The organism is Streptomyces sp. T028, from assembly GCF_048159505.1.
Classification (GTDB): domain Bacteria; phylum Actinomycetota; class Actinomycetes; order Streptomycetales; family Streptomycetaceae; genus Streptomyces.
In genome coordinates, this window is the sequence record NZ_JBLRVZ010000037.1 from 1 (window position 1) to 57,671 (window position 57,671).

Below are 57,671 nucleotides of genomic sequence, written 5' to 3' on the forward strand. Positions count from 1 at the left end.
CTGCAGATCGGTGCGTGGGACGCCGACCCCGAACCGCCGGAACCCCCGGGTGACTTCACCGAGCCGGCCGACGCCGAGAGCGGTCGCGGCTTCGCCCTCGTACGCGCCTGCGCCGACCTGTGGGGATGGCAGCCCCTCTCCCGCCTCGGACTGCCCGGCAAGCTCGTGTGGTGCGAACTTCCGGCGGCGTAGCTCGTTGATCACGTCAGGCAGAAAGACAGGAGAGCTGATGGTCACCTCGTCCCACGAGGCGCTGCACCGCATCTTCCAGAAGGACCCCGCACTCCTCACCCGGGCCCTTCAGCAGGTGCTGCACGTCCCCTTCCCGGAGCCGCACGACTTCGCCGCCATGAACATCGACCTCACCGAAGTCGAGCCGATCGAGCGACGCGTGGACACGCTGTTACGGGCCGAGACCGACGAGGGCACCTACCTCCTCGTCGTGGAGTCGCAGACCGACCCGGACGCCAGGAAGCACCGCAGCTGGCCGTACTACCTCGCCTACCTGCTGGAGAAGTACCACTGCGACCCCGTCCTGATCGTCGTCACCCAGAACAGTGCCACGGCCCGCTGGGCGGCCCAGCCCATCCAGGTCGGGGTGCGAGGCATGCCCTCCATGACTGTCCGGCCATTCGTCCTCGGGCCGGGGAACGTCCCGGTGATCTCGGACGAGGCGGAAGCGGTGCGGGACCCCGCCCTCGCGGTGCTTTCGGCGATGACGCACGGCCGGGGGCCGCAGGCCGCGGGCATACTGGAATCGCTGGTAGTCGCCCTGAAGTCCATCGACGCGGACAGTGCCGCGGTGTTCGTGCAATTCGTCGACTCGTGCCTGGCAGACCCCCAGGCCCAGCAGATGTGGAGGGACCTGATGACGGCAATGCAGTACTTCTGGCGGCACCCGCTCGCCGAGGAAGTGCGGGAAGAAGGACGGGAAGAAGGACGAGAGCAAGGCAGGGCCCAGGAGCGGGCCGAGATGGTCCTGAACATCCTGCGCTGGCGCGGCATCGACGTTCCCGACTCCGTGCGCGACCGCGTCGAGGCCTGCACCGACCTCGACCAGCTCACCACCTGGTCCGAGCGCGCCGTCCACGCCACCACCGCCGACGACCTCTTCACCACCGCTGCCGGCTAACCAGCCCCGCCAGGGCCCCGCTCGCCCGGGGCCCCGCTCACCCGGGAGCACTGAGGTGAATCCGGCTGACCGCCGAGGAGTGGTGATCGAGTCTCAGCGACACGCCGTGTGCACGGCGTGTCGCTGAGACCGAGCACACACAACCGCCGCCCATCACCTCTCCGGTCAATTCCCGCCCGCCCCATTGACGCGCGTCACAGCCGCCCCCTACCTTCCCCCGTCGAAGCGCTTCGACGTCACGCATCGAAACGGTTCGACGACCTCGTCGAACGCCGCGTGATGGCTGTTCCTGCCCGAAAGAGCCCGAAAGAACCATCCCGAACTCCCCTGGAGGCACAGGATGTTGACGGCGAGAAGGCGTGCGGTGGCGAGTGTGGCGGCGGCCCTGGCGGGTGCCCTGCTGCTGGCCTCCTGCGGCGGCACGAACAACAGCGGCAGCTCCGATCCCAAGACCCTGCGACTGTGGCACTACGAAGGCCCCACCAGCGCGATGGGCGTCGCCTGGGCCGAGGCGATCAAGGAGTTCGAGGCCCAACACCCCGGCGTGAAGGTGAAGTTCGAGGAGAAGAGCTTCGAGCAGATCCAGAAGACCGCCCCGATGGTCCTCAACTCCTCCGACGCGCCCGACCTCATGGAGTACAACAAGGGCAACGCGACGGCGGGGCTGCTGTCGAAGCAGGGGCTGCTCACCGATCTGTCCGCGGAGGCGGCGGAGCGCGGCTGGGACAAGCTGCTGAGCCCGGGTGTGCGCACCACCAGCCAGTACGACGACAACGGTGTCATGGGTTCCGGCAAGTGGTACGGCGTGCCGGACTACGCCGAGTACACGATGGTCTACTTCAACAAGGACCTGTTCGCGAAGTACGGGCTCGCCGAGCCGGCCACGTTCGACGACCTGGTCACGGCGATGGACACCTTCGTCGAGCACGACATCACCCCGCTCGCCAACTCCGGCGCCGAGTACCTCGCCCAGCAGTACCTCTACCAGCTCGCCCTGTCCAAGGCCGACCGCTCCTGGGTCGACTCCTACGAGCTGTACCGGGGGAAGACCGACTTCCACGACGCGGCCTGGACGTACGCGGCCGAGACCTTCGCCGACTGGGTGGAGAAGGGCTACCTCGGCGAGAAGTCCAGCGGCACCAAGGCCGAGGAGGCCGGCGTCTCCTTCATCCAGGGCAAGGCGCCCATCCTGTTCTCCGGGAGCTGGTGGTACGGCCGCTTCCAGGCGGAGGCGACGGCGTTCGACTGGGGCACCACCCTGTGGCCCGGCTCCGACCTCACACTCGGCTCCGGAGGGAATCTGTGGGTCGTCCCGAAGAGCGCCGGGAACAAGGAACTCGCCTACGACTTCATCGACATCACCCTGTCGAAGAAGATCCAGAACCTGCTCGGCAACAAGGGCGGGGTGCCTGTCGCGGCCGACCCCGCCGCGATCACCGACCCGAAGGCCAAGGAACTCATCGCCCACTTCAACACGCTGAGCGGGCGGGACGGCCTGGCCTTCTACCCCGACTGGCCGGTCCCCGGCTTCTACGACGTCCTCGTCTCCGAGACCCAGAAGCTGATCACCGGCAGTGAGGAACCGGACGCCTACCTGGACGCGTTGCAGAAGGCGTACGACAACGGCGTGCCTCAGCGATGAAGGTGCCCCTCCCCCGCGACAGCCCCCGCAGCAGCCCCCGCGACTCCTACGCCCTGTTCCTGCTCCCCGGTGTCCTCGCCTTCCTCGCCGTGATCGTCGTGCCGTTCCTGATGAACACCGGCGTGAGCTTCACGGACTGGCAGGGCGTGGGCAGCCCGTCCTGGGCCGGGTTCGGCAACTACCGGGAGCTGCTCGACGACGCGGGCTTCTGGGCGTCGTTCCGGCACAGCCTGTTCATGGTCGTCGCCATGGCGGCCATGCCGACCGCGCTCGGACTGGTCCTGGCCGCCGCCCTGTTCGACTACGTCGGCAAGCACTTCGGCAGCAAGGTGACGTCCGTCCTGCGCGCCTGCTTCTACCTCCCGCAGGTGCTGCCGATCGCGGTCGCGGGGATCGTGTGGAGCTGGATCCTCGCCCCCGAGAACGGCTCCCTCAACGCGTTCCTCCAAGCGATCGGGCTCGGCGGCCGGCAGCGGGACTGGCTGGGCGACCCCGACTTCGCGCTGTACAGCGTGATGGGCGTGCTGGTGTGGGTGCAGATCGGCTTCCCGCTGGTGGTCTTCATGGCGGGTCTGCAGCGCGTCGACCCCGAGCTGCACGAGGCGGCCGAACTGGACGGCGCCGGCTGGTGGCGCCGCTTCCGGCACATCACGCTGCCGCAGCTGCGCCCGGAGATCCATGTCGTGCTGACCTGGTGCACGATCGCCGCGCTGAAGGTGTTCGGCGCGGTGTACGTCCTGACCAAGGGCGGCCCGGGCGGCGCGACGGACGTGCCCTCCTACTTCTCCTTCACCACCTTCTTCGAGAAGACCCAGGTCGGCTACGGCGCCGCGATCTCCACCGTGCTGACCGTGATCATCCTCGCCCTCTCCCTGGTCGGCCTGCGGCTGCAGACCCGGGCGGAGGGTGCGGAGGAGGGGGTGCGCGCATGACGAACGCCCTGCGCCGCTACCCGGTCCTGGTCGCCCTCTGCCTCGCCGCGCTCCTCATGGTCGTGCCGTTCCTGATCGTCGCCGTGAACGCGGTCAAGTCCCCGGCGGAGTACTCGGCGAACGGCCCGCTGAGCCTGCCCGACGGCCTCTACCTGGACGGCCTGAAGGATTTCTGGGAGCGGGTCGACTACAGCCAGAAGCTCATCAACTCGGTCCTGATCAGCAGCTCGGTGGCGGTCGGCGCGGTCGTGCTGTCGGTGCTCAACGCCTACGCGATCGGCATCGGCCGGGTCCGCGGCCGCACCTGGCTGCTGGCCTTCTTCGTGCTGGCGAACATGCTGCCGCAGGAGGCGCTGGTCTACCCGCTCTACTACCTCAGCAAGGAGGTGGGCCTCTACGACACCCGGCTCAGCGTGATCATCGTCTTCACGGTGGTCCAGTCGGCGTTCGGCACGTTCCTGCTGTCCTCCGTCCTCGCCCGGTTCCCCCGGGAGATCATCGAGGCGGCCCGCATCGACGGGGCGAGCACCTGGCAGGTGCTGTGGCGGATCGTCGTCCCGGTCAGCCGGCCCACCCTCGGCGTGCTGCTCGTGCTGTTCTTCGTGTGGACGTGGAACGAGTTCCTGCTGCCGCTGGTCATGCTGATCTCCAACGACAACCAGACGGTGTCGGTGGCCCTCGGCGTCCTGCAGGGCCAGCGGCTGATGGACGCCACCATGACCAACGCGGCCGCCCTGCTCGGCGTCCTGCCCGCGCTCGTCTTCTTCCTCGTCTTCCAGCGCACGCTCACCCGCGGCATCGCGGTGGGCGCCGTGAAGTAAGGAGACCCCCCACCCATGAAGTTCTCCGACGGTTACTGGCTGCTGCGCGAGGGCGTCACCGCCGCGTACCCGGCCGAGGTCCTCGACGTCACCGAGCCCGAGGGCGTCGGCGCCGGCACCCTGGAGATCCACGCCCCGACCCGGCCCATCCGCAGCCGCGGCGACCTGATGACGGGACCGGTCCTGACGCTCACCGTCCACACCCCGATGCCGGACGTCATCGGCCTGACCCTGCGCCACTTCACGGGCGAGCGGCCGCGCGAGCCCGTCTTCGACCTCGCCGGGACCGAGGCCTCCCCGCTCCTCTCGTACGACGACGACCACGCGACGCTCACCTCCGGCGCGCTGTCGGTGCGGGTGGCCCGCTCCGGTCCCTGGCGGGTGGAGTTCCTCGCCCACGGCCGCACCCTCACCGCCAGCGGCCCCAAGGGCATGGCCATCCTGCGGGACGCGGCCACCGGCGGCCACTACCTGCGCGAACAGCTCGACCTCGGGGTCGGCACCTCCGTGTACGGCCTCGGCGAACGCTTCGGCCCGCTCGTCAGGAACGGCCAGGTCGTGGACATCTGGAACGCCGACGGCGGCACGGCCACCGAACAGGCATACAAGAACGTGCCGTTCTACCTCACCGACGCCGGCTACGGCGTCTTCGTCGACCACCCCGGCAAGGTGAGCTTCGAGGTCGGCTCGGAGACTGTCTCCCGGGTCCAGTTCAGCGCGGAGACGCAGGAGTTGACGTACTACGTCGTCCACGGGCCCACCCCGAAGGACGTCCTCCGCCGGTACACCGCGCTCACCGGGCGCCCTGCGCTCCCGCCCGCCTGGTCCTTCGGGCTGTGGCTGTCGACCTCCTTCACCACCTCCTACGACGAGGAGACGGTCACCTCCTTCATCGAGGGCATGCGGGAACGCGAACTGCCGCTGTCCGTCTTCCACTTCGACTGTTTCTGGATGCGGGAGTTCCACTGGTGCGACTTCCGCTGGGACCCCCGGGTCTTCCCCGACCCGGAGGGCATGCTGGCCCGGCTGAAGGCCAAGGGCCTGCACGTCTGCGTGTGGATCAACCCGTACATCGCCCAGCGCTCCCCGCTGTTCGCCGAGGGGAAGGCACTCGGCCATCTGCTGCGCCGCCCCGACGGCAGTGTCTGGCAGTGGGACATGTGGCAGCCCGGCATGGCCCTGGTCGACTTCACCAGCCCGGCCGCCCGCGAGTGGTACGCGTCGAAGCTGGAGGCGCTGCTCGCACAGGGCGTCGACTGCTTCAAGACCGACTTCGGAGAGCGGGTGCCGCTCGACGTGGAGTGGTCCGACGGCTCCGACCCGGAGCGGATGCACAACTACTACACGTACCTCTACAACCGCACGGTCTTCGACGTCCTGCGCAAACACCGGGGTGAGGGGGAGGCGGTCCTCTTCGCCCGCTCGGCGACGGCCGGCAGTCAGAAGTTCCCCGTCCACTGGGGCGGCGACTGCGAGGCGACGTACGCGTCGATGGCGGAGTCCCTGCGCGGCGGGCTGTCGCTCGGCCTGTCGGGCTTCGGCTTCTGGAGCCACGACATCGGCGGCTTCGAGGGCACACCGACCCCGGCGCTGTTCAAGCGCTGGCTGGCGTTCGGGCTGCTGTCCTCGCACAGCCGGCTGCACGGCAGCTCCTCGTACCGCGTCCCCTGGCTGTTCGACGAGGAAGCGGTGGACGTCCTGCGGCACTTCACCCGACTGAAGCTGCGGCTCATGCCGTACCTGTACGACGTGGCGCGCGTCGCCCACGAGGAGGGGCTGCCGGTGATGCGGGCGATGGTGCTGGAGTTCCCGCAGGACCCGGGGTGCGCGCAGGTGGAGCGGCAGTACATGCTCGGCCCGGATCTGCTGGTCGCCCCCGTCTTCAACGACGAGGGGGACGTCACCTACTACGTCCCCGAGGGCACCTGGACCCACTTCCTCACCGGACGCACGGTGACCGGTCCGCGCTGGGTGCGCGAACGGCACGGGTTCCGCAGCGTGCCGCTGCTGGTGCGGCCGGGCGCGGTGCTCCCGGTGGGCGCGCACGCCGACCGGCCCGACTATCCGCACGCCGACGGGGTGACCCTGCGGACGTACGGCCTGGAGCGGGGGACGGAGGTGACGGTACGGGCCGGGGACACGGTCTTCACCGTCGTACGGGAAAGGGACACCCTGCGGGCTTCGGCGAGCGACGCCTCGGCACCCTGGGCGCTCGCCTCCGGGGACCGGGTGGCCCGGGCCGAGGCGGGCACCGGCTTCCTGACGCTGGAGCTCGGGTGATGGTGAAGATCACGGATGTGGCACGGCGCGCCGGGGTCTCCGCCAGCACGGTGTCGTACGCCCTCAGTGGCAAACGCCCGATCTCGACGGCGACCCGGCAGCGCGTCGAGGCGGCCGCCCGCGAGCTGGGCTACCGGCCGCACGCGGGCGCCCGGGCCCTGGCCGGCCGACGCTCCAACGTGCTGGCGCTGGTCGCCCCGCTGCGGGCCGGCATCCATGTCCCGGTCGTCATGCAGTTCGTGGCGTCGGTGGTGACGGCGGCCAGACGCCACGACCACGACGTCCTTCTCCTCACCCAGGAGGAGGGCGAGGACGGTCTGCGCCGGGTCGCGGACACGGCCCTGGTCGACGCGCTGATCCTGATGGACGTGCAGCTGCACGATCCCCGGCTGCCGCTGCTGCGCACCCTGGACCGGCCGTCCGTGATGATCGGCTTCCCGCGCGACTGTGCCGGGCTGACCTGCATCGACCTCGACTTCCGCGGCGCGGGCGAGCGGTGCGTGGAGCATCTGGCCCAGCTGGGGCACCGGGTGGTGGCGCTCGTCGGGTCGCCGCCGGAGGTGTACGTGCGCGGGACGGCGTTCGCCCAGCGTGTCGTCCAGGGCTTCACCGCGGCCGCCGACCGCGGCGGGCTCGCCTCGGCCGTCCACCCCTGCGAGGCGACCCCGGCGGCGGCCCGGCAGGTGGCCGAGCGACTGCTCCGGGACCAGCCGGCCCTCACGGGCGTGGTCGTCCACAACGAGGCGGTCCTGGAGCCCCTCGTCACCGCCTTCGAACAGCTCGGGCTCCGCGTGCCCGGCGATCTGTCGGTGACGGCGATCTGCCCGGACGAACTGGCCGAGTCCCTGGGGGTCACCTCGGTCGCGCTGCCGTCTGCTGAGGTCGGGGATCGGGCTGTGGGGCTGCTGATGGAGAAGCTGGCGGGTGGTCTGGTACCGGAGGCGACGCTGATCCAGCCGACCCTGACACGGCGGGCGAGCACGGCGGCGCGGGCTATCGGCTGACAGGAGGCTCCAGTTCCCGGCGGACATGGTCCGCGCCGCAGCCCAGCCGCTCACCGAGCCGTTCGTAGCGGGCGTACTGGGCCGCGGTGACCGTGATGCCGTAGCCGTCGATGAAGCGGAGCAAGAAACGGAAGCCGAGCTCCGGATCGGCTTCCGTCGTCACCTGTGCGAGCGCCTTCACCGCCTCGCGCACCATGGCGTCACCGGTCGCCTCCAGGGCCGGTCCGATCAGCCGGAGTTCGGACAGCACCTCCTCCGCGAGCCCGGTACGCGCGGGCCGCAGGACGAGGGTGTACGCGGGGTCGACCTCGGCGAGATACTCCCGGCAGTCCTCGGCGACCTGCCGCAGCCAGACCCGTCCGTCGGCGTCGAAGTCCTCACTCGCGCCGCAGCGACGAGAGGCCGCCCGCCACAGCGCGGTGATCCGCCCGTCGCCGAGCGGGGAGTCCAGCAGACGGACGGCGTCCTCCAGCAGCACGGCAGCCTGGGCGCCCGGCACGAGGCCGCTGTCGGCGCGGACGAACCCGGCGGCGTAGCCCTGCGGCGTGCCCGTGCCCTCGTACCGCCAGGCGTTCCACTCCCCGTCGAGGAGCCGGGAGAGCTTCGGCAGTCCGAAGCCGAACTCGAAGTCCCGCGGTGCCGAGGCGAGGGGCGGCCAGTGCACGCTCAGCTCCTCGAAGACGGCGGCGAGCGGGTAGTCGAGCCGTTCGCCGAGGCCCAGGAAGCGGTGGTATTGCTCGTCCGTCACCCGCACCGCGTACGCCTTCAGGGCCCTCAGCAGGAGCCGGAACCCCAGATCCGCGTCGGCCTCCCGTACCACCCGCTCCAGTGCGGGGACGAGGTCCGGCACCGCAACGGCGGTGGTCAGGGCGGGCGCGAGCAGGCGCAGCTCCGCCGCCACCGCCTCGCGCAGTTCCTCCTCCGTCACCGTCGGGCCGGAGGTCTCCGCCCCCGCCGCGCGGACCGGGCCCGCGTCGGAGACCCGGCGCAGCCACGCCCGGATGTCCGAACCATGGTCGGCCGGGTCGAAGCAGCGCCGCGTGGCGGCCAGCCATACGGCGTGCAGGACGCCGTCGGGCAGCGGGGACTCCAGCAGCAGCCGCGCATCCCTGACGAGCTGCTCGTCCTCGTCGTCATGGACCGCCCGGTCGATCAGCGCCGCCACCGTGGGCTCGTCGAGCCGGAGCGTGGTACGGCGGCACAGGACCCCGGCCAGACCACTGAGGCCGAAGTCCGCGTCGTGGTCGACGAAGTACGCCTTGCGGTGCGCCATCACAGAACCTTTCACGGCCACGGGCCCCTTCGTCGTGCGAAGGGGCCCGTGACCTTGCTCGTACGCGCTCCTACGACTGCTTCGGGAGCGGATAGGACGTGTAGACGACGAAGTTCGTCGGCTTGTGCGGCTGCACGGGGTCCTTCTTCGCCACGTACCTCAGCACGATCCGGACCGTCTTGCTGGACTCCTCACCGGCCCGGGGACCGTTCTTGGTGAACACCGTTCCGAGCGCGTCCTTCTCGCCGCGGACCTCCCAGTCGAAGGTGAGCGTGTCCCGCTTGGCGTCGAAGATGTATCCCGGCTTGCCCTGCTTCTTGGCCTCCTTGATCTTCCAGTCCGCCAGCTTCTGCGCGTTGTCGCCGTTCTTCTCCCACTGGCGGAACGCCTCGTCGACGACACGCGCGGCCGTCGCCTCGTCCTTCCATTTGCCCACGGTGCCACCGGGCTCGGTCTGGGCCCGGTTCCAGGCGTCCGAGTCGGAGACGTCGATGTGCTTCTCCTTGGTGTGCGCCCCGGCGATCCCCTCGTCCTCCAGGATCTTCGTGCAATTGTGGACGAGGACGTCCGTGGCACGGCCGCCCTGCGGGCGCACGAAGAAGGTGTGGGTCTCGTCGACGGTGAGGTCGTACACCTCGCGGGGCGCGAGGCCCTCGCGGTCCCGCAGCGCGGTCACCGTGCGGACGGTCCCGTCCGAGCCGCGCAGCGCGTCCCCGGCGCGCAGGTCGGAGACCGTCGTCCAGCCGCGTTCGGTGACGTACACCCGGTGCCCGGCCGTGCTGGTCAGCACGCCGCCGGCCACGGTGACGTCGATCAGGTGATCCGTGTCGTGCCGGAAGGTGTCGGTGACCGGCCGCGGGGTCAGCGCGCCGGTGCCCGGGTCGCCGGCCAGGACCAGGTCGCCGACCCGCACGTCCCGGATCGGCCGACGCGTTCCGTCGCCCATCAGCACCATGGTGTCGCCGGTGAAGCTGTTGACCTTGCAGGCCGTGACGATCTCGTCGTACGTGCGGACCGTCTCCTCGATCCGGGCGATCGTCGCCGGGTCCACGTCCAGCGCCTTCAGCGCCTTGAACGCGTCGGTGACGCCGATCCCGGTCGTCATCGCGGCGTGGAGGGCACGGATCCCCTCGGCCACCTTCTCGAAGGCCTTGCCCGGGATGAAGTTGGACGCGAACCAGGCGCAGCCGGCCTTGTCGCCGTGGTAGCAGCGGACCGCGTCGCCCAGCACGACCTCGTACAGGACCGCGCCGAGCGTGTCCCCGAACAGGGCCTGCCAGCCGAGGCGGGTGATGTCACCGGCGCTGAAGTGGTGGGTCCACTCCTGCTTCTGGTTCCTGAGGACCTCCGTCTTGAGGAAGACCGTGTTCGCCGCCGGGCAGCCCGACTCGGTCGCCGGGACGTCGGGGTTGGTGCAGAAGTAGTAGCTGACCGTGAGGTCGAGGTGCAGTTCGTACGTCACCGTGCAGCCCTGGAGCGTGTAGTCGCACGGGTTGAGCTGCTTGGCCGGGGCCGCGTCGGTCATCTTCTCGATGACGTAGAAGACACCGTTGACGCCGGTTCCGGCGCCCGTCTGCACCTGGCCGTTGGCCTCCTTGCGCTCGGCCGAGTCGGCCGCCTGCTGGGCCGAGTCGGCGTACTTCTGGGCGTCCTTCGCCGCCTGTTCGGCGAGGGTGGCCTCGGCGTCGGCGCGGTCGGCCGCCGCTCGGGCGTCCTTCGCGGCCTGCTCGGCCTGCGAGGCCGCCGTGCGCGCCGCTGCCGCGTCCAGGGCGGCCTGGTCGGCCGAGGCGCGGGCGTCGGCCGCGTAGCCCTCGGCCCGGCCTGCCGCCTTGTCGGCGGCTGCCGCGTCGGCGGTGGCCTGCTGGTCGTACTCGATGGTGCGGGCCAGTGAGGCCTGCGCGTCGGCGGCGTACTTGGCGGCCTCGGCGGCGTAACCGAGCGCCTCCTTCGCCGACTTGCGGGCGGTCGCGGCGAAGCCGGCGGCTTCGGCGGCCAGCGTGTACGCCGCCTTCGCGTCGCCCGTCGCCGCCGCGGCGAGGCTCGCCGCCTGGTCGGCGTTCTTCTGGGCGTTGGCGGCGTGCGCGTCGGCCACCGCCTTCTGCTGCTCGGCGATCGTCTTCGACGACTGGCCCGTCAGGACCACCAGCCCCGCGGTGGCGTCGGTGTCGACGTACGGGGAACCGAGCTGGACGGCGTCGTTGGCGGGCGCGGCGACCTGCTGCGCCGAGGCTCCGGCGTCCGCCGCGGCCTGTGCGGTGGTGTAGGCGTGACCGGCCGCGTCGGCCGCCGAGGCGACCGCCTTGACGGACTCGGCCTTGGCCGCGTCGGCCTGGGCCTTCGCGTCGGCCGCGTGCTTGTCCGCCTCGTCGGCCAGTTCCACGGCCGTGCGGGCGGCGGAGGCCGCGGTCTCGGAGGCCTTGATGGCGTCGGCGGCGGCGCTGGTCGCCGTACGGACGGCGGCGTCCGCCCTCAGCTTCGCGGCCTGGGCCGCGTCGGCGTTGGACCGGGCACGCTTGGCGGCGGCCTCCGCGCGGGTGGCGGCGGCGTCCGCGTCGGCGGCGGCCTGGGTCGCCGCGTTCGCCTCGGCGCGGGCCGAGGTCGCCGCGGACTCCGCGTCGTCGGCCGCCGCGTCGGCGGCGTCGGCCGCGGCCCTGGAGTCCTTGGCGTCGGCGTCGGAGGCATGGGCCTCGGCGTAGGCGTCCTTGGCGTCGGCCTTGGCGCGGGAGGCGTTCGCCTTGCTCTCCGCGTCCCACGCGTCGTCGCGCTTGCCCTTGGCCCGGTCGCGGGCGGCCTCGGCGTCCTGGCGCTTGGTGCGCGCGGTGGACTCGGAGGTCTCCGCGCGGCCCTTGGCCTCGTTCGCGGTCGTCGCGTAGCCCTCGGCGTTCCTCTTGTGCTGGGCGGCCTCGGCCTGCTTGGCGGCGGCGGTCTCCTTCTCCGCCTTCGCCGTGGCCTCCTCGGCCTCCGCCGCGAGCCGCTTGGCGTGCGCGTCGGCCGCCGCGGCCTTGGCGTCGGCCTCGGCCTTCTGCGTCTCGGCGAGCTTCGCCTTCGCGAGGTCCCGGGCGGCCTTGGCGTTCTGCGCCTGGACGGCGGCCGCGTCGGCGGCGGCCTTCGCCTGGGCACGGGCCTCGTTCGCGGCGGCCGTACGGAACGCCGCCTTCGACTGGGCGGCCTGGGTCAGCGCGCGGGCGGCGATGGTCTCGCTGTCCCCGACGGCCGCCCTGGTGGCGGCGTACGCCGTGTCACCGGCCTTCGACAGTGCTTCGAGCGCGGCGGCCGAGGCCTTGGTGACCTGGGCCTTCTGCTGGGCGACGAGCAGACCTCGGCCGCGCGGGGCGCCCGCCTTGTCGGCGATGGCGTAGGCGGCCTGGGTCGCGGTGTCCGTGTCGGCGGCGGCCTTCTTCGCGGCGGCGGCCTTCGCCTTCAACAGGTCCAGCTGCTTCTTCGACGCGGCCTGGGCGTCCGTGACGCCCTTCTTCGCCTTGTCGAACTGCGCCTTGGTCGGGTAGTCGAGGTCGTCGGTGCCGTTGTGGCCGGACGGGACGACGTCGAACTGCTGCGGGGCCTTGCCGGTGCAGTCCCACATGCGGCCGTCGCGGCTGTTGGTGTAGTCGGCGAGGTCGAGGCAGTTGCCGGTCGCCGGGTGGTACAGCCGCGTGGTGCCGTGGGTGCCGTACTCCCAGTTCTGGGAGGTGCTGTTGGAGCAGGTGGAGATCTGCACGGCGGTGCCGTTGGCGCTCGCGCCGCCCTTGACGGTCAGGCACTTGCCCGAGTTGGGGTTGACCAGGTGGTCGCCGGAGATCTGCCACTTCTGCCCGGCGCCGCCGTTGCAGGTGTAGAGCTGTACGGCCGTGCCGTTGTCCTTCTTGGCGCCCGCCACCTCCAGGCACTTGTCGGTGGCGCCGTGGGCGTGGACGACGAACGGGCTGTCGCCGATCCAGCCGGGGCCGCCGGCCGACCAGTAGTCCTGCCAGCGGGCGAGGTGGTCGGCGATCCAGGACTGGCCCAGCATCTCGCCCAGCGCGGAGGCGCCGTCGGCGAGGGACCTGGTGGCCTCACGGCTCGCGCCCAGGATCTGGTTGCGCTGGGTCGCCTGGGCGGCGATCTCCTGCTGCCACTCCGCCGACGCGGCCGCGACCTCCTTGCCGAGGACCTTGCTCGGGTCGGCCGGGCTGTGCCAGTCGCAGGAGGCGAACCGGGCCTTCAGGTCCTCGACGGCGATGCGGTACTCGACGCTGCCCGGCTCGGGCGCGGTGCGCGGGAAGCCGCCGGAGGAGAGGAAGATGCGGGCGTCGTCGGCCCACTGCTTGTGCATGAAGACGCGGTCTTCCCAGGCCCGCTGCTCGGCCAGGGCCCGGTTCCACTCGTCACGCGGAAGGCTCGGGTCCGGGTCCTTGCCGTAGAGCGGGGTGCCGAGGTCGGTGACCGCCTTCGCCGTCGCCTCGTCGGCCTCGGGGGTCGGGTCCTCGTAGTAGTCGCCCTCGCTCTTCCACCACTGGGCTCCGAGCCACGGGGTGATGCCGACCTGCTCGAAGTAGTCCTTGCCGCCCCCGGGCAGCCCCGGAGGGTCCTGGAAGTCGGCGACGCTCTTGAAGCCGCCGGGGTAGGAGAGCCCGGACAGCGGCTTCTTCCACACCTGGAGCCGCCCGTACAGGTCGATCTTGTCGATGTCGTCGCGGTCCTTCTGGAACGCGGTGCTCAGCGGGGTGGTGTTCCAGTACTGCCGGTCGGCCGCCGTGTGCAGCTTGTCCGGTGTCTGGTTCAGGCCGTCCTGGGCGACGCCGTACATGGCCGGGCCGCCCATCCGCAGCACCTCGGTCATGAGGCACTGGTCCTGGCGGAGCTGTTCGGCCGCCTTGGCGTCGAAGCCGTCGTAGCTGTCGGCCACGGGGGCCATGTCGTCGGCCGCGTACCGGCCGAGCAGCGACGGCTGTACGGCGAGGCCGCCGAGCACGGCGGCCGCGACGGTGGCCGTAAGCAGTGTGGTGAGTGGCCCGGACCGTGGTGATCCGGGCCTGATGAACCCTCGTACGGGGCGCAAGAGGCATCCCTTCATCGCATGACGGAGACCGGGGTCGCCCGTGTGGAAGGGCATGCGTGAAGAGCCGGCTCGCGGCATACGAACGGTCTGTCTCTCCCCGTGGCGACGGACATCCCCCCGGTCGCCTTTCGTCGCGCACGATGACGGAGTGGTCGGCTCCGTCGGGCGCGGCGATCACCATACGCAGATGTGACGGGTTCAGGACAAGGGTTTATGAGAGGTGTGTGAGAAACGTGATCCTGGCTGGGTGGAGCGGGGCTGGGCGTCGGGCCCAGCCACTGTTGTCCTCCGTCCTCGCCCTGTTCCCCCGGGAGATCGCCGGGCCGCCCGTATCGACGGCGCGAGCACCTGGCAGGTGCTGTGGCGAGGCTGATCCGGGGCTGCATGGTGGGGGTTGTGAGCAGTTGGCGTTGGACGGCGGTTGAGTGCGTTCTGGTGCGTTTGAGTGAGCCCCCGGGCAGCGGCGGGATCGCGCGCCGGGTGGGGAACGGGGGTTCTCGCGTCGAATGCGTGACCCTTGCTGGTGGTGGTCGTTGGGTGTGGTGACGGATCTCTGCGGCACCGAGAGGTGGGGGGTGAGGGGGTTGGGTGGGCTGCGGGAGGTTGCGGCGTCGTTCGTGGTGCCGGGCCCCTCGGGGGTGGCGATCCGTACCCGCCTCAAGCACCTGACCGCAGCGGACGAGCAAGTGCTGCGCCTGGTCGGGGATCTGCTGGGTTCGCTGGCCTCCCGCGATCTGAGGGCACGGTGTGCGGCCGGGCTGGAGCACGACAGTGAGCGGTGGGCCGAGCGCAAGCGCGTCCTGACCCGGGAGTCGTCCGCCCGTTGGGCCGGGTCGATCACGAAGGCCACCCACGATCAGTGGGCGCTGGCCCGGCGTGGCCAGTTCGCGCACATGCAGAGCCTTCAGGCCGGGATCGACACGATCACCCACAGGCTGTCCCGGCCCGTGGGCGCCAGGGGTACCAAGCGGGCACCGGGCGGCTACCGCAGCAGGCGAGAGTGGCACGTGAAGTCCCGTCGCCTGCACGTGCTCGAAGAGCGGCTTGAGGCGGTGCGGGCGGACCGCGAGTCTGGGGTCGTGCGTGTGGTGCGTGGCGGGAAACGGCTGCTGAACACCCGCCACCACCTGAAAGAGGCGCAGCTCACCGAGGAGCAGTGGCGCACACGGTGGCGGGCCGGGCGCCGGTTCCTCCAGGCGGACGGCGAGTCCGGCAAACGCTTCGGCAACGAGACCATCCGCGTCACCGCCGACGGCGAGGTCTCCCTCAAACTCCCCGCGCCGCTCGCGCACCTGGCGAACGCCCCGCACGGCCGGTACGTCCTCACCGCGAAGGTGTCGTTCGCGCACCGGGGTGAGCAGTGGGCCGACCGCGTGGCAGCCAACCGGGCCGTCGCCTACCGCATCCACGAAGACACAGTCCGGGGCCGCTGGTATGTGACCGCGTCCTGGACGATCCCCCCGGTCCAGACCGTGCCGCTTCAGGCGGCCCGCGCGAGGGGCATGGCCGGTGTCGACACCAACGCCGATCACCTGGCTGCCTGGCGCCTCGACACCCACGGCAACCCCACCGGCCATCCCCGACGCTTCGACTACGACCTGTCCGGCACCGCCGCCCACCGCGACGCCCAGGTCAGGCACGCGCTGATCCGCCTGCTGCACTGGGCCGCCCGGCACGGCCTCGCGATCGCGATCGAGGACCTGGACTTCACCGCCGAGACCACCCGCGAGAAGCACGGCCGCAAGAAGCGCTTCCGCAACCTCATCTCCGGCATGCCCGTCAGCAAGCTGCGGGCCCGGCTGGTGTCCATGGCGGCCGAACTCGGCATCACCCTCGTCGCCGTCGACCCCGCCTACACCAGCCGCTGGGGCGCCCAGCACTGGCAAAGACCCCTCACCACCACAACCAGGAAGACCACCCGCCACGACGCAGCCGCCGTGGCCATCGGCAGGCGCGCCCTGGGGCACCCGGTCCGGCGACGGACGGCACCGCCCCCGCACGACCGGAGTGATCGTGCGGGGCATCGGACCGTCCAGGCCGAACCGGCGGCCCCGGGGCGTGAGGGAAACCGCCCCCGCATCCCCGGACCACGGACACGATCCGTGCGCGCCGGACGCGGAGCGAACGCGGTGGACCAGAACGCCCAACACCGTTCGGGGCGTCCGGCTGAGCATGAGCGCTGGAAACAGCACTCACTCCCGCTCAGTTTCTAGGAACGGTACCGTCTGAGTGTTGCCGCAGAACGGAGTTCGCCGTGTCGCAGAGCATCGAGGAGCACGTCGGCGCTCGGATCGCCCGCATTCGCAAGCAGCGCGGCCTGACGCAGCAGGGGCTGGCAATGCGGGCGCACGTCTCGAAGTCGCTGCTGTCGAAGGTGGAATGCGGGCAGAAGCCCGCCTCTCCGGCTCTTGTTGCTGCCTGTGCCCGCGCCCTGGGGGTCTCCACCTCGGATCTGCTGGGACAGCCGTATGCCGAGGAACTGCGCCGGGACCGGATGGACGCGCTGATCCAGCCGATCCGTGAGGGGCTGGAGAACTGGGACATCCCTCTGGACTGGGAGACGGCTCCGCGCCCGGCTGTCTTGATCCGAGCCGATGTCCAGTGCGCCTTGGTGCAGCGCCGTCAGGCGCAGTACACGGACATGGTGCGCGCCTTACCAGCGCTGATCAACGAGTCCGTGCAGGCGGTGCACACCAGCATCGGGGAGGAGCAGCGGCTGGCCTATGAGTGCCTGGCAGGGACCTTCCGGTGTGTGTTTACCGTGGCGTGGAACTTCGGCTACATCGACCTGGCGACCGTCGCGCTGGACCGTCTGGCGTGGACGGCACCGCGCGCTGATGAGCCGGGCTTGGCCGCCATGTACGCCTACCTTCGTGCGCAAACGACGATGTCGTCCGGCCGCTATGACCTGGGCATCCAGGTGATCGACCGGGCTCTGCACGATCTCGATGGTCAGGATGCGCGTCGCCTGACAGGCGTTGAGGCGATGCGGGGCGTGATGCAACTGCGGGCTGCGGTGATCGCGGGACGCATGAAAGACCGGGACCATGCCCACGCCCGCCTGGCCGAAGCCCGGGCTCTCGCACGGGCCACGGGGGAACTGCCCGACTTCGGCGTCACCTGGGGGCCGACCAATGTCGGTGTGCACGCGGTGGCCATCGCCTCCGAGATGGACGACTTCGGGCGGGCGATCGAACTCGCCGAGGATGTACGCATTCCGCGCGGCTGGACCCGTTCCCGGGCCGGGCACCACTGGATGGACCTCGGCCGGGCCCATGCCTGGTCAGGCCACCCGGAGCAGGCGCTGGACTGCCTTCATCAGGCCAGGCGCATCGCACCCCAGCAGACCCGCTACCACCCGACCGTGCGGGAGACGGTCCTGGCTCTCAAGCGACAGGAGCGGGCGCGTAGTAGCTCGCTGGCACGCTACGCGGAGTGGGTCGGGATATAGCGGATTCGATGCAAGGGCAGTTGCACTTCTTGGTGCAACTGCCGTGCATCGCCGGTCGGCAGGCTGACGTCTCGTCAGGACCCCCGCGACCGGGCGAACGGTCCGGGGGCATGGCCAACGCTGACAAGGAGCGTCGACATGCCGCACTGTATCGTCCACATCTTCGAGCCGCTGCTACGGCTGCTGTTGCCCGCACCGGGCCGCCATCGCAGACCAGATCAGCAGTCCGCCGGCCTCTGCGCGGAGACATCGACCGCAGGTCCGCCCCCAGCATCGGCTCTCCCGGTACTGCGCGGTGAGGAGAATCGGCTGGTCCGTCCGTACCTGGTCGCGCACGAACGCCGGGAGCAACGGCGCCGACGGGCACGGCGACGCGTGCTGTGGCTGGCCGTGCACGGCGTCAACATCGATGCCCGGCTGGTCGGCGGAGTGGAGGTACCGGCATGAGCCCGACGGGTCAGCTGCGTCTACTGCCCTGGGCGGGTCCGGAGGGCAAGCCTTGTTATCTCGCGGGCGAGGGAACCGGATACCTGTCCAGGCTCGCGGACAACATGGAGTCGGCTCAGCTCGGTCTGGCCGGTGAACTCCTCCACGAGGCGCAGCGCGTTCTGGCCGGGCGTCAGTGGACTCAGGGTGAACTCCACCTGCTTGCAGTCCGGTTGACCGCGGCGCTGACCAATGCGCACCGGATCGCAGTCAGTCGAGGCGAGCGCCTGCCTGCACCAGCGTATGAGGATCTCGATCCCATCGACTACGAGGGCGAGGAACTGGAGGCCCCAAAACCCACGCAGCTCACCTGACCTCCGCACCGCCATACGCGTCTTGTCTCGGCCGGGCAGCCCTCACGGCCCGGCCGGAGCGGGCCACGCCCCATGAGCCCCCGGAACCTACGCCACTCCGAGGACTCGTCATGCCGCCGGAGCGCACCTCAGTCGGTGTTGCGCTCATGGCCGCCGCGTTCCAGTCGTTCGACGTGCTCTTCCAGCGCGCCGTCCGGGAGGACGATTTTCCCCGCAGCATCGCCCGCAACGACAAGACCACCGTGCCCCGTCAGTTACTCAACGGTATGGTTCCCACCTTGCCAGAAAGTCTTGACGGACACTATGTCACAAGCTGCTCTTTGGGTGCGGCCGTACAGGAACCCTCGTTGACGTCCATGCCGGGCCGGTCACGACTAGTCCGGCGTGGACAGCCACCTCGTCGAGTCAGCCAGCTTTACGAATCGCCGCCCCGAAAAATATGCCTCCCACGAAATATGGGATCGCCCACCGCGCGACACCCAGAACTCCAGAACAGGCAACGAGAACGATAACGAAGGCCGCTATGGCTATACACACCCGGACACTCTGAGGCAACTGCAGATACCGGTCAAACTGACACCTCAGCCACGCGAGTATTGATCTCATTTGTATTTCTCCACGAGTTTAATTACCTCGAGTTCCATGCGCGTAACTTCCATCTGAAGCTCTGTGTATCTAACCATGAGCGAACCACCCTTCGCTGCTGACGCGACACCTCCTGGCCCCATAGACACGGGCCGGGACGCAGCGACTACCCTTGCAGCACCACGAGCCGCCAAAAAGGCTGGCACAGCATTGCCCAGACCACCAGCCACCGTATTCACCATGAAGCCCCGTGTATCCCATGAATCCGTTCCGGCACTCGCAACCACTTGGGAACTAGCAGCAGCGGCGAGACCGACGGCAGCCGAGCACGTAACTCCCCCTGTCTCAGGACAGGTGACGACCATGCTCGCAACCCCTACATACACGAGCGCGCCCATGACAACACGATCAACGGGACCACTTTGCGGGCGCACACTAGAGGATTCTTGCATGCAATCCGTTTGCTCCCCGCCGAGCAACAAGCAGGTATACAGATGAGCCGCATAGCCGTACTTCGGGTCCTCCATCCAGGTAGCAGCCTCCTGGAGGGTAAAATCCTGCGAACCCTGATATCCCTGCCTTTTAAACTGCTCGTATTCCTCATCAGTCAGGCCGGAGTCCACCACCCTGATATCTGACGATGTCACGTTTCCACTATCATCGCTCCCTGGATCGCCCGTTTGTACGGTGCCGTTCTTGCTGGCCGTGCTACCGCAGCTGTAATAGCAACCATCAGCACCGGTTCCACCGGGAGGGATGCCCTGGTTCTTCTTCTTTCCCGTGGATTTGGGGTGCGACTCGCTGTGCCCCGTTCCGTCGTCGATCCACAGGCCGGTCGGGTCGCTGTTGGTGACGGGGTTGTTGTTGGCGTATGCGTAACCGTTCAGGGACTGGGACTGGGCCGCGTCCAGGACAGGGTCGACGCTGATGAACTGGCCGGTCGCGGGGTCGTATTCGCGGGCGCCGACGTGCGTCAGGCCGGTGGTGGTGTCCCGTGTCTTTCCGAGGAAGCCCTTGTCGTCGGGCCAGGGGCCGTACAGCGTTGTGCCGCGGTCGGCGCCGAAGGGGGTCGTGTAGCGCTTGGTGAAGGTCTGGTTGGTGTCCGGGTTGAGCGCCAGAGTTGAGGTGCTGTGTCGGTCGCCCGTGAGGTAGGTGAGTTTGTTCGTGCCTGACTGATTGGAGCGGACGGCGGCCGTGACGCCGCCAGCGCTGTAGTAACGCTGCGCCCACGTCGTACCGTCAGCACGTAGGTGCAGTTCGGTGGTTCCGGCGTACAGGACTCGTTCGCCGTTCTGCGTGTTGCGAATCAGCAGGGTGCCGTCGGCGGAGTACAGGTAGTCGGTCGACGTCCCGTTCTCCGTGAGCTTGCTCAGCTTGCCCTCGGGCGACCACTCCAGGGTCTGGGTCCCGTTCGCGCCCGGGCGGTGCAAGGTGTTGCCGGAGTCGTCGTAGTCGTACGCGCGCTCAGGGCTGGCGCAGTCGGTCTTGGTCGTGGTGCCGGTCAGGGTGTGCGGCTGATCGGTGAGGGTGGTGGGGTAGCAGTACGTCGTCTTCGTGTCGCCCGTGGTCTTGTGGACCGTCTCACTCGTCCGCTGGCCCGCGTCGTTGTACGAGTAGCTCGTCCAGTACGGGGCCGGGCCCGACAGGCTGGAGGCGCTCTGGGTGTCGGAGCATTTCTGGGAGGCAGGGGTCCAGGCCTCGATCAGGCGCTGGTGGCCGTCGTAGGCGAAGCACTGCGTATCCGCGGAGCTGGTGCCGCCCAGGGTGGTCGGGTCGCTGATCGCGGTGACGTTGCCGGTCTGGTCGTAGGTGTAGTTGAGGTCCTGGAGCATGTAGCCGTGGGTCTGGTCCGTTACATGGCTGCGGATCAGGCGGCCGGTGCCCTCTTCGAAGTCGTTGGCGACGTAGACGCTCTTGTTGCCGCTGCCGCCCGTGCCGAGGGTCAGCAGACGGGGCTGCGCGAGCGCCGAGTAGTCCACGTCCAGCAGATAGCCGGTCGCGCCGCCGATCGATGTCACGCTGCCCAGGCCGTTGTATCCGTATTCGGTGATCTCCGACGGCAGCCCTCCCATGGCGGGCTCGCTGTTGTACTGCAGGGTGCCGTCGATGTTGTAGTACGTCTCGTACGCCAGCGTGGAGGCTGCGCCGGCCTTGCGGAACGCATCTGTGTCCGGGAGCTGAAGCTCGGTGCCCGTGGGGCGGCTCAGGCTGTCGTAGGCGGTGACAGCTTGCGTGTACGCCGCGCCATCGACATAGCGGGTGGAGGACGTGGGCAGGCCCTTGAGGAGGGTGTCGTAGGTGTAACCGGTGAGCTGGTTGCCCTCTGTCTTGGAGTCCTGCCAGGTACCGGTGACGCGGCCCAGTTCGTCGTAGCCGGTCAGGATCGACTTGCCCCGCGAGTCCGTGGCTTTGACGGGACGGTCGAGGGCGTCGAACTCGGTGAGTGCTGTTCCCTTGTCGGGGTCGGTGGCGCTGGCCTGGCGGCCGAGCAGGTCGTAGACGTACGACCACACGGCGCCGTCGGGGCCGGTGAGCGTCAGCTGCTTGCCGTCCAGGGCGTAGGACGACTTCGTGGAGGTGTACGAGGCGCCGGTGCCGCCGCCGAAGGAGGCGTCGGCCGGGCTCGCGCTCGCGTACTCGCGGGTCTCCGTCGCTTGGCCGCGTACATCGTTGATCGTCCGCTTGGCCGAGCCGCCCTCCAGGGCCGTGGTAGCGACGGAGTCACCGGTGTAGCTGGTCGTGGTGGACCACTTGCTGACGCCGTAGACGTACAAAGTGCTGGTCGTCGGACGGGCAGCCCCGTCGAACACCGTCTGGGTCTGGGTGGGGGCCTCCCCGTATTCGGCCCTTGTGTAGGTCCCGTTCGGCGTGCTGGTCGTGTCGAAGATGTCCGCGTACGTCTCGTAGGCCAGGCCACGCGTGTCGTAGCGTGTGTCCGTCAGCAGACGGCCGCCCTGCGGTGTCGGAGACTGGGTCTGCAGGGGACGCAGAAGCGCGTCGTAGAGCGTGTAGCTGGTGTTGTAGGTCTCGCCGTCCTTCTTCAACGTCGAGGTCGACACCCAGGACGGCCCCGTGTCGTCCATGTGGTAGGCGTACTTCTGGTTGGGAACCTGGCTGCTGCTGGACCGGTTCGGCAGCCACACCTGGGTGAGCCGGCCGAGCGCGTCGTAGGCCGTCTCGGTCTTCTTCGAGTTGTTGTCATAGGTGCGTAGCGGCAGACCACGACGCGGGTCGAGGAAGCTGATCGTTCTGTAGGTCTTGGGGTCTGTGCTGATGGTCCTGGTGAGCGGCCCCGCGTCGGTCGGGGTGTAGGCGGTGGAGGTGGTGTTCCCTGCCGCGTCGGTGACGTTCAGGGGGCGGCCCAGGGTGTCGTACGTGGTGGTGGCGCCCGTCTGCCAGCCGGCCGGGATCCTTTCGCCGCCGGTGTCCGCGGTGGCGGTGTAGCCGGTGACACGGCCGGTCCAGGTGGCCAGACCCTTGGTGGGCTTCTGGGTCGCCGACCACGTCGTGGCGTTCGCGGTGTCGTAGACCATGCCCACGTCGGAGAGCACGTCGCCTCGGGCGGGCTTGGCCGGGTCCATGGTCGCGGGCAGCGACAGCGAGGTGTCCGGGGTCGCACAGGTGCGGGCGACCGTGCGGGTGCGGGAGACCGGGCTGATGATGCCGAGGTCGGTGTTGCGGGCGTACCAGGTGCGGGTGCAGGTCTCGTCCGAGGCCTTGCCGACCTGCCCGGAGTCGTCGACCGACACGGGCATGCCGTAGCTGTCGAAGGACGTGGCGGTCAGACGCTCACGCCACGTCTGGGACGCCGTCAGGTAGGTGTAGCTGTGCACCTTCTGCGTCCGTACGTAACGGGCGACGTGGTCACCGGCGCCAGGCACTGTCTGGCGGGCGGTCTCCTGCGACCAGGGGTCGTTCACCGTCGCCGAGATCGCGGTGGAGCCGTCGTAGGTGACCTGTTCGCGCAGTTGCCCGGCGTACTGCACGCTGTCGGTGAGGGAGGCGGCCCCGAGAGCCGGCGCCGACAGGGCGTCGACGGAGACCGACTTGGTGGTGCCGTCCTGATTCTTGTCTCCGTCCATGCCTTGCAGATAGAGGGAGACGGTCTTGGAACGGGTGACGTCCGTCGCGCCGGTCCATGCGGTGACCTGCTGGTAACCGCGCCAGTCCGACCAGGTCCGCTCGTCCTTCGGCGTGAGCGGCTCGTCGCTGTAGTGCCAGGCGGCACCGCTGTAGGAATAGGCCTGCTCGACCGTCTCGTTTTTACCGGTGGGGTCGGAGTCGAGGACCGCCAGCACCCGGTACTTGTGGAACCAGTCGATCGCTGCGTCCTCGGCACCATTGATGTGCCAGAACTGCGGATAGCAGGAACGCGTGTTGGTGTCGGGGGCCGCGCCCAGCACCTGGCTGCGCACACACTCCTCACCCGACAGTGTCACTGTGGTGATCGCGCCGGTCTCCGAGGTGACCGTGGAGATCCGGGGCCGGGTCAGGGGCAGGATGTTGTCCGTGGCGTCGACCCGGTTGGGCCGCATCTCGTAGGTGAACGTGACCGGGTTCACTGCGATGGTCGTGGTGCCCGCCTTGGCGGTGCGCTTGAGCGACTTCAGGGTCAGCGCCTGGTCGGAGGTGTCACCGATGTCCCCACCGTCCAGGTACTGCTCGGTCAGGTCCCAGGAGTCCACCGGGTCGTACGCGGCGCTGGTGGCGTTGTAGGAGAAGGTGTCGATCCCGGTCAGGCGCTTGCGGGAGAAGAAGGACGGGCCGGACGCGTTGCACTCGTCGTCGTCCTTGGAGCAGATCGCGTCGAACGGGACGTCCGGCCAGTTGTCCGAGGTGTCCTCGGTCAGGCTGGAGCAGTCCGAGGCTGTGCAGCGCTCGGCGTAGCCGAAGGTGACCTTCGCGTCTGCCTTGTCCGTGAACAGGGCGCCCTTGCGCAGGCCGTACTCGATGCGGTCCAGGTAACCGCCGCGTGTGTAGGAGGCGTTGGCGGTCTCGGACTCGTTCTTCTTGTAGTAGTTCGATTCCTTCGTGTACCAGTAGGTGGCCGCGTTGCCGCGGGTGTCCTCGACGTAGTCGAGGTTCCACCGCCAGGCCTGGGTCAGCACACGGTCGCCGAAGGCGTCGCCGCCGGAGTAGCCGGGCTCACCCGAGTCGTCGCCGAACACCGGCACCGTCGCCACGGAGTCGGTGCGCTGGGTGTCGGCGCCGTCCAGCTTGTTCAGGCCGAAAACGTACTTGGTGCCGTCGCCTGTGATGACCGTCCAGTACTCGCCGTCGTCGTCGCCGTTGTCCGCACCGGTGGACCGCGTCACCTTCGAGGCGTCGTCGTTCTCCAGCCGCCACTGGCCGTCGTCATCATCCTTGACCAGCCGCGTGGACTTACCGTTCAGCACCAAACGTGCGTTGTCGTACTTCCAGCACAGGTCGAAGAGGTCGTCGTGGCCGTCGTCGTCGCAGGAGCCGTAGGAGCGTTCGATGTAGGACTCGGTCAGCGTGAAGCCCTCACCGACCGACGTGCCCTGGTTGTTGGTGGTGGCGGTGCGGCCGTCGACGCTGCCCGAGTCGTAAGACAGTGACAGCGGCGGAACCGGGCCCGCCGCCGCGGGCGGCATCGTGAAGTCGTAGGACCACGTGAAGGAGCCCGAGCTGCCGCCCGCCTCCCAGGACGAGGATGCCGACAACGGGGTGGCCGAGTAGTTCCCGGTGCCCGTGGGTGACTCACCGGAACCGGCCGCGGCGGCGGTGACGGCCAGCACGGTGGCTGTCGAGGTGCTGTCCGCTGCCGACATGAGCTGCGAGGACGGGCCACCCGCGGACTCGGTGAGGTGGACCTTCGCCGTGACCGACTGGTGCGCAGTGTCATTGTCCGACGGGAGCGGACGCTGGGTGCGACAGTCGGCCTTCTGCGGAGTCGTCAGGGCGCAGGCAGGGAGTTGCACCACGTGCAGCCGCTGCGACCAGCCACCACCCACGGCAGAAGCGAAGCCGCCGTAGTCGACGCTCATCTCGGCGTTGCCTGCGGCATCCGCCTCGGCGGTCAGCAGCACGCCCGTGACCCCTGCCGCGCGGGCGGCCTTCTGGTCCAGCACGGTGACACGTGCCTTGCCGCCCGCTGCGGTCCCCTTTCCCGAGCGCGGTGCGATGGTGATGGGGACGCCGCTCGGCTCCGCGCCAACCTCCCTCCCGCCGGAGAGACCGAGCGTGGCCTCGCCCTCGGCGGGCCAGGTCGCCTGCTGCTCCGTCCGGGCCCGTTCGGCCTGGTCCTTGTTGGCCTTCTTGTCCTTGGCGACCTTCTGCCGGGCCTTCTTCGCCCCGGGGCCGTCATACTCCTTGACCTTGCTCGCCCGGGTCTTGGGCACGTCAGGCCGGCCCAGGCCACCCGACTCCGCGGCCTGCGCCACCTGAGCCGCCCCCAGGGGCACGACGAGCGCCAGGGCCAGGGACTGCACGAGCAGTCGGCCGGCGCGGTGCCGTGTGACACCTCGACGCTGTCTTGAGGTGCCTATGCCAAAAGCCATCGCTCTCGTCCCCGCCCAGTCCCTTGAGAAGAAGCTCGCCAGTCGTCCGCGGACTTCAGGTCCGCCGCCCATCAGGGATGAGGACAGCCACGTCCAAGGCTGTCCTCACCACTGCCCGTCAGTCGCCCACGGCCTCGTCGATCTGTGCGCTGCTGGCCATCGCGCCGGCCCAGACCCGGATCTCGTTGACCCGGGCCGGCAGATAGTGCTGCCAGGTGCTGTTGGTGAAGCCCTTGCCAACGGTGAAGTCGTCGGAGCCGAGCTGGACGGTGTAAGCCTTGTCGTCGCCGTTCTGGTTGTGGCCCACGTAGAGACTGATGGTCCCGGTCAGCGGGTCGTAGATGCCGGTGAGCCGAACGGGGCTGTCCACGTCGGCGACCGCGTCGGAGACCACCGACTCGAAGGCGCCTTGGTTGTTCAGACGCCCGAAGTGCCAGGTTCCGGCCAGCACGGTCTGCTCCTCCAGGGCCTCCTCGTTCCATACGGTCTCTTTGCCTGTCAGCTGGTACCAGAAGCCCCAGGACGAGCCGTCCACAGTCTGCTGACCGAGGACCTGGCCGGTGTAACCGATGTCCTTGGCGGCGAGTTTCGATCCGTCCAGCTGCACCAGGGTGGTCACGGTGAACGCGCCGTGCTCGTACACCAACGGCCCCGGCGCACTCGCCGCGCCGGCCGTGCCATCCAGGACGATCGACTCCCCGTCGAGCGATGCACCGCCGGACAGGGTCAGGGTCTTGCCGTAGCCGGAGGTGGTATCCGTGATGGTGGTGCCACTGCCCTGATCGGCTGACCAGTCCGCAACCAGCTCGGCGCCCGCGTACCCCTCGGAGGTCAGCAGCTGGGCCTCGTCCCTGATCTCCTTCGCGCCCAGCGCGCGCTGCCAGACGGCGACCTCGTCGATCGAGCCCTGGAAGTAGTACCCGCGGCCTGTGCTGAATTGGTGCAGACCGAAATTCAACGGCGCGGTCGACTCGTACGAACCCTGCACGGTCTGCCCCTGATACTGCATACGACCGTCCACATAGAGCATGAGCTTGCCGGTTGCCGGATCGTAGGTAGCGGCAAGGTGTGTCCATACGCCGATCTGCGCCGGGTAGGCCGCGTACTGGCCTGAGTACAAGTCGGTCTGGCCCGGCTGACGGATAGCGAAAGCCCAGGTCTTCTTGTTGGCCTCGTATTCCAGGAGGAACGGACTGCTGATGCTGTCCTTCGTGGAGAGCACCGCCGCATCGCGATCACCGCGCTCCAACCGTACCCACGCTGAGAGAGTGAAGGCCGACCGAGTCTCCAGCACCGGCCCACTGGTCGCCGCGTAGCCGTTGGTGCCATTCAGCGACATGCCCTTGTCCGTGACCGGGTTTTCCAGCTGCACGCCGGACGCGTCATGGGTGATCAGTCCGCGGCGACCGCGGTCATCGCGCGTGGCGCCCGCGGACAGCGTGGCATCGTCGGCCCCCTCCTCGGTCGCGGAGTCCACTGCGGCGCCGCTCGCCTCGTCGAAGTGCCATCGACCCACCGGGTCACTGCCCGCGGCGACGAGGAAATCGACCACGGACTCCGCGCCGTAGCGTCCGACTTCGTCCTTCGCCCGCACATACAGGCGGTACGTACCCGCGTGATCAGGTGTGATCTTGACCGTCGGCGGCGAGTCGGACAGATCTGCCGACCACTCGTCCTCCAAGGACAGCTTGTACTGGTAGGCGACGATGTTCGTGTCCTCCGCCGCCGGTGCGAACGTGAGGGTGCCCTCCTCTCCCGGTCCGCCGCGGGCCACGCAGTCGTTGGTCGTGCACTCCGTGTAAGTGGATCCGAAGGTCACCTGCGGCGCCTTCGGCGCCGTCGGGTCGACCTTGAAATAACAGGGCGTCGTGTAGCCAGTGTTCAGGCGGTTCTCGCCCGCTTCGTCATAGGAGAGAGTCAGCGCCTTCACGCGGTACAACACCCCCTCCGAGAGGGTGGCCAAGCTACGGGACCGCAGATCCAGGTTCCCGACGTAGCCGGAAGTGGGGCCGTCGATGTCGGTAGTGGCAAGTGCCCAGGTCGTTCCGTCGTACTTGTCGACCCTCCAGCGGATACGCAGGTGGGCGTACGACTCGCCGCCGGACGCGGTGCGCGGCCGCCCTTGCACGAGAGGAGTGGGGTCGGACACCACGGACGGGTCGGTGGAGCGGGTGGAGCACGCGTAGCCGGTGCCGGTGACCAGTCCGACCTCGGTCGGGACGGCGGGCACCGCCACGAACTTCACATCCAGCGTGGCGTCGTTCTTGAACCGCTTCCACGACGCGGTGTCCGTCTCGTCGTGCGCCTTGACCTCCAGCGTGAGACGGGAGAACTTGCCCGCCGCGAAGTTCGAGACCGTGGAGGTGAGGTTCTCGTTCGTCTCCGTCGCGCTGTCATTGAACTCAATGGGCGCGTCGGGTGAGTCGGGGTCGCACAGCGAGCCACGACCGGCCGAGACGCTCACGTCCACCATCAGGTCCAGTTCCGTCGGCCGCGAGGACCAGGTCGTGGCGGACGAGATGTTGTTCGTGCGGACGAGATCCACCGTGCGCGGGTCACACTGGAACGCCCATGGCTCAGTCACCCGGAACGTGGCGTCCAGGACTTTCTTGCCCTTCAGACTGGCCGGGGAGAACTCGAAGTACAGCTTCTGCACGTATCCCGGACCGCAGTAATAGCCATTCCAGCTACCGCACTTGCCCGCACCCTTGCCCTGGTCGTCGTCGCCGTTGTCCCAGCCGTAGGACTCGTAGCCATCACTGCGCAGCAAAGTGCGCTCCGACTCGCCCCAGGAGACCCTCGGGTCGATGAAGAGCGGGAAGTCGGAGGTGTCGCTTTTCGTGAGCATCGCTGTATCCGGGACAACCGACAGCGAGTCCTTGGTGACCGCGACGTCCATCTTCGCCACCTTGTCACCCTGGCCGGGCTCCAGCCCCGAACCGGACGGAGCGACCTCGGCCGGGTCGGAGGACTCGACGGCCTCCTCGGTGAGCGCCTGTGCGCGCATCAACTGCGCCTTTGTGCCGGACGTTTCGCCCGCCGAGTCCCACATCCGCGCGGGCGGCGCCTTGAACACAGTACGGCCGCTGCCGTCAACAGCCGCGAGATTGCCGGCCGCCCCCTCCCGGACATCCAGCCCCTGGGACTTGAGACCGAAGGTGAGCTTCTTCAGGTCGTCGTTCGCCGCGGCCTCGGGCGTCTTCACCACGAACACCGGCTGGAAGCTCTCGGGCGTCGCGGTCACCTGCAGGTCGACACCCGGCAGCACCTCGGCATACACGGCACTGGTGCCGTCCAACTGCGGCGCCGGAAGCTTGCCTGGCCACTCAAGCTCCAGCGAACGGCCCTGATCCTCGATCCGGGCCAGGGGCTCCTCGTCACCACCCCCGGAGAAGGCAATCGACACGGCCGCGGCTTTCGGCCCCACCGAGCCGTCGGAGCGCCTTTCCAGGGTGGCGTCGGGTGCCTGCCAACCACCGCCCGGCTTGGCCACCCGTACAGGGACGACCGACTCCTGAAGCGTGAAAGTGAAGCCGTCAGGGTTGGCGTAGATCGTGGTCCGATCCGTGCGCTCCCCGATCACCTCCACACGCTGACCGGACTCACGAGCCTCAGCCAGCGCCCGCTGTCCCTCGGACGTGGTGAGCGCCGAATCCGGCTCCGCCGGAGAGGCGGACGCCTGCTGTACAGGCGATACCAGCATCGTCAGCAGTACGGCGAACGCTGCTGCCGCAGCTCCAGGATCGCCAAGCCGGCCATGCCCATGACATCTTGCTCTCTACTCCCGCGCCCTGCTTGCACTGAACCCGCCCCCCGGCGTCACAAGAGCTTCAATAAGTGATCACATTCAAACCTCACCATCACCTTGCGTCAAGAGAGAATCACCCTACGCAGGACCCAGCCGACCCGCCGCCGACGCCGAACCCCTCCGGTGCGGCTCGGGGTCCCGTAAACAGCGAAGCGGCGTCCTCGTGACCGAAGACGCCGCTGCTACATGGGATGAGTGGAGATGGCGGGAATCGAACCCGCGTCCAACGGTGCGGAACCAGGGCTTCTCCGTGTGCAGTTCGCTGTGATTTTCTCGGCCCCGGCGATCACGCGAACAAGTCGCCGACGGGCCCAGTCACTGTTTGGTTTCCCTCTTCACCCCGTGACCGGGATCAAGGTTTAGTCCCCTAGCTGATGCCAGGAACCGGGTCGGGAACGAGCCCGGGCTGACACTCCCATGAAGGAGCTAAACGATCACTACCTGATCAGGCAGCGAGAGCGTAGAGCTCGGGAGAATCGCTCTTGGAATTGGCGATTATTTTTTTCGGCCTGTGGTTTACGAGATCATGGCCGCTTTCTCGACACGCTTCACCTGCTTCGACAGCCGCTGTCGAAACCGATCATCCCCATGTTGATTTTTCAAACCCTCCGGAGAGGGGGTTGCACCCTCTGTGGGGTGCGATGCCATCGTACGTGACCAACGCACGCGGATGCCACCGTATTCCGCCCGGGGTCAGACGCCCCGCTGTCGCCGCTTCGCCGCCGCGATCGCCCGGTCCGTCTCCCGGCGGTCCTGCTGCTCGCGCAGGGTCTGCCGCTTGTCGTACTCCTTCTTGCCGCGCGCGAGGGCGATCTCGGCCTTCGCCCGGCCGTCCTTGAAGTACAGGGCGAGCGGCACGATCGTGTGACCCGTCTCCTCCGCCTTGACCGCCAGCTTGTCGATCTCCTCGCGGTGCAGCAGCAGCTTGCGCTTGCGGCGCGCGGAGTGGTTGGTCCAGCTGCCCTGGCTGTACTCGGGGATGTGGGCGTTGTACAGCCACGCCTCACCGGCGTCGATCTGGACGAACCCGTCGGCCAGCGAGGTCCGCCCCTGACGCAGCGACTTCACCTCGGTGCCGGTGAGCACGAGCCCGGCCTCGTAGGTGTCGATGATCGCGTAGTCGTGGCGGGCCTTCTTGTTCTGGGCGACGATCTTGCGCTTGCCGCCCTTCTCGCCGTCCTTGGCCTTGGCGGCCGCCCCGCCCTGCTTGGGCTGGGACTCCTTCGGTACGTACATTCCCTTGCTCATAGTCCCGCCATTTTCGCACCTGGAGGGGGTCGGAGGGAAAGCCGATTACGCGCGGTCCGCAAACAGGTCCGCAAACAGCCCGCGAGACGCTCAGGACGGGTCCCCGAGGCCGCTGAGCACGGTCTCGGCCCGTTCCAGCGCGCCCTCGGTGACCTCCAGGTCGGGGGTGATGCCCGTGCCGTCGACCGTGCGGCCGGAGGGGGTGCGGTAGTGGCCGACGGTGAGCTCGGCGACGGAGCCGTCGGGCAGCTCGCTCGGCATCTGCACCGAGCCCTTGCCGAAGGTGCGCGCACCGACGACGACCGCGCGACCCCGGTCCTGAAGGGCGCCGGTGAGCAGCTCGGCCGCGCTCATGGTGCCGCCGTCGACGAGGGCGACGAGGGGGCGGTCGGTGTCGCCGCCGGGTTCGGCGTGCAGGGCGCGCTGGTCGCCGTCGACGTCGTACGTGGCGACCAGGCCGCCGTCGAGGAAGGCGGAGGCGGTGGCGGTGGCCTCGGCGACCAGCCCGCCGGAGTTGCCGCGCAGGTCCAGGACGATCCCGGCGCCGGGCGGGGCCGCGCGGACGGCGGAGCGGACGGCGTCGCCGACGCCCTTGGTGAACGCGGAGATCCTGATGACGGTGACGCCCCCGGAGACCCGGCGGACGGTGACGGAGTCCGTGGACAGCAGGGCCCGGCGCAGGGTCTCGCTCCACGCGCGCGTACCGCGTTGCAGGCCGAGCGTGACGGTCGTACCGGCGGCCGCGTCCGTGGCGTCACCGCGCAGTAAGGAGACGACCTCGGTGACCGGGCGGCCGTCGACCCCGTGTCCGTCGACACTGCGCAGCCGGTCGCCGGCGCGGATCCCGGCGCCGGCCGCGGGCGATCCGGGCCGCACCTCGGTGACCTCGATCCGCCCGTCCGCGTCACGCCGCGCCCACAGGCCGACGCCCGTGTAGCGGCCGTCGAGGGACTCCTCGAACTCCTCGTACTCGCCCGCGGAGTAGACGGCGGCCCAGCGGTCCCCGCTGCGGCTCACCGCGCGCTCCGCCGCCTCCAAGGGGGACTTGCCGACCGCGGCGGCCTCCTCGGCCGCGCGTGTCACGTCCTCCGCGTGCCTGGCGGGCGCCTCGCGCGTCTCGCCGGACGCGGTCCGCCGGCCGTCACCGGGCAGCGCCCCGGTCGCCGCACCGGCGACGAGCACGCTCGTGAACACCAATGTCAGGGCGGCCCCGCGGCCGAAACGGCGGGGCTGACAGAACAGGTCACGGCCTGACATGGCGGTGAGTCTAGGGGAACGCGAAGAGCCGTACGGTCGCTTGACCGTACGGCTCGCGGGGCGTGCGTCACACCTTCAGGTACTTGCGCAGCGCGAAGAACGCCGCCAGCGCCGGCATCAGCAGGCTCGTGGCGAGGATCAGCGGAAGCTTCGTCAGGACCGCGTCCCAGCCGATGAAGTTGATCAGGTTCAGCTTCTCGGACAGGGCCAGCCCGTGGTCGATGATGAAGTACCGGGCGATCACGAGGAAGCCGCAGGCGACCGTGCCGCCGATGAGTCCGGCGACCGCGGCCTCCGCGATGAACGGGGCCTGGATGTAGAAGCCGGAGGCGCCGACGAGGCGCATGATCCCGGTCTCCCGCCGGCGGCTGAACGCCGAGACCCGCACCGTGTTGACGATCAGCATCAGCGCGACCACCAGCATCAGCGCCATCACCGCGCGCGCGGCCCAGTTCATGCCGTTGAGCAGCCCGAAGAGGTTGTCCAGGATGCCCTTCTGGTCCTGCACCGACTGCACACCGTCCCGCCCGTCGAAGGCGGTCGCGATGACCTGGTACTTCTCCGGGTCCTTCAGCTTGATGCGGTACGACTCCTGCATCTGGTCCGGGGTGAGCGAGGCGGCCAGCGGCGAGTCGCCGAACTGCTCCTTGTAGTGCTTGTACGCGTCGTCCTGCGACTCGTACGACACCGTCTGGACCACCGACATCTTGCCGAGGTCGGTCTTGATCTGCTTCTTCTGGTCCTCGGTCACCGCGCCCTTGGCGCAGTTGGGGTCGGACTCGGCGTCGCTCTTGTTGCAGAGGAAGATCGAGACGTTGACCTTGTCGTACCAGTAGCCCTTCATGGTGCTGACCTGGTCGCTCATGAGCAGCGACCCGCCGAACAGGGCGAGCGACAGGGCCACGGACACGATGACGGCGAAGGTCATCGTCAGGTTGCGACGGAGACCGACGCCGATCTCGGAGAGTACGAACTGGGCACGCATGGCGTGTACTTGAGGCCTTTCCGGGAGCGTCTGCGGGGGCGGTCAGTGCTGGTAGCCGTAGACGCCGCGCGCCTGGTCACGGACGAGGCGGCCCTTCTCCAGCTCGATGACGCGCTTGCGCATCTGGTCCACGATGTTCTGGTCGTGCGTGGCCATCACGACGGTCGTGCCGGTCCGGTTGATCCGGTCGAGCAGCTTCATGATGCCGACGGAGGTCTGCGGGTCGAGGTTGCCGGTCGGCTCGTCGGCGATCAGCAGCTTGGGCCGGTTGACGAAGGCCCGCGCGATGGCGACGCGCTGCTGCTCACCGCCGGAGAGCTCACCGGGCCTGCGATCCTCCTTGCCGCCGAGCCCGACCAGGTCGAGCACCTGCGGCACGGACTTGCGGATCTCGCCCTTGGACTTGCCGATGACCTCCTGCGCGAAGGCGACGTTCTCCGCCACCGTCTTGTTCGGCAGCAGCCGGAAGTCCTGGAAGACGGTCCCCAGCTGGCGGCGCATCTGCGGCACCTTCCAGTTGGAGAGCCGTGCGAGGTCCTTGCCGAGAACGTGCACCTGGCCGTGGCTGCACCGCTCCTCGCGGAGGATCAGCCGCAGGAAGGTGGACTTTCCGGAGCCGGAGGACCCCACGAGGAAGACGAACTCGCCCTTCTCCACTTCCAGGGAGACATCCCTGAGTGCGGGGTGGGTCTGCTTGGGGTAGACCTTGGAGACGTTGTCGAATCGGATCACGGGTGCACCACGGGTCGCCGGGGGTAGATGAGCGTGACCATACGCGAACCGGGCGCGCGAGCGCAGGCGCCGGGAGGGGTTACGGCAGGCTTGTGCGTTTTTGTGCGGGACTTTGCCGCGGAGTTTGCCGGGCCCCCTTCCCGGCAGGGCCGCGCGACCCTGCCGGGAACCTGGCACAGTGGAGAGGGAACGTTCTCGGTTTCGTGAGCGTTGACGTACGTGGAACCGGTGCAAGGAGGGCGAGCGCATGACGTACGACCGGCTGGTGTGCGCTAACTGCGCGGCGCCCGTGAGCGAGGGCCGGTGCCCCGTGTGCCGTGCGAACCGCGAGCGGCTGCAGCAGGAGAACTTCTTCGCGGGGCTGAACCCCATGGCGCTGATCGCGCTGCTGGCGGTCCTGGTGGCGGCGGTGGCACTGCTGGCCCACCAGACCGCGTAGGCCGTCGACCGACTGGCTCTACGACGTCGAAGGGGCCCGGAGCTCAGCTGAGCTCCGGGCCCCTTCGCGCGTACGTCACGTCACCTCACGTCACGCACAGGTGCGACTGCCGTCAGGCGGCGGCCCCGCCGCGGCCCGCGACGAGACGCGGCAGCACGCGGAACGCGACACCGCCGGCGATCATGGTGGCGGCGCCGATGATCAGGAAGGTGGTCTGACCCGCACCGGTCTCGGCGAGCTCCCCGCCGCCGCCCTGGGCGGTGGTGTCGGAGGACGTGTCCGAGGTGTCGGTCAGGGCGGAGGTGCCCTCCTCCTGCGTGGAGGTGCCGTCGGTGTCGGTGCCACCGCTGGTGGTGGAGGAGCTGCCACCGTCGGTGGAGGAACCACCGGTGCTGGAGGAGCCGCCGGTGGAGCTGGAGCCGCCGGTGCTGCTGCTCGAGCCATTACTGCTCGAACCGCCGCTATTGCTGGAGCCGCCGTTGGACTGGTCGCCGGAGGACGACGAGGACGAGGACGAGTCCGACCCGCCGTTGGACTGGTCACCCGAGGACGACGAGGACGAGGAGGAATCCGACCCGCCGTTGGACTGGTCACCCGACGACGACGAGGACGAGTCCGACCCGCCGTTGCTCTGGTCACCCGAGGACGACGAGGAGGAATCCGACCCGCCGTTGGACTGGTCACCCGACGACGAGGACGAGTCCGACCCGCCGTTGCTCTGGTCACCCGAGGACGACGACGACGAGTCCGAACCACCGTCGGACGTGCCATCGTCCTCACAGCTGGGGTCGACGACGACGTCGCACGGGTCGTTGTCCGTCACGGTGAGTTCTTCGGTGGCCGTGGAGACGAGGTTCTCCTCGTTGCCGTCCACGGCCGAGGCGACGCCCGCCACGGTCAGTGAGGCGCCCGCGGCGATCACGGCGCTGGCGGCGAGGCGCGCGACCCGGATCCGCGTCTTCTTTGTCATAAAACTGCTACCCCCAGTAGCTGAATCGTCGATGAGGGCGCGCTCGGGGCGGTGATCGACGAGGGGTAGCTGAACTACTGGCTGAGACCCCCCGGTTCACATGCGCCCCGAAGATACGCATGCCACACTGCACCCTCCCGATTTTTCAAAGCAGCGTCAAGGTCGTTGCGGCCGCAATGTCCAAGTCGGGGGTCTTTGCGTCACGTTGGAGCTGTGAATGTGACGTAAAAGGCAACCGCCCCTGATTCAGGGGCGGTTGCCTTGTCGACAAACCTACTTCTCCTGCTGCTTGCGCCAGCGAATGCCGGCTTCCAGGAATCCGTCGAGCTCACCGTTGAAGACGGCCTCGGGGTTGCCGACCTCGTACTCGGTGCGGAGGTCCTTGACCATCTGGTACGGGTGCAGGACGTAGGACCGCATCTGGTTGCCCCAGGAGTTGCCCCCGTCGCCCTTCAGCGCGTCCATCTTGGCCTGCTCCTCCTGCCGACGCCGCTCGAGGAGCTTGGCCTGCAGAACGTTCATCGCGGTCGCCTTGTTCTGGATCTGCGAGCGCTCGTTCTGGCAGGAGACGACGATGCCGGTGGGGAGGTGGGTGAGCCGCACCGCGGAGTCCGTGGTGTTCACGCCCTGCCCGCCGGGCCCGGACGACCGGTAGACGTCCACCCGCAGCTCGGACTCGTCGATCTCGATGTGGTCGGTCTGCTCGACCACGGGAAGCACCTCGACACCGGCGAAGGAGGTCTGCCGACGCCCCTGGTTGTCGAAGGGCGAGATGCGCACGAGCCGGTGCGTGCCCTGCTCGACCGAGAGCGTCCCGTAGGCGTACGGCACCTGCACCGCGAAGGTGGTCGACTTGATGCCGGCCTCTTCCGCGTACGACGTCTCGATGAGCTCGGTCTTGTAGCCCTTCTGCTCCGCCCAGCGCAGGTACATGCGCTGGAGCTTCTCCGCGAAGTCCGCGGCGTCGACGCCACCGGCCTCGGCGCGGATGTTCACGAGCGCCTCCCGGGAGTCGTACTCCCCGCTGAGAAGCGTCCGCACCTCCATCTCGTCCAGTGCCTTGCGGACGGCGGCGAGCTCGGACTCGGCCTCGGCGCGGGTGTCCGGGTCGTCCTCCTCCTCGGCCATCTCGAAGAGCACGGCGAGATCATCGATCCGCCCGCGCAGGGCGTCGGCCTTGCGGACCTCCGCCTGCAGGTGACTCAGCTTGCTGGTGATCTTCTGCGCCTCGTCCGGGTTGTCCCACAGGGACGGCGCGGCCGCCTGCTCCTCGAGCACGGCGATGTCTGCCCTCAGCTTGTCGAGGTCCAGAACGGCCTCGATCGACTCCATGGTCGAGGAGAGGGACTTGAGCTCTTCGGATACATCGACGACTGCCACGCCCTCCAGCGTAACGGACCCGCCATCCGCTCCCCTCCGACGCCGGTCACGGCCAGACGCCGGTCACGGCCAAGGGGGCCCTACGGCGTCGACGGGGCCGAGGTTCCCGTGTCCTGGGGGGACGCTCCCGCGTCGTCGCCCGCGGTCGCCGCCCAGGTTCCGACTCCCACCGCCGCGACCAGGGCCACCGCCGCCGCGCCCAGGGTGATCCTGCGCCGCCGGGTGACCGCCCGGTTCCGCGCGGAGCCCGGCCGGGGAGCCCCCGCCGCCCGCGGCACCCGCGCCGTCCCGTGCGCCCCGCCCGCCAGCTCGTCGGCCGCCGGCACCCGCATCGACGTGTGCGTGTCCCGGTTGGAGTCCGGCCTGGCGCCGGGCACCAGCGGCACCGACCCCCGCCGTACCCGCCCGGAGGGCGCCGCCGGGGCGGGCGCATCCGTGTCGGCGCTCTCGCCGCCCTCCGCAACCGGCTCCGTGTCCGGCTCGTCCACGTCGAGCGGCGGCATCCCCGCCAGCGTCGGCAGCTGCTCCCGCAGCCGCGCCGCCACCTCGGACGCCCGCAGCCGTGACGCCGGCCCCTTCGCCAGGCACTGCACGATCAGCTGCCACAGCTCGTCCGGGATGCCGGGAAGCGGGGCGACCGTCTCCGTGACATGGCGCCGCAGCACGGCCCCCGGATGCCCCCCGCCGAACGGCGTGAACCCGGCCAGCAGCTCGTACAGCACGGTCGCGAGGGCGTAGATGTCCACGGAGGCCCGCGGCGGGAGGCCCTCCACGATCTCCGGCGCGAGATAGTCCGGCGTGCCGATGATCTTCGTGGCGCGGGTCCGCTTCGGGGTGTCGATGAGTTTCGCGACACCGAAGTCGGTCAGCAGCGCGCGGTGCGAGCCACCGGGGCCCAGCGGGCCCTGCATGTCGAGCAGGATGTTCTCCGGCTTGACGTCCCGGTGCACGACCCCGGCGGCGTGCGCCGCGGCCAGCCCCTCCGCGACGTCGGCGACGATCGCCACCGCGGCCTCGGGCGCGAGCCTGCGGTCCCGGTCGAGCCGGGTGCGCAGATCGGTGCCCCGGACCAGGTCCATGACGAGCGCCAGGTCGTTGCCGTCGACCACCAGGTCCCGTACGGAGACCACGTTCGGGTGTTCGAGCCCGAGCAGGGCCGTGCGCTCCTGCACGAAGCGGCCCACGAGCTCCTCGTCGGAGGCGAGGTCCTCGCGCAGCAGCTTGATGGCGACGGGCCCCTCGGGTCCCTCGCCCAGCCACACCGTGCCGGCGCTGCCCCGTCCCAGGATCTGGTGGGCGGTGTACCGGCTGCCGATCTTCCGTGCCAAGACTGCTCCTACAGACGCGTGTTGCCGAACAAAGTACGCGTCCTACGAGCCAACCTTCACCGCGGAGACGGAAATCACCCGCCAGATGTCGACAAGTCCACAGAGTCGCGGTCAGGGCTTGCCCGGACCGCCCGAGTCCCCGCCCAGTTCACCGACCCAGTTCGTGAACTGGTTGAACAGGTGAGTCAGCTCGCCCCACCAGGTGCGGCCCGTCCCGATCCACTCCTGGAGCGGGCTGAACTCCCAGATGAGCCAGCCGGCCACGAAGAAGATGACGATCGTGAACAGGCAGCCCTTCAGGCAGCCGAGCCCGGGGATCTTCATCGGGTTGGCGCTGCGCTGCCTCGGCTCACGAGGCTCCCGTGGCTGCCGCGGCTCGGGCGCGGGCCGCTGGGCCTGCCGCTGGGGCTGGGGCTGCGGAGCCGGGGCAGGGGCGTACCGCTGGGGCTGCTGCTGCGGGGGCGGCTGCGGCGGCGCGTACTGCTGCTGGGGCTGCTGCTGGTAGCCGTACCCGCCGCCCTGCTGGGGCCGCTGCTGCGGGCGCTGCGGCGGCTGCTGCGGGCGGGCGACCTGCCGCTGGGGGCGGCGGCGCAGCGGGTCCTCGCCGGGGTCGAGGTACTGCTGGACCTGCGTCTGCTCGTTGCGGTCGCGGGCCGCGCGCAGCTGGGTCTGCCAGGGGTGCGGCTGCTCGGGCTGCTGCTGTCCGGGCTGGTGCTGTCCGGGCTGGTGCTGTGGCACCGGCGGCAGGACGGCCGTCGGGTCGGCGGCGCCGCCCGGGCCGCTCGCGTGCGGCAGTACGGCGGTGGGGTCGGCGGCGCCGGCGGGGCCGCTGGTGTGCGGCAGCACGCTGGTCGCGGCGTTCGGGTCGTACGCCCCCTGGTGCGCGCCCGCACCGGCGCCCGCTCCCGCGCCCGCGCCCGGCACCTGGGCGGGCGCCGGGTCCGGGGCGAGGAGATGGACGACGCCCTCGGCGGCGGCGATCTGCATCGAGTTGGCGTGCACCCCGATGCCCTCGGCGACGATCCGCAGGCCGCGCGCGAGGTTCTGGGCGCTGGGCCGGCCCTCGGGGGTCTTGCTCAGGCAGCGCTCGATGACCGTCCACAGCGGGTCGGGGACGGTGGAGGGGCGGCGCGGTTCGGCGCTGAGGTGCTGGTGGAGCACTTCGAGCGCGGAGCCGCCGGAGAACGGCGGACGGCCGGTGACCAGTTCGTACAGCAGGATGCCGGCGCCGTAGATGTCGACCGCGGAGGTCTGCGGGCGCCCTTCCGCCGACTCGGGCGCCACGTACGCGGGCGTGCCGACGAACTCGCTGGTGCGGGTCAGGCCCGGGGAGTCGGCGAGGCGGGCGATGCCGAAGTCGGTGAGCATCGGGTGCATCTGGCCGCCCTCCTGCATCAGCAGGACGTTGGCCGGCTTCAGGTCGCGGTGGACCACGCCGTCGGCGTGGCTCGCGGCGAGCGCGTCGGCGACCTGGGCGGTGAGCAGCGCGGCGGCGACGGGCGTCAGCGGCCCGTTCTCGCGCAGGTAGCGGTGCAGGTCGGGGCCGTCGACGAGGTCCATGACGAGCGCGAGCAGATCGCCCTCGACGACCAGGTCACGGACCCGGACGATGTTCGGGTGGGTCAGGCGCAGCAACACGGACCGCTCGCGCAGGAACCGCATCACGACGTCGGGGTCGCTCGCGAGCTCCTCCTTGAGGACCTTGATCGCGACGGTCTCTCCGGGCTGACCGGGCACGGCCGCCTCGGCGCCCGCGGTCTCGCGCTGGCGGGCTCGCCAGACGGTGCCCGTGGCGCCGCGTCCGAGCGGCTCCTCGAGCAGGTACTTGCTGCCGACTGGCCGCACGTCACGCGCTCCCTGCTGCTTGCTTGGCTGCTTGTTGCTTGCCTGTTCTGCCTGTGTTCCGACCCACTGTAGTGCCGTGGTCCTGGTACCGGGCTGTCCCCTTCCTATGGGCCCTGCGTACACGGTTACGTGCCTTCTTCCCTGCCCGTTCGAAGGGAAGACGCGCCCCCTGGTCCCCCGGTTGCCACGGCCCGGCGTGACCGATCTCAACTGATCGTCGTCCGATCGCCCGCGATGCAATGGTCAGGCACTTTTGCGGGCAGAGCCGACCAATCAAGATCACTTGCATACGGGCGGTGGGCGGATTGTCAGTGGCAGGTGCGAGGATGCCTGCAGTACTGGCCGATGTGCTCGTGTGGGGTGGGGGGTTGTCCGCGCCCGGGCAGAAGGGACCGCTGACGGCGATGCAGATCCGGCTGACCGTCGTAGACCCGCTGGGCGCGCCCGCCGACGCGCGGGGCCGCGCCGCGAGCCGCGACGTACTGGTCACGGCGCCCGCCGGCACGGCGCTGGCCGCGGTCGCGTCCGCCCTGGCCGCCGCCGTCTCCGGGGAGAGCGCGAGCGGCGCGCCCGTCGTCCTGTACGCGGGCGCGGAGCGCCTCGACAGCGGGCGCTGCACGCTCGGCGAGCCGCCGCTGACGGACGGCGCGGTCCTCGCCGTGGGCACCCCGGCCGACCCCGAGCCGCATCCCGAGGTCGACGACGCCCCGGCCCGGCTGCACGTGGTCGCGGGCCCGGACGCCGGCGGTGTGCATCTCCTGCACGGCGGTCAGGTCCGCGTGGGCCGCTCCGCCGAGGCCGACGTCCCGCTGGACGACCCGGACGTCTCCCGGCTGCACTGCGCGGTGACCCTCTCCCCCGACGGCCGCGCCACGGTCACCGACCTGGGCTCCACCAACGGCACCACGCTGGACGGCGACCGCGTCCAGGCCCGCCCCGTCCGGCTGGCCCCGGGCGCGCTGCTGAGGGTCGGCGAGTCGGCCCTGCGGCTCGCTCCCCCCGGCGGCCCGGGAGCCCGCGTGGCCACCACCCCGGACGGCGAGGGGCACGTACGCGTGCCGTGCGGCGGCGATACGACGGAGAGCGCGGCGCCGTCCTCGGCGGCGGCGCCCGGGGGCCGCACGGGCGGCGGGCACGCGCACGAGGCGGCCACCGCCGACCGGACCGGTCCCACCAGTGCGCCCCACGCGCGCGAGACGCCCGCCGGGAAACCGGGCGGCCCCGCAGCCGCCGCCGGAACGGCCCACGCACGCGTGCCGGGCGCGAGGACCGACGGCCCCGAGTCGGCCGGCACCCCCGCACCGCCCCACGGCCCAACCGGCCACGCCTACGGCACGGTCGACTGGACGGGCTCCGCGGACCCCCGCTCCGAGCGAGCCCACACCCCCGGCCCACCCCCCGGCCCGCCCTCCGGCGAGCCCCCGTTCGTCCCCGGCCAGGGCAACGCCCCGCACATCGAGAGCGACCGGGCCACCGGCGTGGCGCGCCCCGCGCCGCTTTCCGGCTCGTCGCACGACACCCACGCCGGCCGCGCCGGCCTGGGCTCCTTCACCGATCCGTACGACAGCGAGCCGTACATCGGCGAGCCGCACGACGGCGAGCCTCATGACGGCGCGAGGGGTCCGCACACCACCGACCCCCACGAGGACCCGCCCTCCGTCTCCCGCCGCAAAGGCACCCCCCTGCGCGGCACCGACGTCCCGCCCGGCATCCGCAAGCGCGGCGGTCTCTCCGCGTGGGCGCGGAGGCTGGCCGGCGGACGCGGCGGCGCGCAGGACGCCCCGGACACCGACGCGTACGACGACGTACCGGGCGCCGAGGCGCACTCCCCGGCCGTCCCCGCGCCCGCGCCGGAGACCTGGCCGGACCCGGCGGCGCTGCTGCTGACGGCCCTGGCCCCGGGACCCCGGCTGTGGGAGCGCGGCACCGGTCACCCGGAGGCGCTGACGGTCCGGCTCGGCACGGCGGACCGGGCGGCGCCGGACGGCTCGGGCCTGCTGCCCGCCGTACCGGTGACGGCGGGCCTGCGCGAGGCGGGGGCGCTGGGCCTGGCCGGGCCGCGCCCACGGCTGGCGGGGCTGGCCCGCGCGGTGCTGGCGCAGCTGGCCGCGCTGCACTCGCCGGACGCGCTGGAGATCGTCCTGATCAGCACGGACCGGTCGCGCGGCGAGCAGGAGCGCACCGCGGAGTGGTCCTGGCTCGGCTGGCTGCCCCATCTGCGTCCCGGCCACGGCCAGGACTGCCGTCTTCTCCTCGCCTACGACCACGACCAGGCCGCGGCCCGCACCGACGAGCTGCTGCGCCGCCTGGCGGACCGGCAGCAGGACGGCAGCGCCCCGGCCCCCGTCACCGCGCACCGCCCGACCTGGGCGCGGGCCGAGGACGGGGCGGGCTTCCCCGGCCCGTACACGGTGGTCGTCGTGGACGGCGACCCGGGCGGCGCCGATCTGCGGGAGGCCGTCACACGGCTGGCGGTGGCGGGGCCCCGGGCCGGCATCCATGTGCTGTGCCTGGCCGAGACGTCCGCCGTGTCGCCGGCCGCCCCGGTCACGCGGGCGTACGAGGCGGCCTGTGCGGCGGCGCCCGCGTTCCGCGCGTGCGGGGCGGTCGCCCTGCTGAGCGGGGACGTGGCGACGGCGCTCAGGCTGTTCAGGGTCGCGCCGGAGGGCGACGGCCGGTCCGGTCCGGTGGGCCAGGGCACGCTCGCCGCCGTGGACGCGGTCTCCGCCGCCTGGGCCGAGCGGTTCGCGCGTGCCCTGGCCCCCCTGCGCCCCGACGGCGGCGGCGAACGGCACACGCGCGTGTCGGCCCCGCTCCCCCCGTCGGCGCGACTCCTCGACGAACTGGGCCTGGCCAGGGCCACCCCGGCGTCCCTGATGGCCCGCTGGGCGGACGCGGCCGACGACACCGAGGCGCTCGGCGGGCGGGCCTGGGCCGTGCTGGGCGCGGGCCCGCGCGGCCCGGTCGCGGTGGACCTCGCCGCCGAGGGCCCCCATCTGCTGATCGAGGGCCCGTCCGGCAGCGGCCGTACGGAGCTGTTGCGGGCGGTCGTCGCCTCGCTGGCCGCCGCCGAGCGCCCGGACCGGCTGAGCGTGCTGCTGCTGGACGGCCGCGACACCGTCGGCAAGGGCACCGGCGGCCAGGGCGACGGCCTGCGCGTCTGTACGGACGTTCCGCATGTGACCGGCCATCTGACCGCCAACGACCCGGTCCGGATGCGGGAGTTCGCGCAGTCGCTGAGCGCCGAGCTGAAACGGCGGGCCGAGCTGCTCGGTCTCTCCGACTTCGCCGAGTGGCACACGCACCGCGAGGTCTCCGGCCGGATCGTCCCGCAGCGCGCCCCGGCCTCCCCGGCGCCCTCGGCCTCCGGCGCCGCCGACCTCGACACCCCGCCCAGCTCCACCCTCCGTCTGCGCCCCTCCGCCGCCGCCCGCCGCCAGACCGGGACACCGGCGGCACCCCTCCCCCGGCTGGTGGTGGTCGTCGACGATCTCGACGCGCTCGTCTCCCCGGCCCTCGGTTCCCCCGGCCGCCCCGCCGCCGGCTCCGTCATGCGCGCCCTGGAGGCGGTGGCCCGCGAGGGCGACCGGCTCGGCGTGCACCTGGTGGCGGCGACGGCTCCCGACGCCCGTACGGCGGAGTCGGAACCGGCGCGCCGTTCCACCGTTCGGATCAACCTCGACCCACCGGGTTCCGGCACCGACGAACCGTCCCCCGGCCGGGGCCGCCTCAAGGGCGCGGACGGCCGCCTCACGCCCTTCCAGGGCGGTCGCGTCACGGGCCGCATCCCCCGCACGGCCACCCTGCGCCCCACGGTCGTCCCCCTGGAATGGCACCGCATGGGCGACCCGCCCACCCGCCGCCCCATCCGCGAACTGGGCAACGGCCCGACGGACCTGGCCCTGCTGGCCAGCGCATTGGAGCGAGCCTCACGACAACTCAGCCCGTCCGGCGTCTGAGGACGGGGCCCGTTCAGGGCCGAAGCGGGGCCCGGGGGCGGCAGCCCCAGGACGCCGACCGCGACGCCGTCCACCCGTTACGACGCGGTCACGATCCCCCGCTTGACAGCGCGGGCGCTCTTGCCGACCTCCGTCACTCGGCGTAGACACGTGCTCACGGGACAGCGCTCGACGTTCGACGAGATCCGATGAACGGGGTCGTGATGCGCAGGACGAGCAACACCATCCGGACACGCAGGACCGTGAAGACGGCCGCCGCGCTCGCGGCGGGAGCCCTCGCGCTCTCGCTCACGGCGTGCGGCGGGGACGACGAGAAGAGCAGCGGCAACGGGAGCGGCACCGGCACCGAGGACACCGGCAGCAGTCTCAACCTCCCCAAGCTGGAAGGCACCACGCTCGAGGTGGCCGCCGTATGGACCGGCGCGGAGCAGGCGAACTTCAAGAAGGTCCTGGCGGAGTTCGAGGACCTCACCGGCGCGAAGGTGACCTTCGTGCCCGCGCAGGACCCGATCATCAACTTCCTGGGGTCGAAGATCGCGGGTGGTTCGCCGCCGGACGTGGCGATGCTTCCGCAGCCCGGTGCGATCAAGCAGGCCGTGGACCAGGGCTGGGCGAAGCCGCTGGGCGCGGACGCCCTGAAGGAGCTGCAGAAGAACTACTCGCAGGGCTGGCAGGACATCGGCAAGGTCGACGGCAAGCAGTACGGCGTCTACTACAAGGCCGCCAACAAGTCGCTGATCTGGTACAACGCGCAGGTCTTCGAGAACGCGGGCGCGAAGGAGCCCGCGACGTGGGACGAGCTGCTGGACACGGCGCAGACGGTGTACGACTCGGGCGTCACCCCGTTCTCGATCGGCGGCGCGGACGGCTGGACGCTCACCGACTGGTTCGAGAACGTCTATCTGTCGCAGGCGGGCCCGGAGAAGTACGACCAGCTCGCCCGGCACGAGATCAAGTGGACGGATCCGTCGGTGACGGAGGCGCTGACCACGCTGGCCCAGATCTGGGGCAAGCAGGACTGGATCGCGGGCGGTGCGAGCGGCGCCCTGCAGACGGAGTTCCCGGCGTCGGTGACGCAGACGTTCACCGGCGGCGACCAGCCGAAGGCGGCCATGGTCTACGAGGGCGACTTCGTGCAGGTCAACATCGCGGACACCAAGGCGAAGGTCGGCACGGACGCGAAGGTGTTCCCGTTCCCGAAGGCCGGCGACACCGCGCCGGTGGTCTCGGGCGGTGACGCGGCGGTCATCCTGAAGGACTCCGAGGGCGCGCAGGCGCTGGCGACCTTCCTGGCCTCGCCGGACGCCGCGACGATCCAGGCCAAGCTGGGCGGCTATCTCTCACCGAACAAAAACGTCGCCATCTCGTCGTATCCGAACGAGGTCCAGCAGAAGATCGCCAAGGCGCTGATCGCGTCCGGCGACGACTTCCGCTTCGACATGTCCGACCAGGCCCCGCAGGCCTTCGGCGGCACACCCGGCAAGGGCGAGTGGAAGGCGCTGCAGGACTTCCTGAAGAACCCGACGGACGTGGCCGGCACCCAGAAGCAACTGGAGTCGGACGCGGCGGCGGCGTACGGGAACTGACCCGCCGATGAAGTCGGCCACGGCGCCGGCGGGGGCGCCCGCAGCCCCCGTCCCGCCCCGCCCGCGCAAGAGCGTGACCGGCACCCGCATCACCGTGGCGGCGCTGTTCCTGCTGCCCGCCCTGGTGCTGCTCGGCGCGCTCGTGGTCTACCCGATCGGGTACTCGGTCGTGCGCAGTTTCTACGACCAGTCCGGCGACGGTTTCGCCGGCGTCGACAACTACAAGGCCCTCTTCACGGACGACGGCATCCGCGCGGCCCTGAAGAACAACGTGATCTGGGTGGTGTTCGCGCCGACGGTCGCGACCGCCCTCGGTCTGATCTTCGCGGTGCTGACCGAGCGGGTGCGCTGGGGCACGGCGTTCAAGCTGGTCGTCTTCATGCCGATGGCGATCTCGATGCTCGCCGCCGGCATCATCTTCCGGCTGGTGTACGACCAGGACCCGGACAAGGGCGTCGCGAACGCGGTGTGGGTGGGCGTGCACGACACGTTCGTCCAGGCGTCCGCGTTCCCGAAGGCCCACCCGGGCCGTGACTCGCCCCTGACAACCGACGACGGCGGCTACCTCACCAGGGCGACCGTGCACACCGGCGAGACGGTTGCCCTGCCCCTGGTCGGAGTCGCGCCCGACCAGCTGCCCGACGACGCCAAGAAGGCCGTACCGGCCGAAGCCGACCCCGGAAAGATCACCGGCACCACCTGGCAGGACTTCACCCGGGGCAAGGGCGTCGGCACGCTCGGCGCCCCCGACCCCACCGAGCTGGGCTATGCCGGGATGAGGATCGAGGCGGTGAAGGACGGCAAGGTGGTCGCGTCCGCCGAAGCCGCCGACGACGGCACCTTCACGCTCCCCGCCGACGCGGACGGAGCCCGGCTGCGGCTGCCCGCGAGCAACTTCAAGGAGCCGTACAACGGCCTGGACTGGCTGGGCCCTTCGCTGGTCACGCCGGCGATCATCGGGTCGTACATCTGGATGTGGGCCGGTTTCGCGATGGTGCTGATCGCGGCCGGTCTCGCCGGTGTGCCGCGCGAGCTCCTGGAGGCGGCGCGCGTCGACGGGGCGAACGAGTGGCAGGTGTTCCGCCGGATCACCGTCCCGCTGCTCGCGCCCGTCCTGGCGGTCGTCACCGTCACCCTGATGATCAATGTGCTGAAGGTGTTCGACCTGGTGTTCATCATCGCCCCGGGCTCCTCGCAGGACGACGCGAACGTGCTGGCGCTGGAGCTGTACCGCAAGGGCTTCTCCGAGAACCAGCCCGGCGTCGCCAGCGCGATCGCGGTGTTCCTGCTGCTGCTGGTGATCCCGGTGATGTGGTTCAACGTACGCAGGCTCAGGCGGGAGGTGCGGCGATGACGACGGCGGGCAGGTGGCTGCTCGAGAAGGTCAACAGCGGTCTGGTCCGGGTCTTCCTCATCGTCGTCGGCCTGTTCTGGCTGGTGCCGACGATCGGTCTGCTGATCTCCTCGCTGCGCTCCCCCGAGGACCTGAGCGCCAGCGGGTGGTGGACGGTCTTCAGCAAGCCCTCCCAACTCACCTTCGACAGCTACCGGAAGCTCCTGGAGAACGGCGACATCACCGACTCCCTCGTCAACACGGTCCTGATCACCGTCCCGGCGACGCTCCTGGTCGTCTTCGTCGGCGCGCTCGCCGGATACGCCTTCGCGTGGATGGAGTTCCCGGGCCGCGACTGGTGGTTCCTGGCCGTCGTGGGCCTGTTGGTGGTGCCGGTGCAGGTGGCGCTGATCCCGATCGCCGAACTCTTCGGCAAGATCGGCCTGTTCGGGTCGGTCTTCGGGGTGATCCTGTTCCATGTCGGCTTCGGTCTGCCGTTCGCGGTGTTCCTGCTGCGGAACTTCTTCGCGGAGATCCCCCGCGAACTGCTGGAGGCGGCCCGGCTGGACGGGGCGGGTGAACTGCGCCTGTTCTTCCGGGTCGTGATGCCGCTCGCCGGACCGGCGATCGCGAGCCTGGCCATCTTCCAGTTCCTGTGGGTGTGGAACGACATGCTGGTGGCGCTGGTGTTCACCAACGCCGACAGCCAGCCGATCACGGTCGCCCTGCAGACACAGGTACGGCAGTTCGGCAACAACATCGACGTGCTCGCGCCCGGCGCGTTCATCTCGATGGTGATCCCGCTGGCCGTGTTCTTCGCGTTCCAGCGGCAGTTCGTGTCCGGGGTGATGGCGGGCGCCGTCAAATAGGCCCGGGAACAACGGACGGGAGGGGGCGGGACGTCACGGTCCCGCCCTCCTTCGTTCACCCGGAATCCCCCGAATGCCGTATGAACCGTAACCGATTCACTCCATCGGCCGTTCCCGGGCAAGGCCCTGTCCGCGCCGACCCATGGATGCCCGTTGCCCAGGTTCAGTGTCATCGTCCCCGCGTACAAGGTTCAGGCGTATCTGCACGAGTGCCTCGAATCGGTGCTGTCCCAGTCGTGGACCGATCTCGAACTGATCGCCGTCGACGACTGCTCGCCGGACGCCTGCGGCGAGATCATCGACGAGTTCGCCGTCCGCGATCCGCGGGTGCGCGCGGTGCACCTGCCGGAGAACGCCGGGCTGGGCCGGGCCCGCAACGCCGGTATGCGGGTGGCGGTCGGCGACTACCTGCTGTTCCTGGACTCCGACGACACCCTCACCCCGGACGCGCTGCGCGCGATCGCCGACCGGCTGAAGGAGACCGGCGAGCCGGACGTCCTGGTCTACGACTACGCGCGCACCTACTGGACCGGCGCGGCCGAGCGCAACCAGGTCGCGGCCCTGCTCAGCGAGGAAGGGCCGGCGCCGTTCCGGCTGGAGGACCGCCCGGGCCTGTTCCGGCTGCTGATGGTGGCCTGGAACAAGGCCTGCAAACGGGAGTTCGTCGAACGCGCGGGCCTGGCCTTCCCACCCGGCTACTACGAGGACACGCCGTGGACGTACCCGGCGCTGATGGCGGCGGAGTCGATCGCGACGCTCGACCGGGTCTGTGTGCACTACCGCCAGCGCCGCCGCGGCAACATCCTGTCCACCACCAGCCGCCGGCACTTCGACGTCTTCGAGCAGTACGACCGGGTCTTCGCGTTCGTCGAGGAGCGGCCCGAGCTCGCCCGGTGGCGGCCGGTGCTGTTCCGCCGCATGGTCGACCACTTCACGACGATCTTCACCAAACGGGACCGGCTGCCGCGCGCCGCCCGCGCCGAGTTCCTGCGCCGGGCCCGCGCCCACTACCGCCGCTATCTCACCCCGGGCGCCGGGGTCCCGCTGCGCTCCCGGCTGCGCCACGCCCTGGTCCACCTCGGCCTGCACCGCACCTACCAGGCGCTCCAGGCGGCGATGACCCTGCGCCGGCGCACTGTGAAGCTCGCGGTGAAGCTGGCCCGCGCGCTGCGCGCCGCCGTGCTCCAGGCGCACTACCGGGTCCAGTTGCGGCTGCCGCTGTGCGCCGACCGCGCGGTGTTCGGGGCGTACTGGGGGCGCGGGCACGGCTGCAACCCGGGCGCGCTGGAGGAGGCGTTCCGCGCGTTCGCGCCCGAGGTGCGCACGGCGTGGATCGCCCGCCCCGAGCACCAGCGGGCGATCCCGCCGGGCCCGCGCCCGCTCACCCCCGGCACGGCCGCCTATTGGACGGCGCTGGCCCGCTCCAAGTACCTCGTCAACAACGTCAACTTCGACCGCCGCCTGGTGAAGCGGCCGGGCCAGGTCTTCGTGCAGACCCAGCACGGCACCCCGCTCAAGCACATGGGCCTCGATCTCCAGGAGCGCCCGGCGGCCGCCCGTGACATGGACTTCGAGGAGCTGCTGCGCGGCGTCGACAAGTGGGACTACGTACTGTCCGCCAACCGTCACACCACCCTGACCTGGGAGCGCGTCTACCCCGGCCGGTACCGGACCCTGGAGTACGGCTATCCGCGCAACGACGTCTTCCAGCGGGCGACGGCGGCCGACGTGGCCCGGCTGCGCGAGTCGCTCGGCATCCCGCGCGACACGGTCGCGATCCTGTACGCGCCCACCCATCGCGACCACCGGCGCACCCAGCACCCCGCCCTGGACCTGGAGCGTGTGCTGCGCCGGCTGGGCCCGCGCTTCGTGGTGCTGGCCCGCGCGCACTACTGGCAGGGCGCCCTCCTCGCACGGCGCACGCCCGGTCTCATCGACGTCGGCGACCATCCCAGCGTCGAGTCGCTCTGTCTGGCCTCGGACGCCCTGGTCACGGACTACTCGTCGATCATGTTCGACTACGCCAACCTGGACCGGCCGATCGTGGTCCACGCCCCCGACGAGGACTGGGCGGCGTACCGGGCGGCCCGCGGCGTCTACTTCGACCTGCGCGCCCTCCCGCCGGGCGCGGTGGCCCGCAGCGAGGACGAGCTGATCGACATCTTCGCCACCGGCCACTGGCGCGGCTCCCGCTCGACACGGCTGCGCGCCGTGTTCCGTGAGCGGTACTGCCCGTACGACGACGGACGCGCCGCCGAGCGGGTCGTACGCCGGATCGTGCTGGGCGAGACGAACCTCCCGCCGGTCGTTCCGCTCGCCAAGCGCCGGCCCGTGCCGTCGGTCGCTCTCATCCCGTCACCGACGGCCGCCGAACACCGTTGAACACCGCAGCACACCACGGAAAGAGCAGTATGCCCCGCTTCAGCATCATCGTCCCGTCCCATGGGGTCGCGGGCCGGCTGTCCCTGGCGCTGGACTCCGTCCTCGCCCAGTCCTTCGGTGACTTCGAGCTGATCCCGGTCTGCGATGCGCCGGACGCCCCGGCCGCCGTCCTCGCCACGGGGTACGCCGAGCGGGACTCGCGGGTGACGCCGGTCGTCTCACCGCCGTCGGCGGGCCTGGCCGGGGCGCGCAACACCGGGTCGCGGGCGGCGCAGGGGGCGTATCTGCTGTTCCTCGACGGCGACGACACCCTCGCGCCGGGCGCGCTGGCGGCGCTGGACGCCCGGCTCGCCGTCACCGGTGACGTGGACGTCCTGTACTTCGAGCACGAGCGGACCCCGTGGTGGGAGGGCGAGCCGACCAACCCGGCGGCCCCGCTGCTGGCGAGGACCCCGAAGGGCGCCTTCACCCCGGCCGAGGCGCCCCGGGGCACCGGAGTGCAGCTGCCCGCCTGGAGCGCCGCGTACCGCCGTACCTTCCTCGCCGAAGGGCAACTCGCCTTTCCGGAGGGTCACTTCACCGACGTCGGCTTCGGTGGTCTGGTCACCCTGCGGGCGGGGCGGATCGCCGTGCTGCGGTCCGTCGTCGTACGGCATCTGCTGCGCCGGCAGGGCAGCCGGCTCAACCTGCCGGGCGAGCACCACACCGAACTGCTCGACCAGGCGGAGCTGGTGCTCACCCGGGCCCGTGAACTCGACGTGCCCGCCGACCGGTTGGGCCCGCTGTTCGAACAGCTCTTCGCCCTCGTCCTCAAGACGGCCGCGCACCCGAGGCGGCTGCCGACGAACCGGCGCCGGGCCTTCTTCCGGCGCGCGGGCCGGCTGTACCGCCGCCACCGCCCGGCCGGTTTCCGCAGTCCGGGCGGGAGCCTCGGGGTGCAGCACCGGCTGCTGGCGGCGGGCGCGTACACCGCGTTCCGCGCGTTGCGAAGCGCCAACCAGCGGCTGTCGGCCGCCGCCCAGCGCCTCCCGCGCCCCCGGGGCCTGCGCACCCGCCTGTTCTACCGGCGCCAGCTGCGCCGCCGTATCGACCCGAACCTGGCCGTGTACTGCGCCTACTGGGGCCGCGGATACGCCTGCAGCCCAGCCGCGATCCACGCCAGGGCCGCCGAACTCGCCCCGCACATCCGGTCGGTGTTCCTCGTCGAGCCCGACCAGGCGCACACCCTGCCCGAGGGCGTCGACCACGCGGTGATCGGCAGCCGCCGCTACTGGCAGGTCCTGGCCCGCGCCAAGTACCTCGTCAACAACGCCAACTTCGCGGAGGGCGTGGTCAAGCGGGAGGGCAGTGTGCATGTGCAGACGCAGCACGGCACCCCGCTGAAGAAGATGGGCGTCGACCAGTCGACGTACCCGGTGGTGGCGGCCGCGAGCGGCTCGTTCACCAAGCTGCTCGGGCGGGTGGACCGCTGGGACTTCAACCTCTCCTCCAACAGTCACTCCACGCAGATGTGGGAGCGCGCCTTCCCCGGCCGCTACGAGCAGCTGGAGTACGGCTATCCGCGCAACGACGTCTTCTACACGGCGACCGCCGAGGACGTGGCCCGCGTCCGGCGGGAGCTCGGGGTGCCCGAGGGGAAGACGGCCGTGCTGTACGCGCCGACCCACCGCGACTACCGGACCGGTTTCGACGGCGGCCTGGACCTGGAGGCGTTCTGCGAGGCGGCCGGCGAGGACGTCGTCGTCCTGCTGCGCGCCCACTACTTCTACGACGTGGGCCTCGCCCGGGGCACGGGCCGGATCCTCGACGTCACCGGCCACCGCTCCTCCGAGGACGTGTGCCTGGCCGCCGACGCGCTGGTCACCGACTACTCGTCGATCATGTTCGACTACGCCAACCTGGACCGGCCGATCGTCGTGTACGCCGACGACTGGGAGGTCTACACCGAGACGCGGGGCGTGTACTTCGACCTGATGGCGGCCCCGCCGGGACCGGTGGCCCGTACCCCGGAGGAACTGGCGCGGGTCTTCCGCGACGGCGCGTACGCCTCGGCCGGATCACGGGAGCTCAGGGCCGCGTTCCGGGCCCGTTTCTGCCAGTTCGACGACGGACGCGCCGCCGAGCGCGTGGTGCGCAGGGTGCTGCTCGGCGAGCCCCCGGAGGCGATCGAGCCCGTGCTGCCGCTCGCCGACCGCGTCCCGGCCCCCGCCGCCACCCCCGTAAGGAGCTGACCCCCGCAGTGCCCCGCTTCAGCGTCATCGTCCCCTGTTTCAAGGTGCAGGGCTTCCTGCGCGAGTGTCTCGACTCGCTCCTTTCGCAGTCGTACGCGGACTTCGAGGTGATCGCCGTCGACGACCGCTCGCCCGACGGCTGCGGCGCGATCCTCGACGAGTACGCGGCCCGCGACGAGCGGGTCCGGGTGCTGCATCTGCCGGAGAACGTGGGCCTCGGCCGCGCCCGCAACGCGGGAATGCCGCACGCCGCCGGCGACTACCTGTTCTTCCTCGACAGCGACGACACCCTCACCCCGGGCGCCCTGCGCGCGACGGCCGACCGGCTGGCCGAGGCCGAGGACCCGGACGTCCTCGTCTTCGACTACGCGCGCACGTACTGGTGGGGCGGCACCCGCCGCAACGCCCTCGCGCACCTCCTCGCGGAGGCCTCGGACGGCACCTTCACGGCCGCCGGGCGCCCCGAGATCCTCGACCTGCTGATGGTCGTCTGGAACAAGGTCTACCGGCGCGACTTCGTCGAGAGATACGGCTTCGCCTTCCCGCCCGGCTACTACGAGGACACGCCCTGGACGTTCCCGGTCATGCTCAGCGCGGAGCGGATCGCCACGCTGGACCGGATCTGCCTGAACTACCGTCAGCGCCGCCAGGGCAACATCCTGTCCACCACCAGCCGCAAGCACTTCGACATCCACGAGCAGTACGAGCGGGTCTTCGCCTTCGTCGACTCCCGCCCCGAACTGGCGGGCTGGCGGCCGTATCTGCACCGCAAGATGGGCGAGCACTGCCTGGACATCCTGGCCAAGCCGGACCGGCTGCCGCCGTCCGACAAGAAGGAGTTCTTCCGCCGCACGGCCGAGATGTTCCGCGCCCGCCGGCCCGACGGCGAACCGGTTCCGGCGGAACTGCGGGTTCTGGAGCACGGATACGCGGCCTACCGGGCGCGGCGCCAGGCCGAGCACGCGGGGCGGGAGCTGGCGCGGCGCGGGACGCTCGTACGCCGGGCGGCCGGGGCGCGTGTACGGCGCGCGGCGGACGGGGTGCACGCCCACCGGCCGATCGACCCGCGGCTGGTCGTGTACTCGGCGTTCTCGCACCGGGGCGTGCTGGGCGATCCGGGAGCGGTCTACCGCAAGGCGCTGGAGATCGCGCCGCAGTTGCGCGGGGTGTGGGTGGTGCGCGACGAGGAGACGGCCGCCCAACTCCCGGAGGGTGTCGAGCACGTCCTGCTCGACTCACCCGAGTACCGGCGGGTGACCGCGCGGGCCGGTTTCTTCGTCAACAACGTCAACTGGCCGGGCGCGCTGGCCAAACGCCCCGGCAGCGTCCACATCCACACCCACCAGGGCACCCCGCTGAAGTACATGGGCGCGGATCTGCTGGACCGGCCCGGCGCCCGGTTCGGGGTGGACGTACCGCAGATGCTGCGCCGCGCCGACCGGTGGGACCACAGCCTGGTCGCCAACCCGCACTCGGAGCTGGTGTGGGAGCGGGCCTACCCGTGCCATTTCGCCTCCGCGCGCACCGGCAGCCCCCGCAACGACGTGCTGGTCGGCGCGGACCCCGGGGCGGGCGCGGCGGTGCGGGCCCGGCTGGGCGTCCCGGCCGACCACACCGTGGTGCTGTACGCGCCGACCCGGCGGGAGTACGTCCGCGGCGGGCACGTCGACCGGATCGACCTGGCCCGGCTCGCCGCCGACCTGGGCGAGGGCCACACCCTCGTCGTACGGCTGCACCCCTCGCTGGCGACCGGGCACGCGCGCGGGATGGGCCTGGCGGACCTGCACCGGCGCGGTGTCCTCGTCGACGCGACGGACGAACCGCATGTGGAGGACGTGATGCTCGCCTCGGACGTGCTGGTGACCGACTACTCGGCCCTGATGTTCGACTACGCCACCCTGGACCGGCCGATCGTCGTGCACGCCGACGACTGGGAGGCGTACACGGCGAGCCGGGGCGCCTACTTCGACATCACCGCCGGCGCGCCGGGCCACGTCTCGCGCTCCTTTGACGAGCTGGTCCGGCTGCTGGCCTCCGGCAGCTGGCGGGACGAGGACTCCGCGCGGCTGCGGGCGGAGTTCCGGGCGCGTTTCTGCGCGTACGACGACGGGCGCGCCGCCGAGCGGGTCGTACGGCGGCTGCTGCTGGGCGAGGAGTTCCCGGACGTCGGCGCGGCGAGGGTGCCCGGGCCGAGCGCGGCGCACGAGGAGCTCGCGTCGACCTGAGCGACGGGCAGGGCCGGTCGGGTCCGTCGGACCGGGCCGCGTCGCGGGGGTGACTCCGATCGGGCTCACTCGCCGGGGTGACACGGGGCAAGGGCGTTGACGCGGGCGGGAAGATACAGTCAATGCCCTACATGCGCAACTCTGCCCCTGTTTGCCGCCTTCTGGTCTCCGCCCGGTGAGCGCCGGTGTCCTGATCCGGCGTCCGGTGCGCGGTGCCGGGGCGCTGCGCGGCCGGCGGGTGTGGCGTCCGAGCCCGTACCAGGTGTTCGGTTTCCTGTTCTGGATGGTGACGACGCTGGCGTTCTGGCGGGTGCCGCTGTGCTGTGACGCGGGGGTGCACGCGGCGGTCGTCGAGCGTCTGAAGGCCGAGCTGCTGCGTCCGCGGCATCCGATGGCCGATCTGCCGGGTGCGGGCAGCCCCTACTACTCGCCGTACGCGGTGGCCGAGGGCGTGTTCGCGCGGCTGACCGGGCTGACGGGGTGGGAGGTGCTGCGGGTCGCCGGGCCGGTGAACCTGATCGTGCTGCTGACCGGTGTCGGCCGGTTCGTGCGCGCGCTGACGCCGAGACAGTGGGCCCCGGTGCTGGCGCTGGCGGCGATGACGCTGCTGTGGGGCACGGAACGCGCCTGGTGGAGCGGCTATCTGGGCCTGATGTCGATGACCGGCAACCTCGGCTATCCGTCCACCGTCGCGATCGGGCTGACGTTCTGGGCGTGGTCCCTGACGGCGTCACGCGCGCGTGACGAACGTCTGGTCCGGTACGTCGGCCCGGACGGGCTGCGCGGCTTCACCGGGTACGCGGGGGTCGGAGCGCTGTACGGGGCGATCCTGCTGACGCATCCGATCACGGCGGTGGCGGCCGTGACGGGCGGTGTCGCGGTGGTCCTGGGCCTGCAGCGGGGCCGGCGGCCGGCGGTGGCGGCCCGCTGGACGGTGACGGCCGCCGCGGCGCTGCTGGTCGCGGCCGGCTGGCCGTACTTCGACGTGTTCGCGCTCGCCGGGGACAGCAGCGTGGACGGGATGCACCGGCGCCTGTACGACGATCTGACCGGCCATTTCTGGCTGGCGCTGCTGGGCCTGCCGGCGCTGTGGGCGCGGGCGCGGCGCTCGGCGCGCGATCCGCTGGTGCTGATGTTCGCCCTGGACTGCCTGGTGGTGGCGTACGGGTTCGTCAGCGGCCACTACACCTACGGGCGGATCCTCGGTCTGACGCTGGTGCCGCCGCAGTTCGCGCTGGCGGTGGAGCTGGCGGCGCCCCGGCCGTGGGGGGCGTGGCGGCGGGCGCTGGGCGCGCTGGCGGCCGCCGGGGCCTGTCTGGGGCTGCTGACCGTGCAGGCGGGGGCGGTCGTGCCGCGTTCACTGGATCCGGTGGGCTTCGACCAGCCGCCCCGCTGGCCGGCGTACGACTGGGCGGCACGGCACATCGGGCCCGGTGAGGTGGTGATCACCGACGGGTACTTCGCCGTCCACGCGATCGCCGGGTACGGCCCGAACCTCGCCGCGCCCGTCTGGCCGGACGCGGCACTGGACGAGCGGGCGAGGCTGCGCCGGATGGCGGACGTACGGGCGTATCTCGCGCCCGGCTCGACGCGCGCCGGGCGGACGGCGATCGCCCGCCGCTACCGCGTCCGCTGGCTGCTGCTGACGCGCTGGCACCCGGTGCCCGAGGAGGCCGTGGTGGTGGCGTGGAGCCGGCGGACGGGGGAGGTGCTGGCGCGGGTGGGTTGAGGTGGGGATGCGGGGGCGGTACCCGCGGGGGGGGTTACTCGATGACGAGGTCGACCTCGATGTTGCCGCGGGTGGCGTTGGAGTAGGGGCAGACCTGGTGGGCGGTCTCGACCAGCTTGCGGCCGGTCGCCTCGTCCACGGTGTCCGGGAGCTCGACGCGCAGCGTCACCTTCAGGCCGAAGCCCTCGCCCTGCTTGCCTATGCCGACCTCGGCGGTCACGGCGGCGTCGGAGACGTCGACCTTCGCCTGGCGGCCGACGAGGCCGAGAGCGCTGCCGAAGCAGGCCGCGTAACCGGCGGCGAACAGCTGCTCCGGGTTGGTGCCCTGACCGTTGCCGCCCAGCTCCACCGGCATGGCGAGCGCGAGGTCGATCTTGCCGTCGTTGGAGACGGCGCGGCCCTCGCGGCCGTGGGTGGCGGTGGCGACTGCGGTGTAGAGCGCGTCCATGGATGAACCATCCCTCTCGGAAGTCTGTGTCGGGGGGTGGCCGGCCCGGTCACTTCTCGCGTCCCGGCCGCTCACGGGGATAAGTAGAGCACACAATTCAGTTGTGCACAACTAAATGGCCCGCTGGAGCTACCCTGGAGGCATGACCCCGACGTCGACCCCGCTCTCCGCCCCCGTCCCCTCGGAGAACTGGCTGCACCTGGACAGCCAGATCTGCTTCTCCCTGCACGCCGCGTCGCGCGCCTTCAACGGCGTCTACCGCGTGATCCTCAAGGAACTCGGACTGACCTACCCCCAGTACCTGGTGATGCTGGTGCTGTGGGAGCGGGGCGAGCTGCCCGTGAAGAAGCTCGGCGAGCATCTGCGCCTGGACTCCGGCACACTCTCCCCGCTGCTCAAACGACTGGAGACGGCGGGCCTGGTACGCCGGGAGCGCAGCGCGCGCGACGAGCGCTCGGTGGAGATCGGGCTCACCGAGGAGGGCACGGCGCTCCGGGAGCGGGCGTTGCAGGTGCCCCGGCGGATCGTGTCGGCGACCGGGTTCGGACTGGAGGAGATCAGCGAGCTGAGGGAACGGCTCGACCAGCTCACCAGCGCGCTGGACGCGGCGGCACTGGAGGAGGAGCCGGGCGGCCCGCGGCGATAGGGCCTGTTGGGCGGCGGGTGTAGAGACGCAGGGTGACTCCGTTCCGGACGAACTCACGGCTCGGCTCGCTCGGCATGAACTCCTCCGTCACGACGGTCAGCTTGACCCGCTCGGTCGGGTTGCGCGGGTACCACGGGGAGCGCAGGGCGTACGGCTCGGCCAGCACCCAGAGCCGGTCCAGCGCGAGCAGCTCGCGGCGCAGCTCGGCGGCGTCCCGCTCACGGCCGTAGAGGGTGCCGGAGGCGGGCCCGGACGCCTGCAGCGCCACGTCGCGCACCCCCCGGAAGCCCTCCGGGTGCGCCACCTTCGCCCGCCGTCCGATGGTGGGCAGGAACACCACGGTCTCCCCCGGCCGCACCTCGCGCGCGGCCAGCACCGAGACGGCGGCGAGAGTGTCGGGGCGGCCGCGGAGGGTGCGGTCCTCGCGGTGCAGGGGCAGTTGTTGGGTGAACGCGAGGGCGACGGCGAGAGTTCCCGCCGGCGTGACCAGGGGCGACCTCGTCCCGAGCAGCCGGTCGGCGCCCGCCGCCACGAGCAGAGGCGCCCCCGCGAGGGCGTACAGCACATAGCGGTCGTCGTACATCGGGCGGAGCTGGGAGACCGTGAGCAGGGTCAGCGGGGGGACGACGGCCCAGGGCAGGGCCACCGAGGTGAGGGTGAGCCGGCGGGGGCCCGGCAGGGCGGCGAGCGCGAGGAGCAGGCAGGTCCAGAAGACCGGCCCGCCCGGCCCGAGGAACGCGTGCAGCAGCCGCTCCGCACCGCGCGTGTCCGGCCGGTGCAGCCAGGCGACCT

General features: G+C 70.6%; 34 protein-coding genes, 1 other RNA gene and 1 pseudogene (1 of these 36 running past the window's edge). 21 read left to right on the forward strand and 15 right to left on the reverse strand.

All coding sequences use genetic code 11. The features are described from left to right. The 7 genes and pseudogenes from ACLZN2_RS32960 to ACLZN2_RS32990 form a co-directional block, all read left to right on the forward strand. Positions 1 to 192: pseudogene (locus ACLZN2_RS32960) on the forward strand (ATP-binding protein); the annotation flags it as partial. Positions 193 to 229: 37 nt separating this feature from the next. Further along, positions 230 to 1,132, forward strand: coding sequence for a hypothetical protein (locus ACLZN2_RS32965; protein WP_416983068.1), 903 nt, complete (start codon positions 230 to 232; stop codon positions 1,130 to 1,132). Positions 1,133 to 1,472: 340 nt separating this feature from the next. Continuing rightward, complete coding sequence (locus ACLZN2_RS32970) at positions 1,473 to 2,774, forward strand: ABC transporter substrate-binding protein (protein ID WP_416983069.1); 1,302 nt, start codon at positions 1,473 to 1,475, stop codon at positions 2,772 to 2,774. Then, positions 2,771 to 3,706 carry a carbohydrate ABC transporter permease gene (locus tag ACLZN2_RS32975; protein ID WP_416983070.1) on the forward strand — a complete coding sequence of 312 codons (936 nt, stop codon included), beginning with the start codon at positions 2,771 to 2,773 and terminating at the stop codon, positions 3,704 to 3,706. The genes ACLZN2_RS32970 and ACLZN2_RS32975 overlap by 4 nt, the downstream gene beginning before the upstream one ends. Next, on the forward strand, positions 3,703 to 4,527 hold the full coding sequence (locus tag ACLZN2_RS32980) for a carbohydrate ABC transporter permease (RefSeq protein ID WP_416983071.1): 825 nt from the start codon (positions 3,703 to 3,705) through the stop codon (positions 4,525 to 4,527). The genes ACLZN2_RS32975 and ACLZN2_RS32980 overlap by 4 nt, the downstream gene beginning before the upstream one ends. 15 nt (positions 4,528 to 4,542) lie before the next feature. Continuing rightward, positions 4,543 to 6,807: an alpha-xylosidase gene (yicI, locus tag ACLZN2_RS32985; RefSeq protein ID WP_416983072.1), complete on the forward strand. Its 2,265-nt coding sequence runs from the start codon at positions 4,543 to 4,545 to the stop codon at positions 6,805 to 6,807. After that, entirely contained in the window at positions 6,807 to 7,811 is a 1,005-nt protein-coding gene (locus tag ACLZN2_RS32990) for a LacI family DNA-binding transcriptional regulator (RefSeq protein ID WP_416983073.1), read from the forward strand. Before yicI ends, ACLZN2_RS32990 begins: the two co-directional genes overlap by 1 nt. On the opposite strand, the gene ACLZN2_RS32995 is transcribed toward ACLZN2_RS32990, so the two are convergent. Beyond that, entirely contained in the window at positions 7,801 to 9,084 is a 1,284-nt protein-coding gene (locus tag ACLZN2_RS32995; protein ID WP_416983074.1) for a hypothetical protein, read from the reverse strand. The two genes, ACLZN2_RS32990 and ACLZN2_RS32995, sit on opposite strands and share 11 nt — an antisense overlap. Positions 9,085 to 9,154: 70 nt before the next feature. After that, complete coding sequence (locus ACLZN2_RS33000) at positions 9,155 to 14,122, reverse strand: ricin-type beta-trefoil lectin domain protein (RefSeq protein ID WP_416983075.1); 4,968 nt, start codon at positions 14,120 to 14,122, stop codon at positions 9,155 to 9,157. A 584-nt stretch (positions 14,123 to 14,706) separates the two neighbouring features. Here ACLZN2_RS33000 and ACLZN2_RS33005 point away from each other — a divergent pair. The 4 genes from ACLZN2_RS33005 (at position 14,707) to ACLZN2_RS33020 (ending at position 18,373) form a co-directional block, all read left to right on the forward strand. Next, on the forward strand, positions 14,707 to 16,335 hold the full coding sequence (locus ACLZN2_RS33005; protein WP_416983119.1) for an IS200/IS605 family accessory protein TnpB-related protein: 1,629 nt from the start codon (positions 14,707 to 14,709) through the stop codon (positions 16,333 to 16,335). 41 nt (positions 16,336 to 16,376) lie between these two features. After that, positions 16,377 to 17,573 (forward strand): helix-turn-helix domain-containing protein, encoded by a 1,197-nt coding sequence (locus ACLZN2_RS33010; RefSeq protein WP_416983076.1) that lies wholly within the window; start codon positions 16,377 to 16,379, stop codon positions 17,571 to 17,573. Positions 17,574 to 17,711: 138 nt separating this feature from the next. Beyond that, complete coding sequence (locus ACLZN2_RS33015) at positions 17,712 to 18,020, forward strand: hypothetical protein (protein ID WP_416983077.1); 309 nt, start codon at positions 17,712 to 17,714, stop codon at positions 18,018 to 18,020. After that, positions 18,017 to 18,373 (forward strand): hypothetical protein, encoded by a 357-nt coding sequence (locus ACLZN2_RS33020; RefSeq protein WP_416983078.1) that lies wholly within the window; start codon positions 18,017 to 18,019, stop codon positions 18,371 to 18,373. Before ACLZN2_RS33015 ends, ACLZN2_RS33020 begins: the two co-directional genes overlap by 4 nt. A 602-nt stretch (positions 18,374 to 18,975) precedes the next feature. Here the strand turns inward: ACLZN2_RS33020 and ACLZN2_RS33025 are convergent. The 7 genes from ACLZN2_RS33025 to ftsE form a co-directional block, all read right to left on the reverse strand. Then, positions 18,976 to 25,479 (reverse strand): RHS repeat-associated core domain-containing protein, encoded by a 6,504-nt coding sequence (locus ACLZN2_RS33025; protein WP_416983079.1) that lies wholly within the window; start codon positions 25,477 to 25,479, stop codon positions 18,976 to 18,978. 118 nt (positions 25,480 to 25,597) lie between these two features. Beyond that, positions 25,598 to 29,182 (reverse strand): LamG domain-containing protein, encoded by a 3,585-nt coding sequence (locus ACLZN2_RS33030; RefSeq protein ID WP_416983080.1) that lies wholly within the window; start codon positions 29,180 to 29,182, stop codon positions 25,598 to 25,600. A gap of 298 nt (positions 29,183 to 29,480) precedes the next feature. Then, positions 29,481 to 29,875: a transfer-messenger RNA gene (gene ssrA, locus ACLZN2_RS33035) on the reverse strand. 105 nt (positions 29,876 to 29,980) lie between these two features. Next, a complete protein-coding gene (smpB, locus tag ACLZN2_RS33040) occupies positions 29,981 to 30,523 on the reverse strand; it encodes an SsrA-binding protein SmpB (protein ID WP_416983120.1) in 543 nt (180 codons plus the stop codon). A gap of 102 nt (positions 30,524 to 30,625) precedes the next feature. Then, positions 30,626 to 31,792, reverse strand: a complete 1,167-nt coding sequence (locus tag ACLZN2_RS33045; RefSeq protein WP_416983081.1) for a S41 family peptidase — start codon at positions 31,790 to 31,792, stop codon at positions 30,626 to 30,628. 67 nt (positions 31,793 to 31,859) lie between these two features. Then, a complete protein-coding gene (gene ftsX, locus ACLZN2_RS33050) occupies positions 31,860 to 32,777 on the reverse strand; it encodes a permease-like cell division protein FtsX (protein ID WP_416983082.1) in 918 nt (305 codons plus the stop codon). Positions 32,778 to 32,819: 42 nt separating this feature from the next. Beyond that, positions 32,820 to 33,509: a cell division ATP-binding protein FtsE gene (ftsE, locus tag ACLZN2_RS33055; protein ID WP_059203505.1), complete on the reverse strand. Its 690-nt coding sequence runs from the start codon at positions 33,507 to 33,509 to the stop codon at positions 32,820 to 32,822. A 247-nt stretch (positions 33,510 to 33,756) separates the two neighbouring features. Between ftsE and ACLZN2_RS33060 the strand changes: the two genes are divergently transcribed. Then, on the forward strand, positions 33,757 to 33,948 hold the full coding sequence (locus tag ACLZN2_RS33060; protein WP_055639109.1) for a hypothetical protein: 192 nt from the start codon (positions 33,757 to 33,759) through the stop codon (positions 33,946 to 33,948). A 112-nt stretch (positions 33,949 to 34,060) separates the two neighbouring features. Here the strand turns inward: ACLZN2_RS33060 and ACLZN2_RS33065 are convergent, their stop codons facing one another. From ACLZN2_RS33065 to ACLZN2_RS33080, 4 genes are all read right to left on the reverse strand, one after another. Next, entirely contained in the window at positions 34,061 to 34,918 is an 858-nt protein-coding gene (locus ACLZN2_RS33065; protein WP_416983083.1) for a hypothetical protein, read from the reverse strand. 273 nt (positions 34,919 to 35,191) lie between these two features. Further along, positions 35,192 to 36,298 carry a peptide chain release factor 2 gene (gene prfB, locus ACLZN2_RS33070; protein WP_416983084.1) on the reverse strand — a complete coding sequence of 369 codons (1,107 nt, stop codon included), beginning with the start codon at positions 36,296 to 36,298 and terminating at the stop codon, positions 35,192 to 35,194. Positions 36,299 to 36,378: 80 nt separating this feature from the next. Continuing rightward, complete coding sequence (locus tag ACLZN2_RS33075) at positions 36,379 to 37,626, reverse strand: serine/threonine-protein kinase (protein ID WP_416983085.1); 1,248 nt, start codon at positions 37,624 to 37,626, stop codon at positions 36,379 to 36,381. A 111-nt stretch (positions 37,627 to 37,737) separates the two neighbouring features. After that, positions 37,738 to 39,471 carry a serine/threonine-protein kinase gene (locus ACLZN2_RS33080; RefSeq protein ID WP_416983086.1) on the reverse strand — a complete coding sequence of 578 codons (1,734 nt, stop codon included), beginning with the start codon at positions 39,469 to 39,471 and terminating at the stop codon, positions 37,738 to 37,740. A gap of 404 nt (positions 39,472 to 39,875) precedes the next feature. On the opposite strand from ACLZN2_RS33080, the gene ACLZN2_RS33085 reads away from it, so the two are divergent. The 8 genes from ACLZN2_RS33085 to ACLZN2_RS33120 all read left to right on the forward strand — a co-directional run bounded on the left by ACLZN2_RS33085 (position 39,876) and on the right by ACLZN2_RS33120 (position 55,785). Next, a complete protein-coding gene (locus ACLZN2_RS33085) occupies positions 39,876 to 43,430 on the forward strand; it encodes an FHA domain-containing protein (RefSeq protein WP_416983121.1) in 3,555 nt (1,184 codons plus the stop codon). A 203-nt stretch (positions 43,431 to 43,633) separates the two neighbouring features. Further along, the gene (locus ACLZN2_RS33090; protein ID WP_416983122.1) at positions 43,634 to 45,016 is read left to right on the forward strand and encodes an ABC transporter substrate-binding protein; all 1,383 of its coding nucleotides are present in this window, start codon (positions 43,634 to 43,636) and stop codon (positions 45,014 to 45,016) included. A 7-nt stretch (positions 45,017 to 45,023) separates the two neighbouring features. Continuing rightward, positions 45,024 to 46,370 (forward strand): carbohydrate ABC transporter permease, encoded by a 1,347-nt coding sequence (locus ACLZN2_RS33095; protein ID WP_416983087.1) that lies wholly within the window; start codon positions 45,024 to 45,026, stop codon positions 46,368 to 46,370. After that, on the forward strand, positions 46,367 to 47,218 hold the full coding sequence (locus ACLZN2_RS33100) for a carbohydrate ABC transporter permease (protein ID WP_416983088.1): 852 nt from the start codon (positions 46,367 to 46,369) through the stop codon (positions 47,216 to 47,218). Before ACLZN2_RS33095 ends, ACLZN2_RS33100 begins: the two co-directional genes overlap by 4 nt. Positions 47,219 to 47,371: 153 nt before the next feature. Next, on the forward strand, positions 47,372 to 49,600 hold the full coding sequence (locus ACLZN2_RS33105; RefSeq protein ID WP_416983089.1) for a bifunctional glycosyltransferase/CDP-glycerol:glycerophosphate glycerophosphotransferase: 2,229 nt from the start codon (positions 47,372 to 47,374) through the stop codon (positions 49,598 to 49,600). Positions 49,601 to 49,629: 29 nt separating this feature from the next. After that, positions 49,630 to 51,831, forward strand: coding sequence for a bifunctional glycosyltransferase/CDP-glycerol:glycerophosphate glycerophosphotransferase (locus ACLZN2_RS33110; protein WP_416983090.1), 2,202 nt, complete (start codon positions 49,630 to 49,632; stop codon positions 51,829 to 51,831). A gap of 8 nt (positions 51,832 to 51,839) precedes the next feature. After that, a complete protein-coding gene (locus ACLZN2_RS33115; RefSeq protein WP_416983091.1) occupies positions 51,840 to 54,056 on the forward strand; it encodes a bifunctional glycosyltransferase/CDP-glycerol:glycerophosphate glycerophosphotransferase in 2,217 nt (738 codons plus the stop codon). Between the two features lie 175 nt (positions 54,057 to 54,231). Beyond that, positions 54,232 to 55,785 (forward strand): hypothetical protein, encoded by a 1,554-nt coding sequence (locus ACLZN2_RS33120; protein ID WP_416983092.1) that lies wholly within the window; start codon positions 54,232 to 54,234, stop codon positions 55,783 to 55,785. A gap of 34 nt (positions 55,786 to 55,819) precedes the next feature. Here the strand turns inward: ACLZN2_RS33120 and ACLZN2_RS33125 are convergent, their stop codons facing one another. After that, positions 55,820 to 56,233: an organic hydroperoxide resistance protein gene (locus ACLZN2_RS33125; protein ID WP_416983093.1), complete on the reverse strand. Its 414-nt coding sequence runs from the start codon at positions 56,231 to 56,233 to the stop codon at positions 55,820 to 55,822. A gap of 142 nt (positions 56,234 to 56,375) precedes the next feature. Here ACLZN2_RS33125 and ACLZN2_RS33130 point away from each other — a divergent pair, with 142 nt between their 5' ends. Further along, positions 56,376 to 56,879: a MarR family winged helix-turn-helix transcriptional regulator gene (locus tag ACLZN2_RS33130; RefSeq protein WP_416983094.1), complete on the forward strand. Its 504-nt coding sequence runs from the start codon at positions 56,376 to 56,378 to the stop codon at positions 56,877 to 56,879. Here the strand turns inward: ACLZN2_RS33130 and ACLZN2_RS33135 are convergent. Continuing rightward, positions 56,821 to 57,671: the 3' portion of a glycosyltransferase family 39 protein gene (locus ACLZN2_RS33135; RefSeq protein ID WP_416983123.1), read on the reverse strand. Its footprint extends 703 nt past the window's final position; 851 of the gene's 1,554 nt are visible here — the last part of the coding sequence; its start codon lies off the right edge, out of view; it ends in the stop codon at positions 56,821 to 56,823. The two genes, ACLZN2_RS33130 and ACLZN2_RS33135, sit on opposite strands and share 59 nt — an antisense overlap.

Excerpts from the sequence above, each read along its gene's own strand:
- yicI (WP_416983072.1), top strand. The coding sequence starts at position 4,543 with ATGAAGTTCTCCGACGGTTACTGGCTGCTGCGCGAGGGCGTCACCGCC.
- ACLZN2_RS33060 (WP_055639109.1), top strand. The coding sequence starts at position 33,757 with ATGACGTACGACCGGCTGGTGTGCGCTAACTGCGCGGCGCCCGTGAGC.
- ACLZN2_RS32990 (WP_416983073.1), top strand. The coding sequence starts at position 6,807 with ATGGTGAAGATCACGGATGTGGCACGGCGCGCCGGGGTCTCCGCCAGC.
- ACLZN2_RS33130 (WP_416983094.1), top strand. The coding sequence starts at position 56,376 with ATGACCCCGACGTCGACCCCGCTCTCCGCCCCCGTCCCCTCGGAGAAC.
- ACLZN2_RS33065 (WP_416983083.1), bottom strand. The coding sequence starts at position 34,918 with ATGACAAAGAAGACGCGGATCCGGGTCGCGCGCCTCGCCGCCAGCGCC.
- smpB (WP_416983120.1), bottom strand. The coding sequence starts at position 30,523 with ATGTACGTACCGAAGGAGTCCCAGCCCAAGCAGGGCGGGGCGGCCGCC.
- ACLZN2_RS33020 (WP_416983078.1), top strand. The coding sequence starts at position 18,017 with ATGAGCCCGACGGGTCAGCTGCGTCTACTGCCCTGGGCGGGTCCGGAG.
- ACLZN2_RS32975 (WP_416983070.1), top strand. The coding sequence starts at position 2,771 with ATGAAGGTGCCCCTCCCCCGCGACAGCCCCCGCAGCAGCCCCCGCGAC.
- ACLZN2_RS33095 (WP_416983087.1), top strand. The coding sequence starts at position 45,024 with ATGAAGTCGGCCACGGCGCCGGCGGGGGCGCCCGCAGCCCCCGTCCCG.
- ftsX (WP_416983082.1), bottom strand. The coding sequence starts at position 32,777 with ATGCGTGCCCAGTTCGTACTCTCCGAGATCGGCGTCGGTCTCCGTCGC.
- ACLZN2_RS33015 (WP_416983077.1), top strand. The coding sequence starts at position 17,712 with ATGCCGCACTGTATCGTCCACATCTTCGAGCCGCTGCTACGGCTGCTG.
- ACLZN2_RS33030 (WP_416983080.1), bottom strand. The coding sequence starts at position 29,182 with ATGCTGGTATCGCCTGTACAGCAGGCGTCCGCCTCTCCGGCGGAGCCG.
- ACLZN2_RS32970 (WP_416983069.1), top strand. The coding sequence starts at position 1,473 with ATGTTGACGGCGAGAAGGCGTGCGGTGGCGAGTGTGGCGGCGGCCCTG.
- ACLZN2_RS33045 (WP_416983081.1), bottom strand. The coding sequence starts at position 31,792 with ATGTCAGGCCGTGACCTGTTCTGTCAGCCCCGCCGTTTCGGCCGCGGG.
- ACLZN2_RS33085 (WP_416983121.1), top strand. The coding sequence starts at position 39,876 with ATGCAGATCCGGCTGACCGTCGTAGACCCGCTGGGCGCGCCCGCCGAC.
- ACLZN2_RS32995 (WP_416983074.1), bottom strand. The coding sequence starts at position 9,084 with ATGGCGCACCGCAAGGCGTACTTCGTCGACCACGACGCGGACTTCGGC.
- ACLZN2_RS32965 (WP_416983068.1), top strand. The coding sequence starts at position 230 with ATGGTCACCTCGTCCCACGAGGCGCTGCACCGCATCTTCCAGAAGGAC.
- ACLZN2_RS33090 (WP_416983122.1), top strand. The coding sequence starts at position 43,634 with ATGCGCAGGACGAGCAACACCATCCGGACACGCAGGACCGTGAAGACG.
- ACLZN2_RS33125 (WP_416983093.1), bottom strand. The coding sequence starts at position 56,233 with ATGGACGCGCTCTACACCGCAGTCGCCACCGCCACCCACGGCCGCGAG.
- ACLZN2_RS32980 (WP_416983071.1), top strand. The coding sequence starts at position 3,703 with ATGACGAACGCCCTGCGCCGCTACCCGGTCCTGGTCGCCCTCTGCCTC.
- ACLZN2_RS33025 (WP_416983079.1), bottom strand. The coding sequence starts at position 25,479 with ATGGCTTTTGGCATAGGCACCTCAAGACAGCGTCGAGGTGTCACACGG.
- ACLZN2_RS33110 (WP_416983090.1), top strand. The coding sequence starts at position 49,630 with ATGCCCCGCTTCAGCATCATCGTCCCGTCCCATGGGGTCGCGGGCCGG.
- ACLZN2_RS33100 (WP_416983088.1), top strand. The coding sequence starts at position 46,367 with ATGACGACGGCGGGCAGGTGGCTGCTCGAGAAGGTCAACAGCGGTCTG.